Source organism: Epibacterium sp. ABV4_022, assembly GCF_056159345.1.
On record NZ_JBSWVA010000001.1, the window covers coordinates 3147309 to 3204797 of the forward strand.

Below are 57489 nucleotides of genomic sequence, written 5' to 3' on the forward strand. Positions count from 1 at the left end.
TGGCTCTGGCGCGCTGCCTGGCCAATGACCCGGATGTAATCCTGATGGACGAACCGCTGGGGGCACTCGATGCGCTCACCCGGGAGAAGATGCAGGCGCTGGTGCTGAAGCTCTGGAAGGAAAGCGGCAAGACCGTGATCCTGATCACCCACTCGGTCGAGGAGGCGCTGCTGCTGGGCGAACGCCTGCTGGTGATGGCCCCGCGTCCGGGCCGCATTCACAAGGAATACCGCCTGCCCTTTGCCGATCAGGGGGTGAATATGGACCTGCGCGAGGTGAAGAAACAGCCGGGCTTTGCCGAAACCCGGGACGAGATCCTGTCGATGATCTGGGAGATGGAAGAGGAAATCATGGGCCGGACGGAGAGCGCGGCATGACCGGCCTTTTGATCCTGCTGGCCTATGTGGCCCTGTTCACCGTCACCTATTTCATCGTCAACGCAATTCAGGAGCGCCGCCGCAATGGGGTCAATTTCACCAGCCTGAAGACGGTGACCTTCGGCGATGAGAGCGCGATCACCCCCAACCGGGCGGCCTCGGTGATCTCGATCCTGGTGATCTTCCTGATCTGGGGGGCGTTTACCGGCTCCAGGCTGGTGCCGGTGCATGTGCCGGGGCCATTCCGGGGCGAGACCAGTTTCACCTACACGGCAACCGCCCCGGATGGCGAAACCGCCGAGGCCACCGTGCATGTGCGTGTGCATGACTTCGGCGCGGATGCCGAGCTGCCGGAGGTCACGCCGCGCAGCGGATTTGCCCAGGACGACGCCGACAAGGTCGCCGCCTGGCGCTCGGTGCTGATCAAGGCCGCCAACAACGATGGCGATGATGTCACCGTCACCGCGGTCGAGGGCCAGCCCCTGCAACCGGGGGACACGGTCTCGGTGCCCAACGGCACGGTCACCATGTCCCGCCGCGGTGCGCTGAACTTCGCCCCCGACAAGGGGTTTCAGATGGAGCCGATCTGGATGCCGAGCCCCGAAGCGGTGGTGGCGCGTTTCATCGAGATCGCCTCCGAGGGCTATCAGAACTTTACCCTCTGGGAGCACCTCGGCTGGTCGCTGCTGCGGGTTCTGGCTGGGTTTGCCCTCGGCGCGCTGGTGGGCATTCCGCTCGGCTACGCCATGGGGCTCAGCTCCTGGGTGCGCGGCTGGTTCGATCCGATCGTCGAGTTCATGCGCCCGGTGCCCCCCCTGGCGCTGATCCCGCTGGTCATCATCTGGTTCGGCATCTGGGAGTCGGGCAAGATCGTGCTGCTGTTCCTGGCCGCGCTCTGGATCATGACCATCGCCGCCCGGGCCGGCGTGTCCGGGGTCAACATCACCAAGGTGCACGCGGCCTATTCCCTCGGCGCGTCCAAGGCGCAGATCCTGCGGCATGTGATCGTGCCCAACTCGCTGCCGGAGATCTTCACCGGCGCGCGGGTGGCGATGGGGGTTTGCTGGGGCACCGTGGTGGCGGCAGAGCTTGTGGCCGCGCAAAAAGGCGCCGGCATGATGATTATCGCCGCCTCCAAGTTCCAGCTGACCGATATCGTCATCATGGGGATCATCCTGATCGGCGTCATCGGCTACGGCATCGACATCCTGATGCGCAAGGCCGAGGACATCCTGGTGCCGTGGAAGGGGCGCAGCTGAGGCCGGACACCAGACAGCTACAGCATCAAAAAAGGGCGGTCCCGATGCGGGCCGCCCTTTGCAGTGATCCGGTCAGTGTCGCGACCAGGGATCTCTCCCCCTGCGCCGGGGCATATACTAGACCATATGGCGCGCCCGCGAGCCGCGTTCGATGGCCGCCGCATGCAGGCGCTCCACGTTCAGCTCATAGCGGATCTCTTCCAGGAGGCGCAGTTCATTGTCGTTGAGCGTCCCATCCGCCGCCGCCACGTCGCAGGCCAGCGCATAGCAGGTCTCGAACAGGCGTTCGGGCAGAATATCGCGAACCAGGCCGAACAACGCATCCAGCCCGTCCTCCTGTTCAAAAAGGTCAAAGACGGTCCGCGACACCGCCGGAATGCGGTCGGCGTCATACTCGGCAAAGATCGGCAACATGTTGACCGCATTCTGGATCTTGACCAGCTCGGCGGTTCGGATGTCCTCGTCCGACGCCGACACCGCCACCATCACCGCCACGAGGCAGTCCTGCGGGGTCAGCAACTGGATGGTCTCTTCTGTCATCTGGAGCGTCCTTTGTCTGTCGTCCGTGCGGGAACCATATGGACCCGCCGCGCCGCGTTCAACGACGAAACCCGCCGCCGGAGGATTTCCGCGTGCCAAAGGCAGCGACGCCCCAACTGCAGCCATGAGAATTGCTTATAGCAGCCCCAAGCGTTTCGTCACAGTTCTGGGCCGGAAGGCGTAGCCGCCCGGCCCGCGCCTGACCTTCCCCCATGCCAGAGGCATGCTTCCAGCATGACAAAGGCGCATTCGCACCTTCCCAAGGTCAGGCACGGGCCTTGTATTTGTGGGACACGCAGCAGGAATCTGCACATTTCGTCCAGCAGCAATGGTTGGAAGGAAGCGGTTGATCACTCCCTTCCAAATTACATCACCGCACGAACTTCTTGTGCTTCAGGCGCTTGGGCTCCAGTGCGTCCGGACCCAGACGGCGTTTCTTGTCTTCCTCATAGTCCTCGAAGTTGCCCTCGAACCACTCCACATGCGCGTCGCCTTCAAAGGCGAGGATGTGGGTACAGATCCGGTCGAGGAAGAAACGATCGTGCGAGATCACCACCGCGCAGCCGGCAAAATCGACCAGCGCATCCTCAAGCGCGCGCAGGGTTTCCACGTCGAGGTCGTTGGTCGGCTCGTCAAGCAGCAGCACGTTGCCGCCTTCCTTGAGGAGGCGCGCCATGTGGACACGGTTGCGCTCCCCACCGGACAGGAGGTTCAGCTTCTTCTGCTGATCGCCGCCCTTGAAGTTGAACGAGGAACAATAGGCGCGCGAATTGACCTGCGCATCGCCCAGCTCAATGATCTCGGCGCCACCGGAAATCGCTTCCCAGACCGTGTCATTGTCGTTGAGGTCATCGCGGGACTGGTCAACATAAGAGAGCTTCACCGTGTCGCCATAGGTGACGGAGCCCTCGTCCGGCTGTTCCTGACCGGTCAGCATCCGGAACAGCGTCGATTTACCGGCGCCGTTGGGGCCGATCACGCCGACAATGCCACCGGGCGGCAGCGAGAAGGACAGCCCTTCGACCAGCTGCTTGTCGCCGTAGTGTTTGGCGAGGTTTTCCACCTCGATCACCTTGCCGCCAAGGCGCGGGCCATTGGGGATGACGATCTGGGCGCGACCGACCTTTTCCCGCTCGGAGGTGCTGGCCATCTCGTTGTAGGCGGCGATACGGGCCTTGGATTTGGCCTGACGGGCTTTTTGACCCTGACGCATCCACTCGAGTTCGCGTTCCAGCGTTTTCTGCTTGGCCTTGTCCTCGCGGGCTTCCTGCTCCAGACGTTTGGCCTTTTGCTCCAGCCAGCTCGAGTAGTTGCCCTCGTAAGGAATGCCGCGACCCCGGTCGAGTTCCAGAATCCAGCCGGTGATGTCATCGAGGAAGTAACGGTCGTGGGTGACGCAGAGGATGGTGCCCTTGTAGTCGATGAGGTGCTGTTGCAGCCAGGCGATGGTTTCTGCGTCCAGGTGGTTGGTCGGTTCGTCGAGCAGCAGCATGTCGGGCGCTTCCAAGAGCAGTTTGCACAGAGCCACACGGCGTTTTTCACCGCCCGAGAGATCCTTGATCGCCGCATCATCCGGCGGGCAGCGCAGCGCCTCCATGGAGACGTCGACCTGGCTGTCGAGATCCCAGAGGTTCTCTGAATCGATGGCGTCCTGCAGCGCGGTCATCTCTTCCATCAGCTCGTCGGAGTAATTCTCCGCCATTTCCACCGCGATCTGGTTGAAGCGGTCGACCTTGGCCTTTTTCTCGGCCACGCCCAGCATCACGTTTTCACGCACACTGAGGCTCTCGTCGAGCTGCGGCTCCTGCGGCAGGTAGCCAACCTTGGCGCCCTCGGCCGCCCAGGCCTCGCCGGTGAAGTCCTTGTCGAGACCGGCCATGATCTTCATCAGGGTCGATTTACCGGCGCCGTTGACGCCGACGACACCGATTTTCACGCCGGGCAGGAAGGACAGGTGGATGTTTTCAAAGCATTTCTTGCCACCCGGGTAGGTCTTGGAGACGCCCTGCATGTGGTAAACGTACTGGTAGGAGGCCATGGGATTGCTCCGTCATTAGGGGAATGAGGTTGGCAGAGGTGATAACCTGTGCGCCGGTCAGGAGCAATCGCTGCCATTCGATCACCACCGGTCATTCTCCGCCGGTTTTATCACCATCCACAACCTAAGGTTTACCTGCCGCAAGAACTTCCATATTCTGACCATAATCCTCTGCCAATAATTCCCTGGGGAGAGACTCGGATCATCCCCGAGGGGATGACACCAGGAGGTGAACCATGATTGTGGCAGCAGTCTTGATTGCGATCATCACAAGTGGCGTACTGGCCGTGACAGCCGGGCTGGCCTTTGGCGCACCGGTCTGGCTCTGCGTGTTGATCTACATGCTGAGCGGCTGCGTCACCACCCTGCTGGTGACCGGGATCTTTGGTCTGTGCCAGTGGGTGCGCGGCACATCCGCTGCCCCCGAGCCCGATCCGGACGAGGCCGAAGCGGCGCTGGTTCACGCCTAGGCCGGGATATCCGGGGCAAACCGCGCTCCAATCTGCAAAATATTTGCGCTTTGGCGCCGGCGGTAGATATGTTAAAAATTTATTAAGCCGAAATTGGTAAGGCTTCTGTGCAGCCAAGGAGAAACACTGCAAGACCTTAACCGGATTGCGGTTTTCTCTGTTTCTGGACGCCAGATAGGGAGGACTTCGGTCAGATGGCCTTTTCGGGTTTCTTATTCGGGATGATTGCCGGGCTGGTCACCGCCGGCATTTCCTATTTTGCGCTCTCCCTTCCGCTTTGGACTTGCCTCCTGATCTATTCCGGGGCGGGGGCCTTCGGGACCCTCAGCGTGATCTGCATTGGCTATGTGCTGCAGGATCACCGATCAGACTGCCCTCCCGCGGAAGACCAGAGAACCGTCGTCGGCTAAGCCGCACCACACCCGCCCCGGGCAGCGCAAAACGCTGCGATCTGGGCGCGGCGCGCATGCGGTCGCGCGCCAGAGTTGCACGCCCAACAGGCGCCGCAACATCAGCCGTCTACGCCGGTGTCGGACGCGTTGATCCGTCCGATCAGGTCCAGCACCTTGGGCCCGAGTGCCGCAACGTTGAGCGCCACCCCGCGCGCGTTTGGATGAATACCGTCAGCTTGCAGGAACTCAGCGATGCGGGAGGGATCCCCGTCCGTTTCTGACATGATACCGGCAAAAGCCGACGGATGCAGCACAACGTCATGCGCGGCGGCCAGCTGCGGATAGATGCGATCGAAGTCCGCTTTGTAGTCTGCGCCATAATTCCCCGGGGCCTGCATCCCGATCAGCAGAACCTCGGCTCCGGCAGACCGTGACGCCGTGATGATCTGCGCCAGGTTGGCGCGGGTCTCCTGCGGTGGCAGCCCCCGCAACAGGTCATTGCCCCCCAACAGCACGATCACCCCATCCGGGTCATCCGCCAGCGACCAGTCGATGCGCGCGGCCCCGCCGGTTGTGGTCTCTCCGGACACGCCGGCATTGCTCACGCTCACCGCATGCCCCTGATCGCGCAGCCAGGCTTCGAGCTGCGGCACAAAACCCTCCTCCTGCGCCAGCCCGTATCCCTGCACAAGACTGTCGCCAAAGGCAGTCAGCCGGATCGGCTCCGCCCAGGCGATTTGCGTCAAAGCCAGGATCGTGGCGAAACTCGCTGCAATTTGCCTGAGAAACTTGCGCATGGCCTCGGACACTCCATATCCATTTGAGATCAAAAAGACAGGTAGCCCCGAATGAGCAACGACGCCCGCCCCGTTCTTACGCTTCAAGATGTGCATTTGTCGCTCAATGGCAATACCGGCCCGGTGCGTATCCTCGAAGAGATCACCCTGGATGTCGCGGCGGGCGAGACGCTGGCGCTGGTAGGGCCATCGGGGTCCGGGAAGTCCTCGCTCCTGATGGTGATGGGCGGGCTGGAGCAGGCCACAGGCGGCAGCGTGCGCGCCATGGGCGAGGATCTGACCCGGCTGAGTGAGGACGCCCTGGCCCGGTTCCGCCGCGCTCATATGGGGGTGGTGTTTCAGAGCTTTCACCTGATCCCGACGATGACGGCGCTGGAAAATGTCGCCACACCGTTGGAACTGGCTGGCGCGCGTGATGCATTTGACCGCGCCCGCGAGGAACTGAAGGCCGTGGGGCTGGGCCATCGCTGCGATCATATGCCCGCGCAGATGTCTGGTGGCGAACAGCAGCGGGTGGCGCTGGCCCGTGCGGTGGTGACGCGGCCCGAGATCCTCTTGGCAGACGAACCCACAGGCAATCTCGATCAGGCCAATGGTGCACAGGTGATGGATCTGCTGTTTGATCTGCGCGACCGGCATGGCTCCACGCTGGTGATGGTGACACACGCGCCTGAGTTGGCAGAGCGCTGCGACCGCACGGTGCATTTGCGCGATGGTCGCATCCTGACAAGCGCCCAGCGTGAGGCGGCGGAATGAGCGCTGAGGTAGCGGCTCCGAGCCAGCTTCGCCTTGCGTGGCGCTTTGCCCTGCGCGAATTGCGCGGCGGCCTGCAAGGCTTTCGTTTGTTTCTTGCGTGCCTTGCGCTGGGGGTCGGTGTCATCGCCGCTATCGGCTCCATCCGGGCGTCGATCGAGGCGGGGCTTGCGCGCGAAGGCGCGAGTCTTTTGGGGGGCGATGCGGAGCTGACATTCACCTATCGCTTTGCGTCCGAGGATGAATCCGCCTGGATGGAGGAGATCGCCCGTGATCGCTCCGAGGTGGTGGAGTTTCGCTCCATGGCCGTGGTGGGGGAAGAACGCGCGTTGACCCAGGTAAAATCGGTAGACGCCGCCTACCCTCTGCGCGGCGAGGTCCGCCTGACCTCGGGCCAGCCCCTGCACGCGGCATTGGCTGAGGTCGATGGCCGCCCCGGCGCGGTGATGGAAAAGGTGCTGGCTGACCGGCTGGGCCTGAGCGAGGGCGACGGGTTTCGCCTTGGCACGCAGGAGTTCCGCCTGAGCGGCCTCCTCGCGTGGGAGCCGGATGCCGCCGGATCCGGGTTTTCCATCGGGCCGCGCACCTTGGTACACACCGACGCCTTGGCGCAATCGGGCCTTTTGGCGCCGGGCACGCTCTATTCCACCAAATACCGCCTGACCCTCCCCCCCGAGGCCGATCTGCAGGCGCTGGAACAGGACGCCCGCGCACGGTTTGAGGACAGCGGCATGCGCTGGCGCGATGCCCGCAACGGCGCGCCGGGAATTGCGCGTTTTGTCGAACGTCTGGGCGCGTTTCTGGTGCTGGTCGGTCTCTCTGGTCTGGCGGTCGGGGGCGTCGGGGTTTCAACGGCGGTACGCGCGTACCTCGCCACCAAAACAGAGACCATCGCCACCCTGCGCACCCTCGGGGCCGAACGGCGGGTGATCTTTCTGACCTATTTTCTGCAAATCGGTGTGCTGTCGCTCTGCGGGATTGCCCTCGGGTTACTGCTCGGCGGGCTTGGCCCGCTGGTGCTGGGGCCATTGATCGCGGCACAACTGCCCTTTCCGGCGGTATTCTCGGTCTATCCCGGCGCGCTGGCGGAATCGGCACTTTACGGTGTTTTGACCGCATTGCTGTTCACCCTCTGGCCCCTGGCACGGGCGGAACGCATCCGGGCGGCGGCGCTCTACCGGGATGCGGTGGGCGGGACAATCCATTGGCCCGCGCCACGGTACATCGTCGCAACGCTTGCGACGCTGGGCCTGCTGATCGCGGCTGCGGCGTTCTTTAGTGGCTCGCCCCGGCTGGCGCTCTGGACCGCGGGCGGGTTGATCGGCGCGCTCATCGTGCTGCTGATTGCCGGGGCCGCCATCGGCGCGCTGGCGCGGGTGGGCAACCGGGTGGCACGGGGGCGACCGGCCCTGCGCTGGGCGCTGGCCTCCATCTCTTCGACCCGCGAAGGCGCAATGCCGGCGGTGCTGGCGCTGGGGCTTGGCCTCACGGTGCTGGCTGCGATCGGCCAGATCGACGGCAACATGCGCCGCGCCATTGCGGGCAACCTGCCGGACGTGGCGCCCTCCTATTTCTTTGTCGATATTCAGCGCGACCAGATGCCCGCCTTTCTGGAACGCGTCGAGGGGGACCCACAGGTCAGCAAGGTCGACAATGCGCCGATGCTGCGTGGCATCATCACCCGCATCAATGACCGCCCGGCCAAGGAGGTTGCGGGCGATCATTGGGTGATCCGGGGCGATCGCGGCGTGACCTATGCGGCCGCCAAACCCGCAAGCACCAAGGTGACCGCAGGCGCATGGTGGCCCGAGGATTACAATGGGGAGCCACAGATCTCCTTTGCCGCCGAGGAGGCCGAGGAAATGGGCCTCAAGCTCGGCGACACCATGACCATCAATGTGTTGGGCCGCGACATCACCGGCACCATCACCAGCTTTCGCGAGGTGGATTTTTCCAACGCGGGCATGGGGTTCATCCTGACCATGAACGAAGCCGCCCTGCGCGGCGCGCCCCATAGCTATATCGCCAGCGTCTATGCCGAAGAGGAGGCCGAGGCGGCAATCCTGCGCGACGTGGCCCGCGCCATGCCCAATATCACCGCAATCCGGGTGCGGGACGCGATCAACCGCGTGTCCGAAATCCTCGGCCAACTGGCCACCGCCACCGCCTATGGCGCGGCGGCGACCTTGTTCACCGGGTTTCTGGTTTTGTTGGGCACGGCGGCCGCGGCGGAACCTGCGCGGCGCTACGAGGCGGCACTCTTGAAAACGCTTGGCGCGCCGCGCGGTCAGATCCTGCGCAGCTTTGCGCTGCGCTCGGCCCTGCTGGGCGCGGCGGCGGGAGGCGTGGCGCTATTGGCGGGCATCCTTGGCGCATGGTCGGTGAGCCATTTTGTACTGGAGACCGACTATGTGGTGATCTGGCCCAATGCGCTTGGGGTGATCGGCGGCGGCATCTTGGTAACGCTCTTTGCCGGGCTGGCCTATGCGCTGCGCCCGCTGGCCGCCCGGCCCGCCCGGGTGCTGCGCGCGCGCGACTAGGGGCGCAGCCCTCTAGGCGTGCGCGGCCACCGCTGGCCCCGGACAGGACACAGGTGCCAAAATGCGTTGCAGATCAAAGTTATCGCAGGTCAGGCTTTCCAATGTGACCCCGTCGAGTGCGCCGTAAAAGGCCTCCCCCGCGCGGCTGAGCGCATCGCGCAGGCGGCAGGCATCCACCAAGGGACAGGTATTGTCGACATCGGCAAAGCACTCCACCATCGGCAGGCCGCCCTCGACCTGCCGGAATACGTCGCCAATGCAGATCTCATCGGCAGAGCGGCTCAGGTTCAGCCCGCCATTGCGCCCGCGTTGTGTTTTCAAAAACCCAAGCTGGCTCAGCTGGTTGACCACCTGTGCCAGATGATTCTCCGAGATGTTGCAGCGCTGCGCGATTTCGGATTTTGTAACGAGGCGACCCTCATTGAGGGCGCAATACATCAGCAGACGGACCGCGATATTGGTTCTTTTTGTGATACGCATGTCTGGGGCCCTCTCCCATTGGCGGCGATGACCTACTGTTGCAAATTAGGACAAAAAGCGGTTTGACATACATCAAAGCTCGCTCAGAAAACGACAAGGCCCCATGACACCGCATTTCTTCGGCTTCGGCAGCCTCGTGAACACCGCCACCCATGTTTATGGCAACACCCGCCCCGCGCGCCTGCAAGGCTGGCGGCGTGCATGGGTCCATACGCCTGAACGTGATCTGGCATTCTTAAGCGTCACCGCCGCGCCCGGCAACGTGATCGAAGGGCTGCTGGCCGCCGTGCCGAATGGCGACTGGGCTGCTTTGGATGAACGGGAAACCGGCTATGTGCGGGTGGATGTAACCGCGCAGGTCGGACATGACATGGCCCCTGCCCCGCAAATCTCGCTCTATCAGGTGCCCGAAGAGACGCAGGACCGGGACGCCAATGGCCACAAGATCCTGATGAGCTATCTCGACGTGGTGCTACGCGGCTATACAGAGGTCTTTGGCGAAGGCGGCGCGCGGGCTTTTATGGCGACGACCGATGGCTGGGACACGCCGATCCTCGATGATCGCGCCACCCCGCGCTATCCGCGCCATCAAGAGATGACCACAGCCGAGCGCGCGTTCCACGATACGCTGATCGCGGAGGCTGGCGCACGGGTTCTAGCGGACAGCCTATGATCTCGCGCGGCCTCCTGCTGCTGCGACGCATTGTGCGCCAACTGTGGTTTCGGGTGGTTGCGATTTCGCTGTTCTCCTTGCTTGCGCTCGCGGTGGCCCCCTTGCTGGCCCCTGTGCTGCCGCAAGAATGGGAAGACCGCTTTGGCCGCGATGCGGTGCTGCCGGTGCTGACGATCCTGGCCTCCGGCATGCTGGCGGTGACGACGTTTTCGCTGAACGTCATGGTCAGCGCCTATCGCACGGCTTCCTCAATGGCGACGCCGCGGGTTTACCGGCTGCTGCTGGAAGACACAGTCACCCAGAGCGTGCTGGCGACCTTTACCGGCGGTTTTGTCTATTCCTTAAGCGCGATCATCCTGTTTCGGGCGAAGATCTATCCGCCGGGCGCTGCCTTTGTGGTGTTTGTGATGACGGTGCTGGTGGTGGTGCTGATCGTGATCGCCATTCTGCGCTGGATCGATCACCTGTCGGATCTGGGCAGCATGGATCACACGCTGCGCCTGATCGAGACCCGCACCCGCACCAGCCTTCGGGCCCGCAAGGACACGCCCTGTCTTGGCGGCTGTTGTGGCAAGACCGAACCTCCGTCAGATGCACGTCCCATTGCCGCCGCCCGAAGCGGCTTTGTGCGCTTTGTCGACATGGCCGCGCTAAACACACGGGCCGAGGAGGCGGGCGTCACGCTCTACCTGACCCGCCTGCCCGGCGAATTTGTCTTGCGCGGTCGCCCCGTCGCGGTCGCCGAGGGGGCGGATGACGCCTTTTGTGAAGCCGCAAGCGGTCTCATAGACATCGGCGATGTCCGCAGCTTCGAGCAGGACCCGACCTTTGGCCTGACGCTGCTGGCGGAAACCGCACAGCGCGCCCTGTCGCCGGGGATCAACGACCCCGGCACCGCGATCGAAGTCATGGGCCGCATCGAACGCCTGTTGTGGGAAACCCTGCCCGAAGACACCGAAACCGCCAAATCGGACGCAAGGTTTCCGCAGATCCACCTGCCGCCGGTCACCGCCGCATCCCTGCTGAAGGCAAGCTTTCCGCCCATCGCCCGCTGTGCCGAGGATGCTGCACCAGAGGTCATGGACTGGATGGAATCCGCCCTCAAGACGCTGGAGCACCACCCCAATGACGCGATGACCCGGGCTGCCGGTGAGATGCGCCGCGGCTATTTCGGCGCGGCGTAGCCCATAAAAAAACGGGCAGAGCCTGTGCCCTGCCCGGTCTTATACGTCGGTGTTTCCCGTCTCAGTCGCGCGCGCGCACGGTCTGCATCAAGGCCAGCAGCGCCGACATGTCGGGACCGCGCTCCATGCCGGTCACTGCCTTGCGCAGCGGCATGAACAGACTTTTGCCCTTGCGGCCGGTCTTTTCCTTCACGGCGGCGGTCCATTTGCCCCAGCTTTCGGAGTCGTAAGGGCCTTCGGGCAGCAGGGTCATCGCTTCGGCGATAAAGTCCTTGTCCTCGTCGGCGATCAGAGGCTCCGCCCCGTCGCGGCACAGACTCCACCAGCCCTCAAGATCCTTGAGCGTGGTGATGTTTTCCTTTGCCACCGCCCAGAAGGCCTCCTGCTTGTCCGCTGGCACCCCGATGGCATCAAGCTCTGCGTTGACGGTCTCCACCGGCAGGGTTTGCAGGTAGCGCGCGGTCAGCGGGTAGAGGTCTTCGGCGTCGAACTTGGTCGGAGCAGAGCCGAACCGGTTGATGTCAAACCCCTCGATCAGCTCTGCCATATCGGTGCGCAATTCCACCGGATCAGAAGACCCCAGACGGGCCATCAGCGACAAAAGTGCCAAAGGCTTCACACCCGCCTCACGCAGATCGCGCAGCGCCAGCGTGCCGAGACGTTTCGAGAGCGCCTCCCCTTGCGGTCCAGTCAGGAGCGAGTGGTGCGCAAATTCCGGGTGGCCATGGCCCAGCGCCGACATGATCTGGATCTGTGTCGCGGTGTTGGTCACATGGTCAGAGCCGCGCACCACATGGGTGACGCCCATGTCGGTGTCATCCACCACCGAAGCGATGGTATAAAGCACCTGCCCGTCGCCGCGGATCAGCACCGGGTCCGACACGGAGGCCGCATCAATGGAGATGTCGCCAAGAATGCCGTCGGTCCATTCAATGCGCTCGTGGTCGAGCTTGAACCGCCACACACCATTGCCACGCTCGGCGCGCAGGGCATCTTTTTCCGCATCAGACAGCGCCAGTGCGGCGCGGTCATAGACCGGTGGCTTGCCCATGTTGAGCTGCTTCTTGCGCTTGAGGTCGAGTTCGGTCGGGGTCTCGAAGGCCTCGTAGAACCGGTTGATCTCGCGCAGCTTGTCGGCGGCCTCGGCATAACGATCGAGCCGCTCGGACTGGCGTTCCACCTTGTCCCAGGTGAGGCCGAGCCATTCGAGATCCTGCTTGATCGCGTCGACGTATACCTCTTTCGAGCGTTCGGGATCGGTGTCATCGATGCGCAGGATGAAGGTGCCGCCAGCCTTGCGGGCGATCAGATAGTTCATCAAGGCGGTGCGCAGGTTGCCCACGTGGATATAGCCGGTGGGCGACGGCGCAAAACGGGTGGTGGTCATCGCATATCTCCTGTTGGGGTTGCTCTGTCACAGGCGCGCGGAATTGTCCAGTTTTCGCATCTCTCTCGCCGCCAAGAGCGCCCCTGCCGGGGCGCGGCCTCCGGCGGGGATATTTGGGAGAAGTTGAAGGCGATGTGGCGCTCCCACGCATTCGTGATCGGGCTTCAGGGGACTTTGCGGGCTGGCGCGCTAGGCTTGGATCATATCAATCAACAGGGAGACCAAGAGGATGACAGTAAAGCTATCCCGCCGTGCCGCGCTGGCCGGTGCCGCCGCCGCCCCGATTGCCGCCAGTGTTGCTGCGCCCGTGAAGGCCACTGGTGAAGGGGGCGCCATGAAACCCTTGCATGCCCGCGCCTTCAAGGTTGGCGATTATACCGTGCACAGCCTGCTTGCGGGCAGCACCGGGCGCGATGGGGTGAAAGATATCTTTGGCGGCGGGGCTTCGGATGAGGCGTTTGCAGAGGTCGCTCAGGAGAATTTCATCTCCGACACCAGCGCGCAGTTCTATTTTACTCCGACGCTGGTCGATACGGGGTCAGAGAAAATCCTGTTTGATACTGGCCTCAACGCGGGCGGCATCACCTCGGCGCTGGCGGATGCGGGTGTGACCCCCGACGAGATCGATGTGGTGGTGCTGACTCATATGCATGGCGACCACATCGGCGGCATGACCGACGACAGCGGCGCGGCCACTTTTGCCAATGTGCGCTATGTGACAGCGGCGGCGGAATACGACCACTGGACCGGGTTGCCCGAGGGCAATGGCGGCGCGGATCGGGTGCGGGCCAAGGTAACTCCGCAGGCCGAGAAGATGAGTTTTATCGAAGATGGCGGCACCGTGGCCTCGGGCGTGACCGGCATGGCGGCCTTTGGGCATACGCCGGGGCATATGGTCTACATGATCGAAAGCGGCGGGCAGCAACTGCTGCTGACGGCGGATCTGGCCAATCACTATGTGTTCCCCTTTGCCCATCCCGAATGGCAGACCAGCTTTGACACCGACAAGGATGCGGCCTCGGCAACGCGGCGGCGGGTGCTTTCGATGCTGGCGGACAGCCGCACGCCGATGATCGGCTATCATATGCCGTTCCCGGCTGCGGGCTATGTGGAGACGCGGGGCGACGGGTTCAGGTTTGTGCCGGTCAGCTATCAGATGATGGGGTAAGACCCAAAGCGGCTCAGGCGGAAGGGGCGCGGGTCCACAATGGGCGCGTCCCCCGTCACCAGATCCGCGGTGAGCCGCCCGGCACCGGGACCAAGGCCGAAGCCGTGCCCGCTGTAGCCCGTCGAGACAAACAGGCCGGGTCGGGCCTGCACTTCGGAGATCACCGGAATTTCATCCGGGGTCACATCAATCAGGCCGCCCCAGCTTTGGGTGACATCGGCCTTTTCCAGCGCCGGGAAGGCATCGCGTACCGCCGCAAGCCCACGGCGCAGGGCCTTTTGCGAGGGCTGCGGATCAAGCACGCGGGTTTCCTCAAACGGGGTGCGATCCTGCCCGGTCCAGGGGCGGGCCTCGCGGGTCTCGATGCCCCAGCGGTTGGACAGGCGGAACCGCAGGGCGGTGACATCCTGCAGAAAGGCCGGAATGAAGCGGTGACCGATGCGGAAGGTGTCGGGCACGATGTCAAAGGTGTTTTCGCCGCCCGAGGCAACGGTGTAGCCGCCATCTGCACGTTTGCGCAGACCAAAGCCCGCCGCCCAAAGTGCGGTTTCCGGCACGCCCTCGACCGGCGACAGCCGCATCACGGAATTGAGCACCTTGAGTTGTGGCAGAAAGATGCCCTCATTGCGCAGGAACAGGCGCGACCAGGCCCCGCCCGCAACCACCACGGCCGTTGCGGTGACGCGGCCCTTCTCGGTCAGCACGCCACGGATGCGCCCGGCTTCCACGTCCAGCCGGCGCACGGCACAGCCGGTGACCACCACGGCGCCCTTGTCGCGCGCAGCAGAGGCAATTGCATGCGTGGCCATCTGCGGTTCGGCGCAGCCGTCCTGCGGCGTGTGAAAGCCCGCGCGCAACCGATGGCCATAGCCCGGTGTCAGCGCCTCCAGCGCCGCGCCGCGCAGCATGTGGCCTTCGCCGCCGATCGCCTTCAGATGCTCCGCCCAGGCCAACAACTCCGCCTCGCGCTTGCGGCTGCCTGCGGTGAACATGATGCCGCATTTGGTATAGCCCGTCGCGTAGCCGGTGCGTGCGTCCAGCCCTTCCCAGATGCGCTGGGAATGGGTCATCAGCGCCATTTCGCGGGGGTCACGCTGCGACATGCGCACCCAGCCCCAGTTGCGCGAGCTTTGTTCGCCCGCGATCTGGCCCTTTTCGCACAACAGCACGGAATGGCCTCGTTCGGCCAGTTCCAGCGCCGTGGAGGCACCCACGATGCCACCGCCGATCACGACAACATCAACCGCGTTTGGCAGCGCGCGGTCCGAATTGAAATGAGGCAGCTGAGGTCCGGGCATGGGGCAGTTCTAGTCCGTGGGCAAAGAGCGGGTCCAGCCGCGCATGAGGCACGTGGGACCAGTTCCTGCGGCCTGTGTTCTTCCGGCCTCAATCAGGGCCGGAACCCTCCTGTTTCAGAACGATGCCGCCGCGTTTTTCAGCTGGGGTCACGCCAGCGATTGACAATCGGGTAGCGCCGATCAAGCCAGAAGGCGCGCTTGGTCAGGCGGGCACCCGGTGCGGACTGAAAGCGCTTGTATTCGCTGATATAAAGCAGGTGCTCGACCCGTTTTGCCACATCGCGATCAAAGCCCGCGGCGACGCAATCCGCAATCGATCCGTCCTGATCCACAAGAATATCGAGAATCGCATCCAGCTCGGGATAGTCCGGCAGGGAATCGCTGTCCTTCTGGTCTTCGCGCAGCTCGGCCGAGGGGGGCTTGTCGATAACATTGGGGTGGATCACCTCGCCCTCCGGCCCCATCATCCAGTCCCGGTGATTGGCGTTGCGCCAGCGGCAGGTTTCAAAGACCCGTGTCTTGTAGAGATCCTTGATCGGGTTATAGCCACCGTTCATATCGCCGTAGATGGTGGCATAGCCCACCGCAACCTCGGATTTATTGCCGGTGGTCAGCAGCATCTCGCCAAATTTGTTCGACATCGCCATCAACAACAGACCGCGCAGGCGGGACTGGATGTTTTCTTCGGTGAGATCCGCGTCACGCCCCGCAAAGAGCGGTGCCAGCGTGTTGGTGATCGCTTCGCGCCCCTCGGAAATTGGCACATAGTCGTAGTGCACGCCCAGCGCCTTGGCGACCGCCTCGGCATCCTCCAGCGAGTCCTTGGAGGTATATTCCGAGGGCAGCATGACACAGCGCACGTTCTCCGCGCCCAGCGCATCGACCGCGATGGCGGCCACGATGGCAGAGTCCACACCGCCCGAGAGGCCCAGCAGCGCTTTCTTGAAGCCGGTCTTGCCCATGTAGTCGCGCAAGGACAGCACCATGGTGCGATAGTCCTGCTCCCACGCATCGGGCAGATACGCCTTCTCGCCCTCCTTGATGCGCCAGCCATCGGCGGTGCGCTCCAGATCGAGCTGCGCGATGCATTCGTCAAAGACCGGCATCTGAACCGCCAATGCGCCATGCGGGTTGAGTGCAAATGTCCCACCGTCAAAGACCTGATCGTCCTGACCGCCCACCATGTTGAGGTAGATCACAGGCAGGCCGGTCTCGACCGCGCGGGCCACCATGTGGTTGTAGCGGGTTTCCATCTTGCCGCGATAATAGGGCGAACCATTGGGGATCAGCAGGAACTCGGCGCCGGTTTCTTCCAGCGTCTCGGCGACATCCTCATGCCAGCCGTCCTCGCAGATCGGGCTGCCGATACGGGTATTGCCAACGGAATATGGCCCGCCCAACGGCCCGGCATCAAAAATCCGCACCTCGTCAAACACGGTTTCATTCGGCAGATGGTGTTTCAGGCATTTGGACGCGATCTTGCCGCCCTTCAGGATCAGATAAGCGTTATATAGCTTGCCCCCTTCGACCCAGGGGCTGCCGATCGCCAGCGCCGGACCCTCTGCCGTGGCAGCGGCCAGTGTCTCGACCTCGGCAATCGCGGCCTGATGAAAGGCCGGTTTCATCACCAGATCCTGCGTATTGTAGCCGGTGATGAACATCTCCGGCAGCGCCACCAGGTCAGCCCCGGCGTCGCGTCCCGTCTGCCAGGCGTCCAGCGCCTTGGCGGCATTGCCACCCAGATCCCCCACCGTCGGGTTCAATTGCGCAAGCGTGATGCGAAACCTGTCAGCCATCGTCCGGGTCCTTGAATGCATATCCTCCCCCGCCATGTATCAGATCCCCGCCGAAGGAAAAGACCAATGGGGCAAAACCGTTGCGACATCATCCCCGCTGGCATAAGTTCCGGGCAAGCACCCCATGACAGGCAGCTCTCGCAATTCACTGAGGCAACTGAGGTTTCCATGACCCGCATCGGCTCCACTATCGTATTGACCTCCCTGCTTGCGCTGGCGACGGCGGGCGCGCCCCTCCCCGGCTTCGCGCAGGAGGATCAGGTTCTGACCACCCAGGACGAGATCGGCGGCGTCTATGAAGGCGAGTTCAAGGGCGGGCTGCAACATGGTCAGGGCACCTACACGCTGCCGAACGGGTACGAATACAGCGGCGAGTGGGTCGAAGGCGAGATCCGCGGCCAGGGGGTTGCGCGCTTTCCCAACGGGTCCGTCTACGAGGGCGAATTCGCCAAGGGCAAACCCGAAGGCATCGGCAAGATCACCTTTGCCGACGGCGGCACCTACGAGGGTGAATGGCAAGATGGGGTCATCAATGGCCATGGCGTTGCCGTCTATGCCAATGGCGTGCGCTACGAGGGCGATTTCGTCAATGCGCAGCACCATGGCCGCGGCACCATGCAGAACCCCGGTGGCTATACCTACGAGGGCGATTGGGTCGAGGGCCGCAAGGAAGGTCTGGGCAAGATCACCTACCCCAACGGCGCCACCTACCAGGGCGGTGTCAAGGACGGCAAACTCGACGGTCTCGGCACGCTGGTGATGCCCGACGGTCTCAAATACGACGGTGAATGGGCCGACGACCAGATGAACGGCAACGGCACGCTGACGCAGCCCAACGGCGACGTCTACGAAGGTCCGCTGGTGAACGGGCGCCGGGTGGGCAAGGGCAAGCTGACCTATGCCAACGGCGATGTCTACGAGGGCATGTTCGAAGACGACCTGCGCCAGGGCGAAGGCACCTTCACCGGCACCGATGGCTATGTCTACACCGGCCTGTGGCAGGCAGGCCAGATCGAGGGCACCGGCAAGGTCACCTACCCGGATGGATCGGTCTACGAAGGCGAATTCCGCGATGACCTGGCCCATGGCACCGGCAAAATCACCTATCCCGACGGCTCCACCTACGAGGGCGAATGGGTGGCCGGCGTGATCGAGGGCGACGGGCTGGCGACCTACCCCAATGGCGTCACCTACGAGGGCAGCTTCAAGAACGCCAAGAACGATGGCCAGGGCACCATGACCTACCCCGACGGCTACCGCTATGAGGGCGGTTGGAAGGACGGTCTGCGCCATGGGGAGGCCACGGTCACCTATGCGGATGGGTCGATCTACGAAGGGCAATTCGAAAACGGTCAGCGCCATGGCACCGGCAAGATCACCATGGTCGATGGCTTCAGTTATGAAGGCGACTGGGTCGAAGGCAAGATCAGCGGTGAGGGCACGGCCACCTATGCCAATGGCGATGTCTACGAAGGCAGCTTCGTGAACTCCAAACGGCAGGGACCGGGCACCATGCGCTACGCCTCCGGGCAGGAGGCTTCGGGCACATGGGACAATGGCGCGTTGACCACCCCGGCTGAGGACGCGGCCGAGGGTGACGGTAACTAACCCGCCAGATGGCCACGCTCCTTTATCTTGTCCACGGGCGCGCGCCGCGCCAGCAACAGCAGCTCTCCTACAGCATCCTTTCCGCCCTGAAACAGGGGCTGGAGGGGGTGGAGATCCTGCTGATGTGCGATGAGGGCAATCGCCGCCCGGATTTGCCCGTGCGCCACCAGATCCTGTCAGCCGATCAAATTGCACAGTGGACCGACGCCGGGCGCGCACCTGCCCGCGCGCAGCTTCACGCACTCCAACTGGCCCTTTCAGAACGCAACACCCCGGTCTGCTGGGTGGCGACCGACACTGCCTTTACGGCACCGCCCCGGCAGATGACCGAGCGCATCGCAGCCCAGGTGCCGCTGTTCTATGATCGCGACGGTTGGCTGGCGGGACGCCCCGAGTGGGCGCCCATCATTGACGCCTGCAAAGGCACCGCGCTCGAAGACCAGATCCAGACCGGTACAGAGGTGCTCGACACAGGCATTCTGGGCCTGACAGAGGCCGAAAGCGATATCATAGATCAGTCATTGAAGCCGCATGAAGTGCTGGATACCGCCCCCAAAGTATCAAATATGGAACAAATCCGCCTTGGCGCACTCCTTACGCAAACTGCGCGTGAATTGCGCTTTGGCAACGATACGGTCAGCCGGTATTCGACCTATATGCGCCATGTGTATCACGGGCGTTTTGACGCGATGTTCCCGCCCGGCGCGCCTGTGAACACCGCGCTGGCAGAACGCCTGCCTGTGATAACAGAGCCGCCCAAGCCGTTGCATTTGCGCCTGAAAGCCAAGGCCTACGCGCTGCGCCACGGGTTCGGGCGCGGCACCGAGTTCGGCTATCTCGCCTATCTCTGCGCCTTTGCCGCCCCAACGCCCGAGGGACGCAACGTCTGGGCCAATATCGCGCTTGATATGATCGAACGCTCGGCACGCGCGCCCGACAAGCTCGCCAAGGATCTGCCCAGACTGGCACCGGATGCCCTGGCGCTGGCCGAGCTGTCGCCCGAGACCGAAGACAGATGGCGCAAGTTCTGGATGAACAGAACCCGCTAAACCTTTTCGCCCGCCTCCAGTTTGGCAAGGAAGGCGTCGGCCTCCTGCAAGATCACATCCCGCTTGTCAGCGTCCATCCGATCCCATGTGCGGTACATATTGCCCATACGCGGATTGCCCTCGAACCGGTCTCGGTGACGGTTCAGGAAATGCCAGTAGAGCAGGTTGAACGGACAGGCCCCCTCGCCCGTTTTCTGCTTCACCTTATAGGCGCAACTGGCGCAATAATTGGACATTCTATCGATATAGGCGCCGCTGGACACATAGGGTTTGGAGGCAATGATGCCGCCATCGGCAAACTGGCTCATGCCGACCGTATTGGGGGCCTCCACCCATTCAAACGCATCCGCATAGACCGCCAGATACCAGTCGTGCACTTCGGCTGGATCAACCCCGGCCAGCAATGCAAAATTGCCGGTCACCATGAGCCGCTGGATATGGTGGGCATAGGCCTCTTCCTGGGTTTGCCGCACCACTTGCGACAGGCACTGCATCTCGGTTTCCGCCCCCCAATAGAGCGGCGGCAAGGCGCGCGTCTGCCCCAGCGCATTGTGGCTGGGGTAATCCTCGCCCTCGATGAAATAGATGCCGCGCACAAATTCGCGCCAGCCCAGGATCTGGCGAATGAACCCCTCCACCGCGTTGAGCGGCGCGCGCCCCGCCTGCCATTCTGCCTCTGCGGCCTCGCAGACCTCCCGCGGTGACAGCAGGCCGATGTTCAGATAGGGCGAGAGGATCGAATGATAGAGCCAGCGCTCATCCGTCATCATCGCATCCTGAAAATCACCAAACTGCGGCAGGGCATGGGTGATGAAATGCGCCAGCGCCTCCAGCGCCTGATCGCGGGTGGTGGCAAACCAGAACGGGCGCAAATCACCAAAATGCGTGTCAAACCGTGCCTCGACCAGTTCCAGCACCTCATTGACGTCATCATCTGGCTCAAACCGGGGCGGGCCAGAATGGTCGATCTCCTTTGGTGGCGCTTTGCGGTTCTCGGCGTCATAGTTCCACTTGCCGCCCGCCGGGGCGTCCCCCTCCATCAACAGGCCGGTTTTCTTGCGCATCAGCCGATAGAAATACTCCATCCGGAGCTGCTTTTTCCCCGCTGCCCAGTCGGCAAAATCCGCGCGTGTCGCCAGAAAACGGTCATCCGCGTGGAAATGAACTTTGAGCGGTGCGTATTTCAGCGCGCGGATCAGCCGCCATTCGCCGGGCGTGGTGGCCAGCACCTCGGAGGCCTCAAATTCCTCGGCCCGTCGCAACAGCTCCCCCACGATGCTGTCAGCGCCCTCCTCCTCCAGACGGCGATAGGCCACCTGCCAACCCTGCGCACGCAAACGGGCCGCAAACTTGCGCATCGCAGCCAGAACCAGAGCGATCTTCTTGGGATGATGCGGCACATAGGTGCCCTCATCCATCACTTCGGCCATGACCACCACATCGCGTGCGGGATCAGCCGCCTTCAGCGCTGATAATCCTTCGGACAGCTGGTCGCCCAATACTAAAACAAGCCGTGTCATGTTCGGGCTAACTGGCGCGCTGCGTGGATAATTCCACCCTTTGCTTTCAACTTCTTACAAATATCCACCTCCCACGGTGGCGCCGAAATCTCCACCGTGCTGCGGCGCAGAGACATTTGCCCCTTTCCATTCGCCGCATGGCCTGTATAACTCGGCGCATGACCACGTGTGCCGATATCCAGATTGCCGACGCTGCGACCCGCGGCGCGCTTTCGCGTGGCCTACTGCTCCTAATCCGCCTCTGAGCGTGCCATCCGGCGCGCCCGCTCAGAGGATGTGCATGCGCGCCATGGATTGGACCCTTCCCCCCGAACAGGACGCCACAGCGCCGCGGGGACCCGAGCAAGAAAGACATCTGACATGACCAGCATTACCGACACCGTGAACCCGCAGGATCGCGTTCTGATTTTCGACACCACTCTGCGTGATGGCGAGCAGAGCCCCGGCGCCACCATGACCCATGATGAAAAGCTCGAAATTGCCGAGCTTCTGGACGACATGGGCGTCGACATTATCGAAGCCGGCTTTCCGATCGCCTCCGAGGGCGATTTCAAAGCCGTGAGCGAGATTGCAGAACGCTCCAAGAACTCCATGATCTGTGGTCTGGCCCGTGCCAACCTCAAGGATATCGACCGCTGCGCCGAGGCCGTGCGCAAGGCCGCCAAGCCGCGCATCCATACGTTTATTGGCACCTCGCCACTGCACCGCGCGATTCCGAACCTCACCATGGATGAGATGGCCGAGCGCATCCACGACACCGTGACCCATGCGCGCAATCTGGTGGACAATGTGCAATGGTCGCCGATGGACGCGACCCGTACTGAGTGGGATTATCTCTGCCGGGTGATCGAGATCGCCATCAAGGCGGGTGCGACCACCATCAACATCCCCGACACGGTAGGCTACACCGCCCCGCGCGAGAGCGCCGACCTGATCCGCCGCCTGATTGAAACCGTGCCCGGCGCGGATGAGATCGTCTTTGCCACCCACTGCCACAACGACCTTGGCATGGCGACCGCGAACTCGCTGGCGGCCGTCGAGGCGGGCGCGCGCCAGATCGAGTGCACCATCAACGGTCTTGGCGAACGCGCGGGCAATACCGCCCTCGAAGAGGTGGTGATGGCGATGAAGGTGCGCAATGACATCATGCCCTTTGCCACCGGCATCGACACCCGCAAGATCATGCATATCTCGCGCCGCGTCGCCACGGTTTCGGGCTTCAACGTGCAGTTCAACAAGGCCATTGTCGGCAAGAATGCCTTTGCCCATGAGAGCGGCATCCACCAGGATGGCATGCTCAAGAACAAGGAAACCTTCGAGATCATGCGCCCCGAGGACGTGGGCCTTGCCGGGACCTCGCTTCCGCTTGGCAAACATTCGGGCCGCGCGGCGCTGCGCGACAAGCTCACCAACCTCGGCTACGAGGTCGGCGACAACCAGCTCAAGGACTTGTTTGTCCGCTTCAAGGAGCTGGCCGACCGCAAGAAAGAAGTCTTTGACGACGACATCATCGCGCTCATGCGCACCAGCGGCGATGAGGACGATCACCTGAAGCTGGTCTCGATGAAGGTGGTTTGCGGCACCGGTGGTCCGGCGGAATCCACCGTCGAGATGGAAGTCGACGGCACCGATGTCACCGAAACCGCTGAGGGCGACGGTCCGGTGGATGCGACCTTCAAGGCGATCCGCAAGATCCATCCGAATTCCGCGCATCTGCAACTCTATCAGGTGCATGCGGTGACCGAGGGGACCGATGCGCAGGCGACGGTGTCCGTGCGCCTCGAAGAGGACGGCGTCATCGCCACCGGTGACAGCGCCAATACCGATACGGTGGTGGCCTCCGCCATGGCCTATATCGATGCGCTCAACCGTCTGATCGTGCGCCGCGACAAGATGGGCGAAGGCGCTGACGCGCGCGAGATTTCCTACAAGGACATCGGCTGAAGCTCGTCACACCCTGGATTACGATGAAGGGGCACCAAAGGGTGCCCCTTTTTCTGTGGGAGACGCGGAGGCTATGGGAGACGCGGGGCGGGACAGAGCTTGGTTTTCCGGTGGTTTCGCGGTGGTGGAACCTGGCATTCATGGTTTCTCAAGCTCGAGCGGCCAGTCTTGGTGGCAACACCAAACGAGAGGCTCGCCCATGTCCGCGCTTCAGCCCTGCCATGCCCCCGCAGCGGGCCGGTTCGACATCGCCCGACACCACGCGCTGATCGATGCCGGCCGCTATGTGACGGCCCTGCGCGCGATCCAGCCGCTGCTGGCCGCCGATCCGGCGAACCCTGCGCTGCTGGAGGCGGCGTCGGATTGTTACTGGCATCTGGAACGCAGGGACCGCTCGGTGCATATCCTGCGCACCCTGCACGAGCACTGGCCGGACCGGCAGTCCGCCGCGCTGCGCCTTGCCGCCCGCCTCGCCACGTTGGGCGCCCAAGACGAGGCCCGCGCCGTGTTTGAGGACATCCTGGCCCGTGACCCTGCGTGCAGCGCCGCCGTTCTGGGGCTCTGCGGGCTCAGCCGTCCGGCGCCGGACAGCCCCGAGGCGCAGCTGTTGCGCGAGATGAGCAGCGATGACAGCCGCCCTGCCGCCGAGCGGGCCGCCCTGCACACCGCCCTCGCCAAAGTGTTGCGCCCCCACGACGCGGAGGCCGCCTTCGTGCATTTCACCACCAGCAACAGCCTGCTGGAAGGCGGCCATGACCCGGACAAGATCGACCGCCGGGTGGCCTCGCAGCGCCGCTGCTATACGGCCCCCGCACCGAAGCCGCCCCATGCTGCGCCAAAGCTGGCGTTTGTGGTTGGCCCGGCGCGATCCGGCACCACATTGCTGGAAACCATGCTGTTGCAACACCCGGAGATTGCGAGCATCGGCGAAAGCCCCGCCTTGCAGACCGCCTTTTATGCCTGCCGCGCGGCCTCGAATGATCCGGCGGCCATCCCGCATGTGCACGACTGGACCGCTGGCGCGTCGCAAGCCTTGATTGACCAGGGGCGCGCGACCTTTCTGGCCCAGGCGCGCTTGCAGACGCCCCCGCCAGAGCCGGTTGTGCTCGACAAGATGCCGACCGATAGCTTCTATCTCGGATTTGCGCGGATGATCCTGCCCGGGAGCCGCGCGATCTTCATGCTGCGCCACCCGCTGGATGTCGGGCTTTCGATGTTCACCACCCATTTCGCCGAACGCCACCCCTACACAAGGCGGCTGGCATGGATCGGCCACATGCTGCGCCGCACTTACGACAGCCTGGATGACTACGTCCCGAAACTGGGGCCGGATCTGCGACTGCAATCCTATCGGGCGCTGGTAACGCAGCCGGAGGCGCAATTGCGCGACATTCTCGACTTTCTGGGCCTGCCCTGGGATCCGCGTTGCCTGATGCCCGAGGCGAGCGACACGGCGATCCTGACCGCCTCCAGCCTTCAGGTGCGACAGGGCCTCAATACCGACGGACTTGGCAAATGGCGGCAATACGAGGCGGAGCTTGCGCCGCTGATTGCTGCCCTTGGCGGCTGGGACTGGATCGCGCAGTGGCAGGACCGCGACGACGCCCTCCAATCGGCCTGACGCCCGCCGCGGTGGGTCAGAGCGTCGCGAACAGCGGGTCGAGCCGCGCGGCCTCTGCCGCAAGCCCGAAGGGCGCGTTGACCACGAACAGCCCCGACCCGATCATGCGATGACCCTCGCGCGCAGGTGGGAAACGCACCTCATGCGTCAGGGTGCCGGACAGGCCCTGCCCCTCCAGTGCCCGCAGCATTGCACCATGAGATCCGTCTGTCAGGATCGGATACCACAGCGCAATGACTCCGACGTTCCATTTGCGGTGCAGCTTGCCGATGATGCCGGGAAGGCGTGTGTAGTCCGATTTGATTTCGTAGCTGGGGTCGATCAGCAGCAGCCCGCGACGCGGGTCCGGTGGCGCCAGCGACTGCGCCATCTCGAACCCGTCCTGCGCATGAACCCGGGCGCCGGTGCTGCGCATCGCCGCGCGCAGCGCCTCGGCCTCCTGCGGGTGCAGCTCTGCCAGATGCAGGCGGTCCTGCACGCGCAACAGTTCCGCCGCGATCCTGGGCGAGCCCGGATAGGCCTGCGGCCCATGCGCGGCGTCAACCCGGTCCAGGACCCGTGCGTAGGGGTGATCCGCGTCAAACCAGTCCCGCACCGCCGCGATCCCCTTGGCGGCCTCGCCCGTTTTCACCGCTTCGGCAGAGCCGAGATCATAAAGCGCCCGCCCCGCGTGGGTCTCAAGATAGCTGAGCGGTTTGTCCTTGCGGGTCATATAGTCCAGCATCCACGCCAGCAGGGCATGTTTGTGAACGTCCGCCAGGTTCCCGGCGTGATAGATATGTTGATACGACAGCATGCAGATCCCATAGCCGCAAACCCGCCGCTGCGAAAGGGCGCAGCCTAAACGAAATCTCAACCTAGATGGCGCAATCTGATCCCTGAAATCGCCCGCAGAAGCAGGTCCAGATGCCCCTCAGAACGAGTTCCCTTGTCAGTGCGCTCACTGCACTGATGCTGATTTTGCCGCTCTGGAGCGGTCCGGCCCCTGCAAACTCCGCCGGTTTCTCGCTGGTGGGGGATGGCGGTTTCTTCATGCGGACATCCGCACCAGCCTCTGGCGCGGTCCTCCTCAACGATGATGAAACCGGCCGCGGCGCGGTCTCGATGAACCCCGGCGCGGCGAGCCTGTTTCGCGGTCGCATGAGCGGCAGCCTGTTTGCCAGCCCGCCACCAAAGGCGGGTGTGGACGTCGCCGAAATCATGAATGTGATCGCCAGCGCCGAAGCGGGCCAGGCCGACTATGATGCCGTGCAGCACGGCGCCCGGGTCAAACCCCCGGCTGCGCCCACCGACATGACCCTGCTGGAGATCTACGCCTGGATCGATGCCACCCCGGGCCAGCCGCATGCGATCGGGCGCTATCAGTTCATTCCGGCGACCCTGCGCCGTCTCGCCAAACACCAGGGCGTGCCGCTGGGACGCCACTTCAGCCCCGAGTTGCAGGACCAGCTTGCCCATCAGCTGATCGAAGAGGCGGGCCTGTCGGATTTCAAGGCTGGCGAGATCACTCAGACCGCCTTCATGAACAACCTGGCCAAGATCTGGGCCGGGCTGCCGACCTCCAGCGGGAAATCCTATTATCACGGCTACGCCGGCAACCGCGCCACCAAGACCTGGGCGACCTACAAGGCGCAGATGGATGCGATCTTTGCCGGTTGAGGGCACCACTCGGGCGCCGGCGCGGTGCGCAGGCGCACCGAAATCACGAATCCCGGCCGCACAGATCGAAATCCACCCGTTTCACAAGCGAAAAGACGCTAGGTGATCGGATTCCTCCCTTTTACGGCAGGCCCGCCCTGCTTATAAGATCAAGGTCTGCGGCCCGACGAGAGAGTCGCGGTCAGATAAATGCAGTACTCACAGGATCCCTCTTACATGGCGCTCTTCGGAAATCTCGGCGGTCTGTTCACCTCGGACATGGCCATTGACCTCGGCACCGCGAACACGCTGGTTTACGTCAAGGGTCGAGGCGTCATCCTGTCGGAGCCCTCGGTGGTCGCCTATCACGTCAAGGATGGCGTCAAGAAGGTTCTCGCCGTTGGCGAGGACGCAAAACTGATGCTGGGCCGGACGCCCGGATCGATCGAGGCGATCCGCCCGATGCGCGAAGGCGTGATCGCGGATTTCGACACCGCCGAAGAAATGATCAAGCATTTCATCCGCAAGGTGCACAAGCGCTCCACCTTCTCCAAGCCGAAGGTCATCGTCTGCGTCCCGCATGGCGCGACCCCGGTGGAAAAACGGGCGATCCGTTCGTCAGTGCTGGCTGCCGGTGCACGCCGTGCTGGCCTGATTGCGGAGCCGATCGCCGCCGCCATCGGCGCGGGCATGCCGATCACCGACCCGACCGGCAACATGGTCGTCGACATCGGCGGCGGCACCACCGAGGTGGCGGTTCTGTCGCTGGGCGACATCGTCTATGCGCGCTCCGTGCGTGTCGGTGGCGACCGGATGGACGAGGCGATCATCTCCTACCTGCGCCGCCAGCAGAACCTGTTGATCGGTGAGGCCACGGCCGAGCGCATCAAGACCTCCATCGGCACCGCCCGCATGCCCGACGATGGCCGCGGCCAGTCGATGCAGATCCGTGGCCGGGACCTGCTGAACGGGGTGCCGAAGGAAATCGAGATTTCGCAGGCCCAGGTCGCCGAAGCGCTGGCCGAACCGGTGCAGCAGATCTGCGAGGCGGTGATGACCGCACTGGAAACCACGCCGCCGGATCTGGCCGCCGACATCGTTGATCGCGGCGTCATGCTGACCGGCGGCGGTGCGCTGCTGGGTGATCTCGATCTGGCGCTGCGCGAACAGACCGGCCTTGCGGTGTCGATCGCCGACGAAAGCCTGAACTGCGTGGCCCTGGGCACCGGCAAGGCGCTGGAATACGAAAAGCAGCTGCGCCACGCCATCGACTACGAAAGCTGACGCCTGCGCCCTGATCGGGCATGTCTCTGGTATTGAACCATGTCTGGAAGGAGAGCCTTGGCCAAAGATCGGTCACAGCGCGATGATTATGCTGGCCCGCTCAAGCGTCTGCTTGTCGGGCTTCTGGTGTTGGTACTGGCGGTCATCTTTCTGGTCTGGCGCATCGACAGCCCGCGCGTGGAGCGGTTCCGGGCCCAGGTGGTCGATGCGGTGGTGCCCAATATGCAATGGGCCATGGTGCCGGTCACCAGCGTGGTGAACCTGCTGCGTGATTTTCAGAGCTACCAGCGCCTGTCGGAGCAGAACCAGGAATTGCGCTCCGAGTTGCGGCAGATGCGCGCCTGGAAAGAGGCGGCCCTGCAACTGGAACAGGAGAACGCGCGGCTTCTGGACCTCAACAATGTGCGCCTCGATCCGCAGCTGACCTATGTCACCGGGGTGGTGCTGGCGGATTCGGGGTCACCGTTCCGCCAGTCGGTGCTGCTGAACGTGGGCGCCCGGGACGGCATCCAGGATGGCTGGGCCGCGATGGACGGGATCGGCCTGGTGGGGCGTATCTCCGGCACCGGGCTTGATACCGCCCGCGTGATCCTGCTGACCGATGCCGCCAGCGCCGTGCCCGCCACCTTGCAGCCCTCCGGCCAGACCGCGCTGGTCAGCGGCGACAACACCGCCGCGCCGCTGCTGAACTTTGTCGAGAACCCGGAACTGATCCGCCCCGGCGACCGTGTGGTGACCTCGGGGGACGGCCATGTCTTCCCGCCCGGTCTGCTGATCGGACAGGTTGCGCAGGACCGGGCCGGCCGCCTGCGGGTGCGCCTGTCGGCCGATTACGAACGGCTGGAGTTCCTGCGGGTCTTGCGCCATCAGGGCAGCACCCTGATTTCCGACCCGGGTGCGCTGATCGCGCCCGTGCCGGAAGACATGATCCCCCTGCCCCGCCCGGACACGCTGCTGGAGGGCAACGACGCCGAAACCGCCCCCGCCCGTGAGGCCGACAATGGCTAGGACGACGCCAACGGCGATCTGGCTCATGCGCGCGGCCTACGCGGGTCTTGCGCTCCTGATCATGTTCTTTCACCTGCTGCCGCTGGACACGCTGCCGCGGCGCTGGAGCCCGCCGGATCTGCTGCTGGCGATGTCGCTGGCCTGGTCGGTGCGTCGCCCGGATTTCGTGCCGCCGCTGCTGATCGCGGCGGTGATGTTCCTCGCCGACCTGCTGTTTCAACGCCCGCCCGGCCTCTGGGCGCTGCTGGTGCTGCTGGCCTGCGAGTTTGCACGCTCGCGTCTGTCCCCGCATCGGGAGACCCCGTTTCTGGCCGAGTGGTTTGCGATCTCCGTCATTGTGATCGGCATAGCGTTGCTCAATCGGGTGATCCTTGGCATTCTTGCCGTGGAACAAGCCCATATTGCCCTGATACTGGTGCAAGTCATCATGACCATCGCCGCCTATCCTCTTGTCGTGCTTCTCAGCCAGAGCGTGATCGGGGTCCGGCGCCTTTCGGCGGCAGATGCCGAAACCCTGGGAGCCCGCCCGTGAAACGCAACCCGAAAGAGCTCGACAACAGCCATCGCACCGTGACCCGCCGCACGCTGGTGCTGGGCGGGCTCCAGCTTGGCTTTGCCGGTGCGCTGGCGATGCGGATGCGGTTCCTGCAGGTGGATCAGGCGGATCAGTTCCGCCTGCTGGCGGAAGAGAACCGGATCAACATTCGCCTGCTCGCGCCCAGCCGTGGCGAGATCTATGACCGCAACGGGATGATCATCGCCCAGAATTCCCCCTCCTATCGGATCGTCATGGTGCCCGAAGACGCAGGCGATGTTGAGGCGGTGATTGCCAATCTCAGCCGCTTGTTGCCGCTGGACGAAGAGGACCTGGAGCGCGCCCGCACGGAAATGCGCCGCTCGCGCCCGTTTCTGCCGATCACGCTGGCCGATCAGCTGTCCTGGGATGATATTTCCAAGGTCGCGGTGAATGCGCCGGCCCTGCCCGGGATCACCCCCGAGGTCGGCCTGTCGCGGGTCTATCCGCAGGGCGAGGACTTTGCCCATGTCGTCGGCTATGTCGGCCCGGTGTCGGACTATGACCTCTCCAAGATGGAAGATCCCGACCCGGTGCTGCTGACCCCGCGCTTCCAGTTCGGCAAGGTCGGGTTTGAGTCCAAGCTGGAGGAAACCCTGCGCGGCAAGGCCGGCACCAAACGGGTGGAGGTCAACGCCGCTGGCCGCGTCATGCGAGAGCTGGACCGCCGCGAGGGGGTTGCGGGCGCCGACATGCAGCTGACCATGGATGCGGAACTGCAGAGCTATGTGCAGGCCCGCCTTGGACGCGAAAGCGCTGCCGCCGTGGTGGTTGACATCGAAAACGGGGACATCCGCGCGATCTGCTCCAGCCCGAGTTTCGACCCGAACCTGTTCGTGCGCGGCATTTCCGTTGCCGATTATCGCGCGCTGACCGAAGATCCCTATCGGCCGCTCGCCAACAAGACCGTGCAGGGCACCTATCCGCCCGGCTCCACCTTCAAGATGGTGACGGCGCTTGCGGGACTGGAAAACGGTGTCATCACGCCTGAGGAAACCACCTGGTGCCCGGGCCATCTCGAAGTGTCCGGGCGGCGGTTCCACTGCTGGAAACGTGCCGGGCACGGCCATGTCAACCTGCTGGATTCGCTCAAGAGTTCCTGCGACGTCTACTATTATGACCTGGCCATCAAGGTCGGCATCGACCGCATTTCGGAAATGGCCAACAAACTGGGGCTCGGCATCCGTCACGACCTGCCGATGTCCGCCGTCGCCGCAGGGCTGGCGCCGGACCGGGCGTGGAAATCCCGCACCTATGGTCAGGACTGGCTCGTTGGCGATACGGTGAACGCCTCGATCGGACAGGGCTACATGCTGGCCTCGCCGATGCAGCTGGCGGTGATGAGCGCGCGGATCGCCTCTGGCCGCAGCGTCACCCCCCGGCTGGTGAAATCCGTCAATGGCGTCGAGGAGCCTTCGGGCGCCGGCACGCCCCTGGACATCAGCGAAACCCATCTGAGACAGGTGCGCAAGGCCATGTATGCGGTCAGCAATGACCGGCGCGGCACCGGCTACCGATCACGCATCATCGCCGATGGCATGCGGATGGCGGGCAAGACCGGCACCAGCCAGGTGCGCAACATCACCGCCGCCGAACGCGCTGCGGGGGTGATCCGCAACGAGGACCTGCCTTGGGAGCGCCGCGACCACGCGCTGTTTGTCTGCTTTGCCCCCTTCGACAATCCCAAATACGCGGTTTCGGTTGTCGTCGAACATGGCGGCGGCGGATCGACCGCGGCCGCACCGATTGCGCGGGACGTGATGTTGCAGGCGCTCTATGGGGGCACACCGCCGCTGGACGCCTACCCGGCCGGAGATCGCCGCAAGATCGAAGCGCAGCAGGAACGCCTGGAACGCGAACGGCTGAAACGCGCTGAGAGCGGCGGGAACGATCAGGCATGAGCTATCTTGAATATCATGCCAAATCGACCCCGACCGGGCTGCGCAAGATCTTCTACCTGAACTGGCCGCTGGTGCTGCTGTTGTCAGCGGCGGCGGGGATCGGGTTCCTGATGCTGTATTCGGTGGCGGGCGGGTCGTTCACGCCCTGGGTCGAACCACAGGCCAAACGTTTCATGGTCGGCCTGGGCGCCATGCTGGTGGTGGCGATGGTTCCGATCTGGTTCTGGCGCAATATCTCCGTGCTCGCCTATCTGATCGCGCTCCTCTTGCTGGTCGCGGTTGAGCTGTTCGGCTCTGTCGGCATGGGCGCGCAGCGCTGGGTCGACATCGGACCGATCCGGCTGCAACCCTCGGAACTGATGAAGATCACGCTGGTGATGGTGCTGGCGGCCTATTACGACTGGTTGCCCGCCAACCGCACCTCGCGCCCGCTGTTTGTGATCCTGCCGGTGCTCCTGATTATCCTGCCGACCTTTCTGGTGCTGAAGCAGCCGGACCTTGGCACCTCGATCCTGCTGCTGGCGGCAGGCGGCGGCGTGATGTTTCTCGCCGGTGTGCACTGGGCCTATTTCGCGGCGGTGATCGCCGCGGCGATCGGGCTGGTCACCGCCGTGTTCCAGAGCCGGGGCAGCGACTGGCAACTGCTCAAGGACTATCAGTACCGGCGGATTGATACCTTCCTCGACCCCTCTCAGGATCCCTTGGGGGCGGGCTATCACATCACCCAATCCAAGATCGCGCTGGGATCGGGTGGCTGGTCCGGTCGCGGCTTCATGCAGGGCACCCAATCGCGGCTGAACTTCCTGCCGGAGAAACAGACCGATTTCATCTTTACCACGCTGGCCGAGGAATTCGGCTTTGTGGGTGGTGTGACCCTGTTGGTGATCTACATGCTGATCATCCTGTTCTGCATCGTCACCGCGATCTCGACCAAGGACCGGTTTTCGTCGCTGGTGACCCTGGGCATTGCGCTGAACTTCTTTTTGTTCTTTGCGGTCAATATGTCGATGGTCATGGGGCTGGCGCCGGTTGTCGGTGTCCCCCTGCCGCTGGTGTCCTATGGCGGGTCGGCCATGATGGTCTTGCTGGCTGCCTTTGGCATTGTTCAGAGCGCCAACGTCCACCGCCCGCGCTGACACCGCTCAGATGGCGCCGCTGCGCAGGGCCCGATCAAAAACCGGCTGGCCCCGCCCCCGGCCCGGGGGCTATGGATGGCACACCCGATTTCCCGATGCAGGAGACACCGCATGAGCATCTTTCACCTCGCCTACCATGTCGATGACCTTGATGCCGCCCGTCATTTCTACGCCGAAACGCTCGGCTGCCGCGCCGGGCGCAGCACCGACAGCTGGATCGACTTCGACTTTTTCGGCCACCAGATCTCGCTGCACAAGGGCACCCCGTTTGCAACAGCAAAGACCGGGCGCGTCGGCGAACATCTGGTGCCGATGCCGCATCTCGGGGTGATCCTGCCGCAGGATCAATGGGAACGCCTCGCCGAACGGCTGCACGAGGCGGGCGTGGAGTTTGAGATCCCCCCGACCACCCGCTTCAAGGGCGAACCGGGCGAACAGAGCACCATGTTCTTTTACGACCCGGCCGGCAATCCGATCGAGGTCAAGGGCTTTGCCGATATGGACGGGGTCTTTGCCACATGATCAACGCCCTGTTTGCCGCCCGTCCCGAACGCTGGGAGACCTATGAGGCCCCGCTCAAAGCCGCCTTTGCGGACGCAGGGCTGAAGGTCGATCTGCGTCAGGATTTTGCGCCGGAGGAGGTGGACTACATCATCTACGCGCCCAATTCCGACGTGCAGGACTTTCGCCCCTATACCCGCTGCATGGCGGTGTTGAACCTATGGGCCGGGGTTGAAAACATCACCGGCAATGAAACTCTGACCCAGCCCCTGTGTCGGATGGTTGATCCGGGCCTGACCCAATCCATGGTCGAATGGGTCACCGGCCACCTGCTGCGCTACCATCTGGAAATCGACCGGTCCGTCGCGTTGCAAGACCGCTGGCTGCCCTATGTGCCCCCATTGGCAGAGGAACGCCCGGTGACCATCCTCGGCCTCGGCGCGTTGGGTCAAGCCTGCGCCAAGGCGCTGACACAGCTGGGCTTTCCGGTGTCGGGGTGGTCGCGCACCGCCAAGGACCTGCCGGAGGTGACCTGTCACCACGGCTCCGGTGGTCTCAAGCCCGCGCTCGCAGACGCGCAGATCGTGGTGCTGCTGTTGCCAGACACCCCGCAGACAGAAAACATCCTGAACGCACAAAGCCTCGGGTTTCTCCCCAAAGGCGCGCGGCTCATCAATCCGGGGCGTGGGCCGCTGATCGATGACACGGCTCTGCTGGCTGCGCTGGACAGCGGTCAGATCGACCACGCAACGCTGGATGTCTTCCGGGTAGAGCCCCTGCCCCACGATCATCCCTACTGGGCGCATCCGCGCGTCACGGTCACACCGCATATTGCCGCCGAAACCCGGCCCCTCACCGCATCGCGCGTGATTGCAGACAACATCCGCCGCGGCGAGGCAGGCGAGGATTTCGTGCATGTGGTAGACCGCGAGCGCGGCTACTAACAAAGAAGGGCGCCGCATCGCGCCCCTCTTCATCTTTTTCAAAATACCTCCGCCGGAGGCCGCGCCCCCGCAGGGGGCGCTTACTTTGCTGCCAGCCCGCGCCCTTTCAAAAGCGCCTCAACACCGGGCAACCGTCCCCGGAACGCCGTATAAAGATCCGCCGCATCCTCAGACCCGCCCCTGGAGAGGATATGCGCCTCCAGCGCCTTGGCACGTTCGGGGTCAAACGCGCCACCGGCCTCCTCAAAGGAGGCAAAGGCGTCCGCATCCATCACCTCTGACCACATGTAGCTGTAATAGCCCGAGGAATAGCCATCGCCCGAAAACACATGCGCAAACTGCGGCGTTGCATGGCGCATGACAATGGCTGAGGGCATGCCGATCTCGGCCAGAACTTCGGCCTGTTTTGCCATCGGGTCAGCGGGGGCGGCACCATCGTGGAACTCCAGATCCACCAGTGCCGAAGCGACATATTCCACGGTCTGAAAGCCCATGTTGAACGTCGCCGCTCCCAACACCTTGTCGAGCATTGCCTTTGGCATCGGCTCACCAGTTTCCGCGTGGGTGGCAAACTCTTGCAGCACCTCGGGCACTTCGAGCCAATGCTCATAAAGCTGGCTCGGCAGTTCCACAAAATCACGCGCCACGGAGGTGCCCGAGACACTCTCATAGGTCACATCCGACAGCATCTGGTGCAGAGCGTGCCCGAACTCGTGAAACAACGTGCGCGCATCGTCATAGGACAACAGCGCCGGGTCCCCTTTGGCGAAATTGCAGACATTGACCACGATGGGCGTCTGCGCCTCGGGGAACCTCGCCTGCGCCCGCATCGCCGAACACCACGCGCCGGAGCGTTTGGAGCCACGGGCAAAATAATCGCCGATGAACACGGCCAGATGCTTGCCGTTCCGGGTCACCTCCCACGCGCGGCAATCCTTGTGATAAAGCGGCACATCAAGCGGTGCGAACTCCAGCCCGAACAGGCGATTGGCACAGGCAAAGGCCGCCTCGATCATCCGGTCAAGCTGCAGGTAGGGTTTCAGCTCTGCCTCATCGAGGTCATGTTCGATCTTGCGGCGTTTCTCTGCGTAATAGTGCCAGTCCCACGGCTCCAGATCGCCGTTGATGCCATCCTCATGCATCATCCGCGTCAGCACCTCGGCGTCCTTGTCGGCCTGCGCCTGGGCCGGCCCCCAGACATCCATCAAGAGGCCGCGCACGGCCTCTGGCGTTTTGGCCATTTCGGTTTCCAGCTTGTAGGCGGCGAAATTCTCATAGCCCAGCAGCTTGGCGCGCTCTTCCCGCAGGGTCAGGATTTCAGCGGCAATTGCGCGGTTGTCGTGGTCACCGCCATTGGCGCCACGCGCCGCCCAGGCGCGGAATGCTTTTTCGCGCAGATCCCGCCGGGGCGAAAATTGCAGGAAGGGCGTCACGATCGAACGCGCAAGCGTTATCACCGGACCGGACGCGCCCTTTTCCTCGCCCGCCGTGCGCGCCGCTTTGACCACAAACTCGGGCAGGCCTTCGAGGTCACCCTCCGTCAGCTCCATGAACCACGCCCGCTCATCCGCAAGAAGGTTCTGAGTGAAATTGGTCCCAAGCGTTGCCAGGCGCGATTTGATCTCCTGCATGCGCGTATCGTCCGCACCCTGAAGCGCCGCGCCACCACGCACAAACCCACGGTGGGTGAGCATCAGAACACGGGCCTGCTCATCCGTCAGGTCAAGGTCATCGCGCTGCTCCCAGACCGCCTGCACCCGGGCATAGAGCGCCTTGTTGGCGGTGATTGCTGAAAAATGCGCGGCCAGCTTAGGCGAAAACTCCCGCTGCAGTGCCTCACGCGCTGGGTTGCTGTCCGCACCGGCGACCGAGAAGAATACCGACAGCACCTGCTCGAGCGGCTGACAGGGGGTCTCCAGTGCCTCCACCACATTGGCAAATGTGGGCGGCTCGGGATTGGTGGCGATGGCCTCGATCTGCGCCTGATGCGCGGCAAGGGCCTGGTCGAGCGCGGGGGCAAAATCATCGTCGGAAATCTGATCGAAGGGCGCAATCCCAAAGGGTGTTTGCCAGTCGCGCAGCAGCGGATTTGTCATGTGAGGTCTCCTTTGGGTCGACGCTAGCGCCTTCCCTTCCGACCTGCAATCTGTCCGCGGCCCTTCGGTTTTCTACGCCCGCAAAACGATCTGACGCGCTATTGCTGATCCTGCTTGTTGCGCAGGTGGCGTTCCAGGGCGCGCAGGCCCAGCGACAGGGAAATGGTCATCGCCAAATAGATCAGCGCCACCATGTTGTAGGTCTCGAAATAGCGGAAATTGCTGGCCGCCGTGACCTTTCCAAGCTGGGTGATGTCGAGAACACCAAGCACGGACACCAGCGAGGAATCCTTGACCAGCGCCACAAAATCATTGCCAAGCGGCGGCAGGATCGTGCGGATCGCCTGCGGAAATACAATGAACCGGAACCGCTGCCAGCCAGAGAGACCCAGCGCCTTTGCTGCCTCGACCTGACCTTCGGGCACCGATTGCAGGCCTGCGCGAAACACCTCGGCGATAAAGGCGGAATAGGCGATCATCAGCGCCACAATGGCGCGCCACAACAGCGGGAAGTTTCGCGTGCGGATGTCCTCCAGCCCGATGAAACTGCCCAGCCAGTTGCGCAGATCCACCAGGGCCGGTGCCAGCACAAAGGCCACATAAAGCAACAGCACGATGATCGGCACGCCGCGCACCACCTCGACGTAGAACCGGCAGGTCTGACGCAGCACAAGCCAGCGTGAATCCGCGCCCAGCGCCAGCGCCATGCCCAGAACTGAGGCCGAAAAGAAGCTCACGACCGTCACAAAGACGGTGATCCCCACCCCACGCCAGAGCGTGTTCATGATCTGGGCGTAGACGTCGCTGCGCGCAACCTCGATGCCCAGATAGAGCGCCGTCAGCCCGACGGCCACCAGCCACCACGGGAAATCTTCTTTGTCTTCGCGCTTGTGGCGATTGGTCATGTGCTTGCCCTGTCACGACAAACCCCGGCCTGAGGACTGGCCGGGGCGGTATTGAGGTTCAAAGTATGGGGCGTTTATTGGCCCATCTTGTAGTCGAGGAACCATTTCTTGTTGAGCGCATCAAGCGTGCCATCGGCCTTCATTTCCGCCAGCGCCGCATTCACGGGCTCCACCAGATCGCTGCCCTTGGGGAAGATGAAGCCAAAATCCTCGGTGCCGAGCGGTTCGCCAATGATCTTCAGCGCGCCGTCCGACGCCGCAACCACACCTGCGGCCGCGGTGCTGTCGGACAAAGCCAGATCAACATCGCCCGTGCGCAGCGCCTGCAACGAAGCGCCGAAGGTCTCAAACAACTTGATGCGCGGGTTGGCCTCATCGCCATCCAGCACGTCATAGACGGTCACGTAAAAGGGCGTGGTGCCGGGCTGGGCCGCGGCCAGCAGATCCTGATCGGCGGCAAAGCCTGCCGCATCGGCAAACCGGTCCTCATCCCCCGCCACGATCATGCGCATCTGCGAGGTCAGGTAACTTTCGGAAAAATCGACCTTTTCCTTGCGGTCGTCGCGAATGGTAATGCCATTCATCGCCATATCGTACTGGCTGGCGGTGATCGCGGGGATCATCGCGTCCCAGCTGGTGTTTTCATACACCACCGTCATGTTCAGCCGGTCTGCGATCTCGGCCACCGCGTCATATTCCCAGCCGATCGCCTCAGCGCTGTTGGGGTCGATGAACTGCAACGGCGGATAGGTGTTCTCGCTTGCGACCACGACCTCGCGCCCGTCAAGATCCGGCAGATCGGCGGCAAATGCGCCAGTGGCAAAGACGGCCATCGCAAGGGCGGCCAAAGCAAAGGGGCGGGTCATGGTCAGTTTTCTCCTGTCGGGGCCGGGGTGCCGTTATTGGGTCCACAAATCGGACACTCGGCACGCGCCTTGAGCGCGATCCGGCGGGTTTCACCATAGAGACCATCGTAGATCAACATCTGCGAACGCAAGACCTCTCCGGCGCCGGTGATCTGTTTCACGGCCTCCACAGCCATCATTGTGCCCAAAACACCGGGCAACGGGCCGATCACGCCCGCTTCGGCGCAGCTTGGTGCAAGCCCTTCGGCGGGGGCTTCGGGGAAGATGCACTGATAGCACGGACCGCCCCGTGTCGGGTCGAAGACGGAAATCTGCCCTTCCCATTGCGACAGCGCACCGGAGATCAGCGGTTTCTGCTGCTCGACCGCGGTGCGGTTGGCGAGGTACCGGGTGGCGAAATTGTCGGTGCCGTCCAGGATCAGATCATAATCGGCAAACAGCTCTGCGGCGACGTCCTCGGTCAGGCGGCGCTGGTAGGGGCGCACGGTGACAAAGGGGTTCTGCGCTTCCATCGCGGCCTGGGCCGAAAACACCTTGGGCAGGCCGATGTCGCGATCCCGGTGGATCACCTGTCGTTGCAGGTTGGCGTTTTCAACCGTGTCATCATCCACCACACCAATGGTGCCGACGCCGGCGGCGGCCAGATATTGCAACACCGGCGCACCAAGCCCGCCGGCCCCGATCACCAGCACCCGGGCGTCCTTCAGCCGTTTCTGGCCCAGGCCGCCGACCTCACGCAGGACGATATGGCGGGCATAGCGATTGAGTTCGGCATCGGAGAAGGCAGGCGCATCGGGCCCGGCCTCGTCCGAATCCGACTGCGTCGGCGCAGCCCGCGAGCGCAACCGCCGCAACACCGCGGAATAGAGCGCAACCAGAACGCCCCCACCTGCCAGAAGCAGCCACAGGCTGGCAGAGCCTCCCGTCGCCTCTCTCAGCGGCGCGCCGTCAGGCAAGGTCAGCTGGATCGCCAGCACCGCACAGAACAGCACCCCCAGCAACGCCGCCCGCAGGCTGCGCTCCAGTCCGAACAAGCGCCCGCCCCACCAGATCAGCCCGGCCAGTCCAAAGACCAGGATCATGCGCCGCCCCCTGTGCCGGTGGAGCCAAAACCCCCCGCCCCGCGCTCGGTCGCATCAGAGAACGTGTCGACCACATCGAGGGCGGCATGCAGAACCGGCACAAACATCAGCTGGGCAATACGCTCTCCAGGCTCGATACGGATGGGATCGGCCCCGGACGGGTTTCGGTTCCAGGTGCTGATAAAGACCTGACCGGTATAATCCGCATCGATCAGCCCGACGCTGTTGCCCATCACCAGGCCTTTCTTGTGTCCCAGACCGGAGCGCGGCAGCACCAGGGCGGCACAGCTGGTGTCGCCCATGTAGAACGCCAACCCCGAGGGGACGAGCACCGCCGGCGCCTGCGGTTCAATCTCCATCGGGGCATCGATACAGGCAAACAGGTCGATCGCCGCCGCCCCTGAGGTCTGATACGCGGGCATGCCCCACTCGCGAATGCGCGGGTCAAGAATCTTCACTTCCACAGCAAAGGGCGCTGATGTCATGGGACTTTCCTCTTCGTCATCCGTCGCACCCGACGTGCAGCACGGGCGGGCGCGCTCCGGTTATGCCCCGGTTCGGGCCCGAATTGCCACATGACATATGCAATTGACACAGACCCGGGCGAGCCTGTTCACACGATGGTGACCGCAACGCCGATCAGACCCCGGCCATCTTTCTGATGAAACGGGGTAAAGGTCAGTTCATGACGCGCCCCCTGGAATTCCGCAGTCTCGACCAGCGCTGAGCGGGAGCGGAACACCCGGTTGATCCGGCTGGTGAGATCCGGCATCCCGGCGACGGCGGCGCATTGATTGATGTGAACCCCCGATTTTGGCAGGCTGTCCAGTTCGAACAAGCGCATCGCCTGGCGCGAGGCGTGGCGGACCTGCAAGGCCTGGTCCACCACGATCATCACAAAGGGGTTGGCACGCAGCACTGCCGCCAGTTCCGCGCTGAGGTGCTGGATCTCGGCAGAATTGACCTGGATTTCCTCGTTGACGGTGATCAGCTCCTCATTGGTGGACTGCAATTCCTCGTTCGAGCTCTCCAGTTCCTTGTTGGTGGATTGCAGTTCCTCGTTGGCGGCCTGCATTTCCTCGTTCACCGATTGCAATTCCTCGTTGGCGGTCTGCAACTCCTCGATGGTCTGTTGCAGCGCCTCGCGGGTGGAAACCACTTCGTCCTCGATCTGGCGGATGTATTGCTCTTGCTCGCCCGGCTCCAGGTTCTCCGGGGTGCTGGAGGGCGCCTGCCGAGGGCGCGTCTCCACCGCGATCAGGACGACGCCGCCGCCATCGCTTTCGCCGCCGGTCGTGATCGGGTAGCAGGTCAGTCGCACCTCTTCGTGCGCGCTGTCGGCCAGGCGGTGCCATTGGCCACGGCGCATCGCATTGCCGCGCAGGGACACATTGAGCAGGCTTGCGGCCTCACCGCGCAGCTGCGGCAGCAGGATTTTCAGGTCCACCTGCAACCCCGTGCTTTCGGTCAGGGCGGTCACAAAGGAAATATCGCCGATGACGCGCAGGATCGCACCCGTGCTGCTGGCCAGGAACCCGTTGGGAGCCAGGACCCGGATCAGGCTATCGAACTGTTGCGACGCAGCGTGATTGCGCGCCGTATCGGCAACACGCCGGGTCGGGTCCGGGGTGTGAAGGTCCTCGCCAACTGGCGGCGGCAGAAACGACTCAACCACGGGTTTGCGTGTCATCACCCGTTTGCGAAAGATCCGGTCTGAGGTCTGAGTGGCCTCGAACACATTGTCCATCGACCCGATGGTTTCTGCCGCGCCAAGAAACAGCAGCCCCTGGGGCGCGAGCGCATATCCCATCCGGGCCAGCACCTTGTCCTGCAACGCGCTGCTGAAATAAATCAGCAGGTTGCGCAAGCTGATGCAGTCGAGATTGGTGAACGGCGGATCCTGGATCACGTTGTGGCGCGAGAACAGCACAAAGGCGCGCAGGGATTTGCGGACCTCGACCGTCTCCGAGCGCACCAGGAAATACCGATCCACCAGGTCGTCCGGAATATCGCTGACGGCGGAAATCGGATAAGCGCCACGCCGCGCCACATCCAGCGCCTGTTGGTCGATATCGGTGGCAAAGACCTGCAACCGGCGCTGCGCAACCTTCTCGATGCCGCCCATCGCTTCGAGGATCAGAATCGCAACCGAATAGGCCTCTTCGCCGGTGGCGCATCCTGCGACCCAGACCCGAATGGTGCGCTGATCGCTGCGGTCCATCTTCTCCAGCATGTCGCGAAGACTTGCCTTCAGCGCGTCGAACTGCTGCGGGTCGCGAAAAAACCGCGTCACCGAGATCATCAGATCCTTGTAGAGCGCCTCAACCTCGGCCGGATCACCGCGGCAAAAATCGACATAGGCACCGTAGTCCGCAAACCCCAAGGCCAACATGCGCCGGGTGATACGCCGACTGATCGTGGAGGCCTTGTATTCGCGGAAATCCACCCCGGTGCGGGCCGACAGCACCTGGAGCAGGTCTGACAGCTTGTTCGGCTTTCCGTGCAGGTCGTGCAAGGCGCCCAGATCGCGTGGCCGGGACAGGATCTTGCCAAGGTGGGTTCCGATCTCGTCCGGGGACAGGGTCAGGTCAACGCAGCCGGTATGCAGGGCCGAGGATGGCATGCCGGCGTATTTCGAGCGCTCCGGGTCCTGCGCGATGGTGATCCCGCCTGCTTCACGGATGGCGCGCACCCCATAGCTGCCGTCGCTGCCGGTTCCCGACAGGATGATGGCGGCGCAGGCGTCGCCACACTGCTCTGCCATGGATTTGAACAACCGGTCCGCCAGCGGTTTCGGGCGGCCGGGCGGTCCCTCCGGCGCGCGCAGCCCGAGCAACCCCTGCTCGGTCACCACCACGTCATAGCCGGGCATGGCCACATAGATCGTGTCGGGCGCCGGGCGCAGGTCCAGATCGTCGGTCAGCTCCGCCACCGGCAGCTGCGTTTCGCGCGAGATCAGCGCGCTCAGCATGCTTGTATGTGTGGGCGACATGTGCTGCGCGATCACGAAGGTGGCGCCATGTCGATCCCCCAGCGCCTGAACAAGGTCCGACACAGCCTCCAGGCCACCGGCGGATGCTGCGATCCCCACGATAAATGGAATGCTGTGATCGCTCATACGGCCCGTTCCCATGGATGCGACTTGGACGGGCCCCCGCCCCGGTGCAAGCTTCGGTTGGCGTCAGGATAGCGGGCGGCGCACGGGTGGAACACCCATGACTGCCAGCGCATCCGGCCGCCGCCCTTTACCACGGCGGGGGGCAGGTGCAAATCACCGCCGGTCGATCCTGCGAAACGGGACAGGCCCGCGCGGACCGCTAGGCGTCTTGCATCAACTCGGCCAAGGCCCGGCGGATGTCCTCCTCATGCGCCGGTTTCTGCACCGCGATGCCGTGATCCGGCTGCACCGCGCCGCTTGCATCCTCGATCCCGTTGGTGAGCAACAGAACCGGCAGGCGCTGCGCATTTGCCAGGGCGACCGCCTCGGCACTGGGCAGACCGCGCAGATGCGCCGCAAGGATGCAGATGTCAAAGCTCTGCGCCTGCATCATCTGGCATGCATCGACTTCGCTTGTCGCCAGCTGCAGGGTTCCGACCCGGTGCAGCCGAAGCATGTCGCACAGGACCTGCCCGAGCATGACATCCTCCTCCAGCACCAGAACATTCATGTCCCGCCGCATCACGGCACCGCCGCGCGCTGAGACCCGAGACCGGGCCATTGAGGACAGCCCCCCGTTTGCGGGCAGACTGGCAGGGGCACACCTGCAACACCATGAGACATATTCACACCTGTTAACACAGCGCGTCGGGACACACGACGCGGACACACCTGGAACGACACAACAGCGCGCAACACGGCACCATTGCGCTCAATCTGTTCTGTTCTACTCACAAATTGGTAAACGCTGCCGATGACTTTCCGTAAAAAATTCCGTTTTCCGGATGTACAACGTGACCGGGGGCGTCCGGTTCAGTCCGCCCTACCCTGAAATCAAAGGCAATTTCACCGGGTCAAGTCACCGGCTTTGGCGCGGCCAGCGCGTCGGCGATTTCACGGGCGAGTTTTTCGGCCACCGCCTCCTTGGCCATGCGCGGCCAGGCCTCTGCCCCGGAATCGGAAATGACGGTCACGGAATTCTCCTGACCGCCCATGATTCCCGTGGCGGGTGAGACATCATTGGCCACAATCCAGTCGCACCCCTTGCGCAGTCGCTTGGCGGTGGCGTGTTCGATCACATCGTTGGTTTCCGCGGCAAATCCCACAACCAGCGCCGGGCGGCCTGTTTGCCGCTGGGCCACCCCTTTCAGGATGTCAGGGTTCTCGGCAAAGTCGAGCGTGGGCAGCCCGTCCTTGGATTTCTTCAGCTTGCGGTCCCCGGCAGAGGTGACGCGCCAATCGGCCACGGCCGCCGCAAACACGGCAGCATCCGCCGGCAACGCCGCATCCACGGCCGCAGCCATCTCACGTGCGGTTTCCACCGGCACCACCTCCACCCCTTCCGGCGGGGGCACCGTTGCAGGGCCGGTGACAAACACGACCTCCGCCCCCAACGCCCGCAGAGCACGGGCCACCGCCGTGCCCTGCGCGCCAGAAGAACGGTTGGCAATGTAGCGCACCGGATCGATCGGTTCATGGGTCGGGCCGGAGGTGACGACGATCCGCTTGCCCGCGAGCGGCCCCGTATCGAAATGCGCGGCAATCGCGCGCAAGATCTCATCGGGTTCTGCCAGCCGCCCCGGGCCGAATTCGCCACAGGCCATGCCGCCTTCATCCGGCCCGACGACCTGCACGCCGTCCTCCATCAGTTGCGCCAGATTGCGCCGGGTGGCCGGGTGCTGCCACATCCGCACATTCATCGCGGGCGCCAGCAGGATCGGCGTATCGGTCGCCAGAAGCAACGTCGAAGCCAGATCATTGGCGTGGCCCTGTGCCATTTTCGCCATCAGATCCGCGGTTGCCGGCGCCACCACCAGAAGATCGGCGCTGCGCGACAGCTGGATATGCCCCATCTCGGCCTCTGCGGTCAGGTCGAACAGATCCCTGTGCACCGCGGTACCGGCCAGAGCGGAGACCGACAGTGGTGTCACGAACTCCTCTCCCGCACGGGTCAACACCGGGGTCACCCGCGCGCCTTTGTCCTGCAGCCGACGGATCAGCTCCAGCGTTTTATAGGCCGCAATGCCGCCGCCGATAATCAACAGAATATGTTTACCTGACAACATGATGTGCCCTCGCGCAGCCCGATGCCCTTCACCCTACTGTGCCCGTGGAGGAGAGGAAACCGGTTTCCTGTCTCCGGGACAGGCCCGCGCCGCCGGTCCTGGAACAGAGGGTCGGCCCCGGTCCGTCACATGGGTCAGTCGAAGGCCGCGCAGGGGTCCGGGCGTTCGACCGGCGGGGCGGAGACAACCGCATCGAAGTCCCCTTGGACCCGACCGGCCTCGGCCTGACCCAGGGTAAACACCGCCACCGCGTCAGACGCCCTGTGCAGATAGACCGGTACCCCGCGATCGCGACGCGCATGGCCATTGCCTGTGATCACCACCACCGGTCCCCCGGTCTCAGTCAGTGCCGCCAGCGCGGCCCGGGCAAGGGTGGCATCCCGCAAACATTGAATATCAACCATTGCGGGCAGCAGATGTTCTGGCAGCGCATTGCAATGGGCCGCCTGCTGGTCGGCCTCGCGTTCGGCCTGTTCTGGCGCGGCAAGGGGCATATCCAGACCAAAGCGACCGGCATCGGCCCCAAAGAAGCTGGCCACGCCTTCGCGCATCGCCGTCCGCGCGTCGGCACGCGGCACCGCCGCGCCCCAGTGACGCGCCGCGCGGGCAGCTTCAAAAACCGGTCTGTACAGGGAAAACTCGGGCCACCCGGACTGTTGCCAGGCCAGCACCTGCGGCAGGTCATCCGCCGCTTGCAGCACCTCTGGCGTCAAACGCGCCGCCTGCTGCTGCGTCAGCATTTCCCATACCACCGCCGCAGGGGCGATCCCGGAAATCAGGGCAGCCTGCGCCCTGTGGTGGTCCGGGTTGTCATGCACCTCGCCCAGAATGACGATGTCGGCCTGCATTGCGCGCCGCAATAGATCCGGGGAAACCTCCGATTGCGCCATCGCAGGGCCGAAAAAAAACAGAACCCAAAACCCGATCCAGCCTGCCAGTGTCAGCTGTGTCAGGGCTTTCAGGTGCCCGGCCATTGCGAGCGCCGGGCCCGACAGGCCAGCTCTGCGTGTTCCAGTCGTCTTCCTCATAAGAGGAAGTTCTGCACCTCGCGGGACTGACCTTCAAGCGTCTTGCGCATTTTCACAAAGGCTGCCGCCTCCAGCTGCCGCACCCGTTCCTTGGACAGGCCCAGTTCGGTGCCGAGGCTTTCCAGCGTGCGGGGATCTTCGCGCAGCTTGCGTTCGCGCACGATAAAGCGCTCCCGCTCGTTGAGCCCATTGAGCGCCGTCACCAGCCAGTTGCGCAGCTTGCGCGTGTCATGATCGGCCTCGACCAGCTCTGCCGCTTGCTCGCGGTCGTCCTCCAGCGCGTCGATCCACTCCCGCCCGTCCTCATCGGCGGACTGCACGGCATTGAGCGAGAAATCCGCCCCGGCCAGGCGGCCATCCATCATTTCAACATCGCGCAGCGGCACGCCGATTTCCTCGGCGATCATCTGGTGCAGCTTGTGCCGGTCCAGCTCGACCCCTTCGCTCTCTGCGGCGCGTTCCAGCTGCGCCTGAACCCGGCGCATGTTGAAGAACAGGGATTTCTGCGCCGAGGTGGAGCCGGTGCGCACCATCGACCAGTTGCGCATCACGTAATCCTGGATCGACGCCTTGATCCACCACACCGCGTAGGTCGAAAATCGCACGCCGCGGTCCGGATCGAATTTCTCCGCTGCCTTCATCAGCCCCAGGCCCGCTTCCTGGATCAGGTCGTTCATGGGCGCACCGTAGCGACGGAACTTCGAGGCCATCGACACCGCGAGCCGCATATACGCCGTGATCAGGCGATGCAGCGCCTGCACATCCTGCTGGTCCCGCCACGCATAGGCGAGCGCCAACTCGGTTTCAGCATCCAGAAGCTCGGCTTTCATCGCCCGCTTCGGGAGGGGGTTTTCGGTGGTCTCGTCCAGTGCCATTTTAAACTCCCTGTTCTAAGAACTACGTTGACAACGCGTGAGGGCCGGCTTTGGTTCAAAAATAGTCTAGCTGACTGTCGAAAGTGATTGGGGCATTGAAGGGTTCGGCAGCAGCGCCGTATTGTCTTGCCGGTTGCGAGACCTGTCGCAACGCGAAGCACACTTACAACTTTGAGGGTACCCATCTTGTCGGGCAGAGTCACAGTTATTCTCGGCGGCGCCGCATCCGGAAAATCCGCGTTCGCCGAGCAAGCCTGTGTGAACACAGGAAAAAACCGGATCTACTGGGCAACATCACAAATACTTGACCCCGAGATGCAACAGAAGGTCGCCCGCCATCTGACCCAGAGAGGCGGGGGCTGGACCACGATCGAAGAACCTTTTGATGCCAGCCGGGTGATGCCGCGTGTGCAGGCAGAGGATGTCCTGCTGATGGATTGCGCAACAATGTGGCTGACCAATCACCTGCTGGCCGAGCATGATCTGGAGCAGGAAACCGAGGCGCTGCTGGCGGCCATCGCCGACTGCCCTGCCGAGGTCGTGATGGTCAGCAATGAAACCGGGCTAGGCATCGTACCGGAGAACGCCCTCGCCCGCCGCTTCCGCGAGGCCCAGGGGCGATTGAACATCGCCCTGGCCGAACAGGCGGAGCGCGTCGTCCTGGTTGCGGCAGGGTTGCCTCTGGTGCTGAAGGGGGCGCTGTGATCACACGATTTCACATGGTCCGCCACGGGCCGACCCACGCAAAATGCATGGTGGGCTGGTCCGACCTGCCTGCCGACCTGTCGGATACCGCAGCGCTTGCACGTTTGTCGGAGAGCCTGCCCGCGGATGCGGTTGTGGTCTCCTCCGACCTGCGCCGCGCAGTCACCACGGCGGATGCCATTCAGGGCCCCCGCCGCCGGTTGCCACATGCCCGAGACCTGCGCGAGATGCACTTCGGTGACTGGGAGCAGCAACGCTGGTCAGAGGTTGATGCGCACTCCCCGGACCACATCCGCGCCTTCTGGGAACAGCCCGGTGACATTGCGCCGCCCAATGGTGAAAGCTGGAACACCCTGTTGCAGCGCGTGTCTGACCGGATCGATGTGCTGTGTCGGACCCATCGCGGCCAGGACATCATCGTCGTGGGTCACTTTGGCCAGATCCTGTGTCAGGTGCAACGCGCCGCCGGCCTGACAGCCTCCGAAGCCTTTGCGCATAAGATCGACAATCTCTCCGTCACCCGGATCGACCACACTCCGGCGGGGTGGCAACTGAGGGCGATAAATCAAATTTTGTGATACGTTGTCGCGCAAATATTCGTTTTACTGATGCGCCGTGTGCCCCGTAGGATCACGCCATGACATACACACTCTACATCGGTGATCGCATGTATTCCAGTTGGTCTTTGCGCGGCTGGCTCATGCTCGAAAAGTTCTCTCTGCCGCACGCGGTGCGCATGGTGGGACTGTATTCCGGAACCATGGCACAGGACATGGCCGCGCTTGCGCCCGCGCGGCTGGTGCCGACCCTGACCCTGCCCGACGGCACCGTGGTCGGCGAAACCCTGGCGATGGCCGAAACCCTGGCCGAGCGGCACCCGGACGCGGGCCTGTGGCCCCGGGAGGCCGCACATCGGGCCACCGCGCGCTGGCTCTGTGCCGAGATGGTCGCGGGGTTCACCGCCCTGCGCAGCGATTGCTCGATGCAGCTCAGCCATATCTGGCAGGGGTTTCAGCCCTCGGACGCGGTGCTGGCGGATTTGCGGCGGATCGAGACGCTATTTGCCCACGCGCGTGAGATCTCCGGTCACGCCAGCGGCCCGCTGTTTGGCACCTACAGCCTGGCGGATGTGTTCTATACTCCCGTGGCGGCGCGGATCATCGGCTATGATCTGCCAGTCTCGGCCGAAACCCGCGCCTATTGTGTCGAACTGCTGCGCGATCCGGCTGTGCTGTCCTGGCAAGAGGCCGCACGCGAGGTGACCTATGATCCGGAGCCCTACCAGCTGGACCTGGACCGCAGGCCGTGGGTGCTCTGAACCGGGCCGCGCACGATTTCGCGGTGGCTTCACGGCCCCTTTAACCAATCAGTAACCACGATTTCCAATGCTGCTCCCTGAGCACCTCATTCGGGGTGTCTCTGGGGGCAGCTATGATTTCACGCGCTCAAACTGTTGCATTTCAGGGGGTTGAGGCCTGCCCGGTCGAGGTCCAATGCGCTGTCGCACCGGGACTTCCGGCCTTTTCCATCGTCGGCCTGCCGGACAAGGCGGTGAGCGAGGCGCGCGACCGGGTGCGCTCGGCGCTGGCGGTGATGTCCATCGCCCTGCCCTCCAAACGGATCACCATCAACCTGTCACCTGCGGACCTGCCCAAGGAGGGCAGCCATTTTGACCTGCCGATCGCCGTGGCCCTGCTGGCGGCGCTGGAAATCCTGCCTCCCGAAGCGGCCAATGAAACCCTGTCTTTGGGCGAGTTGTCGCTGGACGGCACCCTGGTCGCAATCACCGGCGCCCTGCCCGCCGCGCTGGCGGCTGCGGAACAGGATCGGCTCCTGCTCTGCCCCAGGGGCTCCAGCGCCGAAGCCGCCTGGGTGGAGGCCACAACCGTGATCGGGGCCGCGTCCCTGTCGGATGTGATCCGCCATTTCACCGGCCAGAGCGTCATCACACCCGCACAGCCCGGCGAGGTGATCGACGGTCCTCCGGACAAGGATCTCTCGGATGTCAAAGGCCAGCAGGTCGCGCGCCGGGCGCTGGAGATCGCCGCCGCCGGACGGCACCACCTGTTGATGAGCGGCCCGCCGGGGGCCGGGAAATCCATGCTGGCCGCCCGCCTGCCGTCGATCCTGCCGCCGCTCACCCCGCAGGAGGCGCTGGAGACGTCGATGATCCACTCCATCTGTGGCCTGATCGAGGCCGGAGGCGTCAGCCGTGCCCGCCCCTATCGCGCGCCGCATCACACTGCCTCGATGGCGGCCATCGTCGGCGGCGGGCGGCGGGCCCAACCGGGCGAAATCAGCCTTGCGCACAATGGCGTCTTGTTTCTGGACGAGCTGCCCGAATTTGCCCGCGCGGTTCTGGAAACCCTGCGCCAACCGCTGGAAACCGGCGATGTGATGGTAGCCCGCGCCAATGCGCATGTGCGCTATCCGAGCCGTTTCATGCTGGTGGCGGCCGCCAATCCCTGCCGCTGCGGCTACATGACCGATCCCGCCCGCGCCTGCCCGCGCGCCCCGGCCTGCGGCGCTGATTACATGGGGCGCATCTCCGGCCCGCTGATGGACAGGTTCGATCTGCGGATCGAGGTGGAGCCCGTGGCCTTTGCCGATCTGGAGCGCAGCCGCCCCGGAGAAAGCTCTGCCACCGTCGCAGATCGCGTCGCGCAGGCCCGTGCCATTCAGGCCGACCGCTACGCGGGATGCGACGGGGCCACGGTGAATGCCGATGCAGAAGGGCGAATACTGGAAGAGATCGCCCGTCTGGACGCTGACAGCCGCGCCCTGATGATGCAGGCCTCCGAGCGCTTTGGCCTCAGCGCACGCGGCTATCACCGGGTGTTGCGGGTGGCGCGCACCATTGCCGATCTCGATGCCACGCCCGACATCGCGCGCGATCACGTCGCCGAGGCGCTGTCCTACCGGTTGCCGCACTAACCCCGTGGATTACAGCGACATGCGTGCAAAATAGGCGATATCGCACAGCGATCTGCGGGCTTCCGGTATCCAGCCATCAAACAGGTGCCAGACATGGGGCGCTGTGGAATGCACGTCCTCCGAAACCGCCGCACCAGATGCGCGCAGCCGCGCGGCCATGCGGCGGCAATCGTCAAACAGGATCTCGGTCTCGCCATAGTGCAGCAACACTGGTGGACAGTCCGGAAAGTCCGCAAACAGCGGCGAGATACGCGGATCGGCGGCCTCCATACCCGGGGGCAGGACATAGTCCACCAGTTCCCGGATGCGCGCGGCGGGCAGGAAGGGATCGCGATCCGCATTGCGGGTCAGGCTATCGCCACTCAGGGTCAGATCACACCAGGGCGACATGGCAAACAGGGCCGCTGGCGGGGTGCCCTTGCGGCACAGATGCGACAGCAGTGCCAGCGCCGCGCCGCCCCCGGCGGAATCCCCGCCCAGCACCACATCAGCGGGCGCATAGCCCGACGCGATCAGATGCTCCCAGGCGGCAACGGCGGCGTCAAAAGCCGCCGGAGCCGGGTGCTCTGGTGCCAGCGGATAATCCGGGGCACAGATCTCGAGCCCGGAGAGCAGCGACAACCGCCCCAGCATCGCGGCGTAGCTTTTGGGGCTGCCGGCGATGTAGCCGCCACCGTGGATGAAAAGCACGATCTTGCCGGGCGCACAGCGGCCACACTGGATGCGGTCCAGCCCGGCGCGATCCCGGATATGGCACAGATGGGGCGGCGACCGGAACGCCAGCCGCGACATGCGCTCGAACTCGGCGCGCGCCACCTGTGGCTCTTTTACGGACAGCAGACGGGGCCGCGCCACATGGCGCAACCCGGTCACCAGCAGATCAAGTGCGCGGCTCACGCGAGGCGCGCCTCGATCGCCTCCCAGACCTTTTCGGCGATATTGACGCCGTTGAACCGCTCCAGTTCCTGAATGCCGGTGGGCGAGGTCACGTTGATCTCGGTCAGGTAGTCGCCGATGACGTCGATGCCGACAAACACCTGGCCGCGCTCTTTCAACAGCGGGCCGATCGCGGCGCAGATTTCAAGGTCCCGGTCGGTCAGGCCGATCTTTTCGGGCCGCCCGCCCACATGCATGTTGGAGCGTGTTTCCCCCGCCGCAGGCACGCGGTTGATCGCGCCGACCGGTTCGCCATCCACAAGGATCACCCGCTTGTCGCCATTGGACACATCCGGCAGGAATTTCTGCACAATCAGCGGCTCGCGGCTGAAACCAGTGAACAGTTCATGCAGCGACGACAGGTTGCGATCATTGGCATCCAGCCGGAACACGCCGGCCCCGCCATTGCCATAGAGCGGCTTCAGGATCACATCGCCATGTTTGGCCTTGAACGCCTTGATGGTGTCCAGATCACGGGCGATGGTGGTCGGCGGCGTCAGCTCCGGGAAGTCCAGAACCAGCAGTTTTTCCGGGTAGTTGCGCACCCAGAAGGGATCGTTCACCACCAGCGTCACGTCCTTCAGCCGGTCAAGCAGATGGGTCGCGGTGATGTAGTGCATGTCGAACGGCGGATCCTGGCGCAGCCAGACCACGTCGAAATCCGCCAGATCGACCTCGCGCATCTCTCCCAGCGTGGCCGGGGTGCCGGCGACGCGCTGCACCACCATGTCCTGACCGCGCGCGGTAATGCGCCCTTCCTGATAGGCCAGTTGATCGGGATCGTAATAAAACAGGTCGTGCCCGCGCTTCTGGGCTTCTTCGGCGAGGCGAAAGCTGCTGTCGGCGTTAATGTCGACGCCCATGATCGGGTCCATCTGAAATGCGATTTTCATACTATGTGTCCCTTGTTTCACCATCGATACATGGCGCAGGCGCGGGCCATGTTCAATGGCTCAGCCGTGGCCATAGGCATTTTCGATAATCTCCACCTCGCCCGCGCCCCAGACCAGCACCACATCAAGTCGCGCCTCGGTGAGTTGGCCCTTGGGTTCGCCATCGAGGAAGGCCGCCGCACTGGCCATCACCCGCTGCATTTGCGCAGGGCTAATACGGGCGGCGGCTGCGTCGCGGGTGGTACTCGACTTGACCTCGGCAAAGATCACGCCGTCGCCGTCCCGCAGGATCAGATCAATCTCGCCGTGCGGGCCGCGCCAGCGGGTTTCGGCCACCGCATACCCACGGGCGAGATACGCGCGAATGGCGATCTCCTCGGCGGCAGCGCCTGCGATATGAGACCGTTGTCCCGTCGTCCGTTTGCCCTGCCCCATGCTGTCCGCCCTCAGTCCTCGCGCGCGATCTGCAGCGCTTGTTGATAGATCTTGCGACGTGGCTCGCCATGCGCCTCGGCGACAATGGCAGCCGCATCCTTGACCGAGTTGTCCCGCAACGCCGCGCGCAGGTCGGCCTCCAGATCCGCGGCGCTGGCCGCGGCCGCCCGCTGACGGTCCACGAGGATCACGATTTCACCCTTTACCGGCGCGTCGGCAAGTCCCGCGGCAAGATCGGCGAGCGATCCGCGGCGGACCTCTTCAAATTTTTTGGTGAGCTCACGGCACAGGGCCGCCTCGCGCCCGCCAAGGACTGCCGCCATATCCGCAAGCGAGGCCGCGACGCGTTTGGGTGATTCGTAAAACACCAGGGTGCCGGGGATATTTGCCACCTCTTCCAGGCGCTTGCGCCGCGCGCCGCTGGCATTAGGCAGGAACCCGGCAAAGAAAAACGCATCCGTCGGCAGGCCTGCAAGCGTGAGCGCACAAAGCGCGGCAGAGGCCCCCGGTGCCGCGGTCACCAGATGGCCCGCCTGCGCCGCCTCCCGGCTCAGGTCATAGCCCGGGTCGGCAATCATCGGCATGCCCGCCTCGGACGCATAGGCCACCGATTTTCCTGCCGCAAGATCCGCCATCAGGCGCGCACGTGCCCCGGCCCCGGAGTGGTCATGATAGGCCACGACGGGGCGGTCCCCCAGTGGCACCCCGTGGATGTCGAGGAGCTTGCGCATGGAGCGCGTATCCTCGGCCGCGATCACGTCGGCCGAGGCCAGGACGTCGAGCGCGCGCAGGGTGATGTCCCGTGCGGTGCCGATGGGCGTTGCGACGAAGTACAACCCCGGCGGTAAACTGACGATTTTATGATTCACGCTGGACCCGCTTTTCTGGTCGTCTATGATCGCCCCGAACCAAAACGGGTGCGCGATGCATAACGCCGCAGCCCGGAACAGGGAGTTTATGCGCTTTATGTTTGCTGTTTTCAATCGGGCCCGCAAGATTGTCCTGACCGCCACCGCCGTAGCGGCCTCCGCCCTTGTGGCGGCCTGTGACCCCGGCGCGATTTCCGGCGGGGGACCGACCATCAACACCTCGAAACCTGTCCCTGTTGCTTTGCTGGTGCCACGCGGGTCGGCGCAGCGCGGCGATGATGTGCTGGCGAAAAGCCTGGAAAATGCGGCGCGTCTGGCAATCGCCGACCTCAACGGTGTGCAGGTCGACCTGCGCGTCTACGACACCGCCGGCAACCCGCAGACCGCCGCCAATGTGGCGACACAGGCGGTGCAGGACGGGGCGCGCATCATCCTCGGCCCGGTCTACGCCGAAGCCGCCAATGCCGCGGGCATCGCGGCGGCCAAGCGCGGCGTCAACGTGCTGGCCTTTTCCAACAACACCTCGATCGCCGGCGGCAATGTCTTTGTCATGGGCGCCACCTTCGACAACTCCGCCAACCGGCTGACGCAATATGCAGCCCGTCAGGGCAAACGCACCATGGTCGTGGTCTCCGGCAACAATGCCGCCGGCCAGGCGGGCCGCTCGGCCATCCAGCAGGCCGCCGTTCAAAGCGGCATGACGCTGGCCGGCAATGTGAGCTACGACCTGTCGCAGCAAGGCGTCATCAACGCGGTTCCGACCATTACCAACAGCGTGCGCCAGTCCAACGCGGATGTCATGTTCATGACCGCCACCACCGCAGGTGCGCTGCCGCTGCTGACGCAGCTGCTGCCCGAGGCCGGCGTGAAGACCACCGACGTGCAGTACATGGGCCTCACCCGTTGGGACATTCCCGCCCAGACGCTGGAGCTGCCCGGCGTGCAGAACGGCTGGTTCGCCCTGCCCGACCCGCAGAAGACCGAAGCCTTCCGGGCGCGCTACCAGTCCACCTATGGTGCAGCCCCGCACCCCATCGGCGGCCTCGCCTATGACGGGATCGCCGCGATCGGCGCGCTTGTCAGCGCCGGCAATTCCGGTGCCCTCACCGGCGCTGCCCTGACCCAGCCCGCGGGCTTCCAGGGCACCGGTGGTATTTTCCGCCTGCGCCCGGATGGCACCAATGAACGCGGCCTTGCCGTTGCCACGATCCAGGATCAGAAAGTCGTCATCATTGACCCAGCGCCCAGAAGTTTCCCCGGAGCCGGTTCCTGAACCGGCGGACGCCAACACCAAAATCCTTCCTGAACCTCTGGGGTCGCTGATCTGCGACCCCAGTGCGATTTTTGACACCGACGCGATCCGCGCCCGGGTGCATGAACTGTCTCAGGAGGTGCAGGGGGCCGAGTTTCGCGCCGCCGTGGTGGCGCTGTTGCGCGAGGCCAACCAGGCCGGGCGCAGCGCCATTGCCGAGGCCTTTGAACTCCAGCCCTTTGCCGCCCGGGAGCTCGCGCGGTCCTATACCTATCTGACCGATGGGCTGGTGACGACGGCACTGACTGCGGCGGTGGACGTGCTGCACCCGATCGCCACCCCCACGACAGGTGAACGGATTTCTGTCTTTGCGGTCGGGGGCTATGGCCGGGGTGAGATGGCGCCGTTTTCCGACGTCGACCTGCTGTTCCTGACCCCCTACAAAATCACCGCCTGGGCGGAGAGCGTGATTGAATCCATGCTCTACATCCTGTGGGATCTGCGGCTGAAGGTCGGCCATTCCAGCCGCACCATCAAGGACTGCATCCGCCTCGGCTCCGAGGATTTCACCATCCGGACCGCCATGCTGGAGCACCGGTTTCTGGCCGGTCACGGCCCCCTCGCGGCAGAGTTGGAAGAACGTTTGGCAAAGGATCTCTTTGCCAAGGACGCCGCCGAGTTCATCGACGCCAAGCTGGCCGAACGCGATGCGCGCCACCTGAAGCAGGGCGAGCGCTACATGGTGGAGCCCAACGTCAAGGAGGGCAAAGGCGGCTTGCGCGATCTGCAATCGCTGTTCTGGATCGCCAAATATCTCTACAAGGTGCAGGACGTGGCCGAACTGGTGCCCCTTGGCCTGTTTCGCCCCGAAGAATTTGATTTCTTTGCAAAGGCTGAAAACTTCCTCTGGGCCGTGCGGGCACATCTGCATTTGAGTGCCGGGCGCGCCACCGAGCAACTGACCTTTGACATGCAGGTGCAAGTCGCCGAGCGCATGGGCTATCAGGACACCTCCGGCCGGCGCGCGGTCGAGGTCTTCATGCAGGATTATTTCCGCCACGCCACGCAAGTGGGCGATGTGACCCGCATCCTGCTCTCCAAACTCGAAGACAGCCAGCTCAAGAGCGAACCGCTGCTGGAACGCATCTTCCGGCGCAAACCGCGCGTCAAGCCCGGCTACAAGATCAATCACAACCGTCTGGAAATTGCCGACCCCGAGAGTTTCCTGCAGGACAAGCTGAACCTGTTGCGCATGTTCGAAGAGGCCCTGCGCACCGGCCTGCTCCTGCATCCCGACAGCATGCGGCTGGTGCGCGGCAACCTGGATCTGATTGATGACGAGATGCGCAACAACCCGGATGCGCGACGGATCTTCATCGACCTTTTGCTGAAACACGGCAACCCGGAACGCGTGCTGCGGCGCATGAATGAACTTGGCGTTCTGTCGACCTTCATCCCGGAGTTCGAGCCGATCGTGGCGATGATGCAATTCAACATGTATCACTCCTACACGGTGGATGAGCACACGATCCAGGTGATCTCCAACTTCTCTGCCATTGAGCGGGGCGAGTTGGAGGACGAACTGCCGCTGTCGTCCTCGCTGATCAAACAGGGCGTCAATCGCAAGGTGCTGATCATCGCCATGCTGCTGCATGACATCGGCAAGGGACGTCCGCAGGACCACTCCATTCTTGGCGCGCAGATCGCCCGCAAGGTCGCGCCTCGGCTGGGGCTCAACAAATCCGAATCCGAGACGGTGGAATGGCTGGTGCGCTACCATCTGCTGATGTCGGATACCGCACAGAAACGCGACATTGCCGACCCACGCACGGTGCGCGATTTTGCCAAGGCGGTGCAGACGGTCAAACGGCTGGATCTCTTGCTGCTGCTGACGGTCTGCGACATTCGTGGCGTTGGCCCCGATACGTGGAACAACTGGAAAGCGGTGCTGTTGCGCGCGCTTTACAATCAGACGCGCGATGCGATGGAAAACGGGCTCGAGGCCTTTAACCGCGAGCATCGCGGCACCGAGGCCAAGAAACGCCTGCGCAAGGCCCTGCCCGACTGGGAAAAATCCGCCGTCAAACGCGAAACCGCCCGCCATTATCCGCCCTATTGGCAGGGGTTGCATGTCACCGCGCATGTGGATTTTGCCGAGATGCTGCGCGAGATCGACAGGCTGGATGACCCTTCGGCCATGCTGGTGCGCCTGCACCCGGACGAGGACCGCGACGCCACCCGTGCCTGTTTCGTGATGCCGGACCATCCGGGCATATTTGCCCGTATCGCGGGCGCGCTGGCGCTGGTGGGGGCCAATGTGGTCGATGCCCGCAGCTACACCACCAAGGACGGGTTTGTGACCGATGCCTTCTGGATTCAGGATGCCGATGGCCACCCGTTCGAAGCCTCCCGCCTGCCCCGCCTGCGCAACATGATCGAGAAAACCCTACATGGTGAGGTCATCGCCCGCGACGCGCTGAAATCGCGCGACAAGATCAAGAAGCGCGAGCGTGCCTTCCGAGTGCCGACCCATATCACCTTTGATAACGACGGTTCCGACATCTACACCATCATCGAGGTCGACACCCGCGACCGCCCCGGCCTGCTCTATGATCTGGCGCGCACTTTGGCGGCGGCGAATGTCTATATCGCCAATGCGGTCATTGCGACCTATGGCGAACAGGTGGTGGATAGTTTCTACGTCAAGGACATGTTCGGTTTGAAATACCACTCCGCAGCCAAGCAGCAGTCGCTTGAGAAAAAACTGCGCGAAGCCATCATCGACGGTGCAAAGCGGGCCGATACATGAAGCCGATCAAATTGATGTCCGGCTTTATGACAGTCGGATTCTGGACGCTGGCGAGCCGGGTTCTGGGCTTCATGCGTGAAATCCTGATCGCCGCCTATATCGGTCCCGGTGTTCTGGGGGATGCGTTTTACGCCGCCTTCCGCCTGCCCAACATGTTCCGCCGGTTCTTTGCCGAGGGCGCGTTCAACGCGGCCTTCGTGCCGATGTTTGCCAAACGCTGGGAGGCGGATGAGAACCCGCAGGGCTTTGCTCAGGATGCGTTCAACCTCCTTGCCGCCTCGGTTCTGTTGCTGACGGCATTGGGCATGGTGTTCATGCCGGCGCTGGTGCTGCTGACCGCCGGTGGTTTTGACGGAGATGCGCGGTTCGATCTGACCGTGGGCTATGGCCGCATCGTCTTTCCCTACATCCTTTGCATGTCGCTGGCCGCATTGTTTTCCGGCGTTCTGAATGCCACCGGGCGCTTTGCGGCAGCGGCGGCGGCGCCGGTGCTGTTGAACATCCTCGCCTGCGCCGCAATGATCGCGGGCGCCTTGCTGGGACAAGCGGTGATCGACTGGCTGGTCTGGGTGATCCCCTTTGCAGGCATTGCGCAACTGGCGCTGGTCTGGAGCGCCGCCGCACGTGCGGGTATCTCCCTGCGCCCCGGATTGCCCCGCCTCACCCCCGAGATGAAGCAACTGGTGCGCGTCGCCCTGCCC

Annotated in this window: 50 protein-coding genes (2 of these 50 running past the window's edge); 27 read left to right on the plus strand and 23 right to left on the minus strand. The window is 63.7% G+C overall.

Features of this window, described 5'->3' with window-relative positions; all coding sequences use genetic code 11:
• Both ACXAF5_RS14950 and ACXAF5_RS14955 read left to right on the plus strand, forming a co-directional pair.
• Positions 1-377: the end of an ATP-binding cassette domain-containing protein gene (locus ACXAF5_RS14950; protein WP_239322827.1), read on the plus strand. It extends 430 nt beyond the left edge of the window; the window shows 377 of its 807 coding nt (coding positions 431-807); its start codon lies off the left edge, out of view; the stop codon is at positions 375-377.
• A complete protein-coding gene (locus tag ACXAF5_RS14955) occupies positions 374-1636 on the plus strand; it encodes an ABC transporter permease subunit (protein WP_239322826.1) in 1263 nt (420 codons plus the stop codon). The genes ACXAF5_RS14950 and ACXAF5_RS14955 overlap by 4 nt, the downstream gene beginning before the upstream one ends.
• A 117-nt stretch (positions 1637-1753) precedes the next feature.
• Here the strand turns inward: ACXAF5_RS14955 and ACXAF5_RS14960 are convergent, their stop codons facing one another.
• Together ACXAF5_RS14960 and ettA are read right to left on the minus strand one after the other, a co-directional pair.
• Positions 1754-2176 (minus strand): tellurite resistance TerB family protein, encoded by a 423-nt coding sequence (locus ACXAF5_RS14960; protein ID WP_239367274.1) that lies wholly within the window; start codon positions 2174-2176, stop codon positions 1754-1756.
• Between the two features lie 370 nt (positions 2177-2546).
• Positions 2547-4214, minus strand: coding sequence for an energy-dependent translational throttle protein EttA (ettA, locus tag ACXAF5_RS14965; protein WP_239322823.1), 1668 nt, complete (start codon positions 4212-4214; stop codon positions 2547-2549).
• A gap of 236 nt (positions 4215-4450) precedes the next feature.
• Here ettA and ACXAF5_RS14970 point away from each other — a divergent pair, with 236 nt between their 5' ends.
• Positions 4451-4684: a hypothetical protein gene (locus tag ACXAF5_RS14970; protein WP_474947199.1), complete on the plus strand. Its 234-nt coding sequence runs from the start codon at positions 4451-4453 to the stop codon at positions 4682-4684.
• A gap of 511 nt (positions 4685-5195) precedes the next feature.
• On the opposite strand, the gene ACXAF5_RS14975 is transcribed toward ACXAF5_RS14970, so the two are convergent.
• A complete protein-coding gene (locus ACXAF5_RS14975) occupies positions 5196-5873 on the minus strand; it encodes an arylesterase (RefSeq protein ID WP_474947200.1) in 678 nt (225 codons plus the stop codon).
• Between the two features lie 51 nt (positions 5874-5924).
• Between ACXAF5_RS14975 and ACXAF5_RS14980 the strand changes: the two genes are divergently transcribed.
• On the plus strand, positions 5925-6629 hold the full coding sequence (locus ACXAF5_RS14980; protein WP_474947201.1) for an ABC transporter ATP-binding protein: 705 nt from the start codon (positions 5925-5927) through the stop codon (positions 6627-6629).
• A complete protein-coding gene (locus ACXAF5_RS14985) occupies positions 6626-9166 on the plus strand; it encodes an ABC transporter permease (protein WP_474947202.1) in 2541 nt (846 codons plus the stop codon). Before ACXAF5_RS14980 ends, ACXAF5_RS14985 begins: the two co-directional genes overlap by 4 nt.
• Before the next feature lie 12 nt (positions 9167-9178).
• Here ACXAF5_RS14985 and ACXAF5_RS14990 read toward each other — a convergent pair whose 3' ends face one another.
• The gene (locus ACXAF5_RS14990; RefSeq protein WP_474947203.1) at positions 9179-9646 is read right to left on the minus strand and encodes an RrF2 family transcriptional regulator; all 468 of its coding nucleotides are present in this window, start codon (positions 9644-9646) and stop codon (positions 9179-9181) included.
• 103 nt (positions 9647-9749) lie between these two features.
• Between ACXAF5_RS14990 and ACXAF5_RS14995 the strand changes: the two genes are divergently transcribed.
• Entirely contained in the window at positions 9750-10319 is a 570-nt protein-coding gene (locus tag ACXAF5_RS14995) for a gamma-glutamylcyclotransferase family protein (RefSeq protein ID WP_474947204.1), read from the plus strand.
• Complete coding sequence (locus ACXAF5_RS15000) at positions 10316-11503, plus strand: DUF2254 domain-containing protein (RefSeq protein ID WP_474947205.1); 1188 nt, start codon at positions 10316-10318, stop codon at positions 11501-11503. Before ACXAF5_RS14995 ends, ACXAF5_RS15000 begins: the two co-directional genes overlap by 4 nt.
• 61 nt (positions 11504-11564) lie before the next feature.
• On the opposite strand, the gene gltX is transcribed toward ACXAF5_RS15000, so the two are convergent.
• Positions 11565-12890: a glutamate--tRNA ligase gene (gene gltX, locus ACXAF5_RS15005; protein ID WP_474947206.1), complete on the minus strand. Its 1326-nt coding sequence runs from the start codon at positions 12888-12890 to the stop codon at positions 11565-11567.
• A gap of 229 nt (positions 12891-13119) precedes the next feature.
• On the opposite strand from gltX, the gene ACXAF5_RS15010 reads away from it, so the two are divergent.
• On the plus strand, positions 13120-14058 hold the full coding sequence (locus ACXAF5_RS15010) for an MBL fold metallo-hydrolase (RefSeq protein ID WP_474947207.1): 939 nt from the start codon (positions 13120-13122) through the stop codon (positions 14056-14058).
• Here the strand turns inward: ACXAF5_RS15010 and ACXAF5_RS15015 are convergent.
• Positions 14043-15356 (minus strand): NAD(P)/FAD-dependent oxidoreductase, encoded by a 1314-nt coding sequence (locus ACXAF5_RS15015; RefSeq protein WP_239322812.1) that lies wholly within the window; start codon positions 15354-15356, stop codon positions 14043-14045. The two genes, ACXAF5_RS15010 and ACXAF5_RS15015, sit on opposite strands and share 16 nt — an antisense overlap.
• Before the next feature lie 137 nt (positions 15357-15493).
• Positions 15494-17152 carry an NAD+ synthase gene (locus ACXAF5_RS15020; protein WP_474947208.1) on the minus strand — a complete coding sequence of 553 codons (1659 nt, stop codon included), beginning with the start codon at positions 17150-17152 and terminating at the stop codon, positions 15494-15496.
• Between the two features lie 168 nt (positions 17153-17320).
• Here ACXAF5_RS15020 and ACXAF5_RS15025 point away from each other — a divergent pair, with 168 nt between their 5' ends.
• Positions 17321-18760, plus strand: coding sequence for an MORN repeat-containing protein (locus ACXAF5_RS15025; RefSeq protein WP_474947209.1), 1440 nt, complete (start codon positions 17321-17323; stop codon positions 18758-18760).
• A gap of 8 nt (positions 18761-18768) precedes the next feature.
• Positions 18769-19809, plus strand: a complete 1041-nt coding sequence (locus ACXAF5_RS15030) for a hypothetical protein (protein ID WP_474947210.1) — start codon at positions 18769-18771, stop codon at positions 19807-19809.
• On the opposite strand, the gene ACXAF5_RS15035 is transcribed toward ACXAF5_RS15030, so the two are convergent.
• A complete protein-coding gene (locus tag ACXAF5_RS15035) occupies positions 19806-21329 on the minus strand; it encodes a cryptochrome/photolyase family protein (RefSeq protein ID WP_474947211.1) in 1524 nt (507 codons plus the stop codon). The genes ACXAF5_RS15030 and ACXAF5_RS15035 overlap by 4 nt on opposite strands.
• A 360-nt stretch (positions 21330-21689) precedes the next feature.
• Here ACXAF5_RS15035 and ACXAF5_RS15040 point away from each other — a divergent pair, with 360 nt between their 5' ends.
• Positions 21690-23273, plus strand: a complete 1584-nt coding sequence (locus ACXAF5_RS15040) for a 2-isopropylmalate synthase (protein WP_474947212.1) — start codon at positions 21690-21692, stop codon at positions 23271-23273.
• A 199-nt stretch (positions 23274-23472) separates the two neighbouring features.
• The gene (locus ACXAF5_RS15045) at positions 23473-24894 is read left to right on the plus strand and encodes a tetratricopeptide repeat-containing sulfotransferase family protein (protein WP_474947213.1); all 1422 of its coding nucleotides are present in this window, start codon (positions 23473-23475) and stop codon (positions 24892-24894) included.
• A 16-nt stretch (positions 24895-24910) separates the two neighbouring features.
• Here the strand turns inward: ACXAF5_RS15045 and ACXAF5_RS15050 are convergent, their stop codons facing one another.
• Entirely contained in the window at positions 24911-25690 is a 780-nt protein-coding gene (locus ACXAF5_RS15050) for a 23S rRNA (adenine(2030)-N(6))-methyltransferase RlmJ (protein WP_474947214.1), read from the minus strand.
• Positions 25691-25800: 110 nt separating this feature from the next.
• Here ACXAF5_RS15050 and ACXAF5_RS15055 point away from each other — a divergent pair, with 110 nt between their 5' ends.
• From ACXAF5_RS15055 to ACXAF5_RS15090, 8 genes are all read left to right on the plus strand, one after another.
• Positions 25801-26553: a lysozyme family protein gene (locus tag ACXAF5_RS15055; protein ID WP_474947215.1), complete on the plus strand. Its 753-nt coding sequence runs from the start codon at positions 25801-25803 to the stop codon at positions 26551-26553.
• Positions 26554-26769: 216 nt separating this feature from the next.
• On the plus strand, positions 26770-27816 hold the full coding sequence (locus ACXAF5_RS15060; RefSeq protein ID WP_239322803.1) for a rod shape-determining protein: 1047 nt from the start codon (positions 26770-26772) through the stop codon (positions 27814-27816).
• 57 nt (positions 27817-27873) lie between these two features.
• Positions 27874-28824, plus strand: coding sequence for a rod shape-determining protein MreC (mreC, locus tag ACXAF5_RS15065; RefSeq protein ID WP_474947216.1), 951 nt, complete (start codon positions 27874-27876; stop codon positions 28822-28824).
• Positions 28817-29356, plus strand: a complete 540-nt coding sequence (locus ACXAF5_RS15070; protein ID WP_239367313.1) for a rod shape-determining protein MreD — start codon at positions 28817-28819, stop codon at positions 29354-29356. The genes mreC and ACXAF5_RS15070 overlap by 8 nt, the downstream gene beginning before the upstream one ends.
• Positions 29353-31299, plus strand: a complete 1947-nt coding sequence (mrdA, locus tag ACXAF5_RS15075) for a penicillin-binding protein 2 (RefSeq protein WP_474947217.1) — start codon at positions 29353-29355, stop codon at positions 31297-31299. Before ACXAF5_RS15070 ends, mrdA begins: the two co-directional genes overlap by 4 nt.
• Complete coding sequence (gene rodA / locus ACXAF5_RS15080) at positions 31296-32435, plus strand: rod shape-determining protein RodA (RefSeq protein WP_239367317.1); 1140 nt, start codon at positions 31296-31298, stop codon at positions 32433-32435. Before mrdA ends, rodA begins: the two co-directional genes overlap by 4 nt.
• 111 nt (positions 32436-32546) lie before the next feature.
• A complete protein-coding gene (locus ACXAF5_RS15085) occupies positions 32547-32957 on the plus strand; it encodes a VOC family protein (protein WP_239322798.1) in 411 nt (136 codons plus the stop codon).
• Positions 32954-33880 (plus strand): 2-hydroxyacid dehydrogenase, encoded by a 927-nt coding sequence (locus ACXAF5_RS15090; RefSeq protein ID WP_474947218.1) that lies wholly within the window; start codon positions 32954-32956, stop codon positions 33878-33880. Before ACXAF5_RS15085 ends, ACXAF5_RS15090 begins: the two co-directional genes overlap by 4 nt.
• An 80-nt stretch (positions 33881-33960) precedes the next feature.
• On the opposite strand, the gene ACXAF5_RS15095 is transcribed toward ACXAF5_RS15090, so the two are convergent.
• The 10 genes from ACXAF5_RS15095 to ACXAF5_RS15140 all read right to left on the minus strand — a co-directional run bounded on the left by ACXAF5_RS15095 (position 33961) and on the right by ACXAF5_RS15140 (position 45955).
• A complete protein-coding gene (locus ACXAF5_RS15095) occupies positions 33961-35976 on the minus strand; it encodes a M3 family metallopeptidase (RefSeq protein ID WP_474947219.1) in 2016 nt (671 codons plus the stop codon).
• 98 nt (positions 35977-36074) lie between these two features.
• Positions 36075-36881, minus strand: coding sequence for an amino acid ABC transporter permease (locus ACXAF5_RS15100; protein ID WP_474947220.1), 807 nt, complete (start codon positions 36879-36881; stop codon positions 36075-36077).
• Between the two features lie 74 nt (positions 36882-36955).
• Entirely contained in the window at positions 36956-37747 is a 792-nt protein-coding gene (locus ACXAF5_RS15105) for a transporter substrate-binding domain-containing protein (RefSeq protein WP_474947221.1), read from the minus strand.
• A gap of 2 nt (positions 37748-37749) precedes the next feature.
• On the minus strand, positions 37750-38829 hold the full coding sequence (locus ACXAF5_RS15110) for a HesA/MoeB/ThiF family protein (protein WP_474947222.1): 1080 nt from the start codon (positions 38827-38829) through the stop codon (positions 37750-37752).
• Positions 38826-39314, minus strand: coding sequence for a dUTP diphosphatase (gene dut, locus ACXAF5_RS15115; RefSeq protein ID WP_474947223.1), 489 nt, complete (start codon positions 39312-39314; stop codon positions 38826-38828). The genes ACXAF5_RS15110 and dut overlap by 4 nt, the downstream gene beginning before the upstream one ends.
• 128 nt (positions 39315-39442) lie before the next feature.
• A complete protein-coding gene (locus ACXAF5_RS15120; protein WP_474947224.1) occupies positions 39443-41947 on the minus strand; it encodes a CheR family methyltransferase in 2505 nt (834 codons plus the stop codon).
• 199 nt (positions 41948-42146) lie between these two features.
• On the minus strand, positions 42147-42548 hold the full coding sequence (locus ACXAF5_RS15125) for a hypothetical protein (protein ID WP_474947225.1): 402 nt from the start codon (positions 42546-42548) through the stop codon (positions 42147-42149).
• Positions 42549-42840: 292 nt separating this feature from the next.
• Positions 42841-44052 (minus strand): bifunctional phosphopantothenoylcysteine decarboxylase/phosphopantothenate--cysteine ligase CoaBC, encoded by a 1212-nt coding sequence (gene coaBC, locus ACXAF5_RS15130; RefSeq protein WP_474947226.1) that lies wholly within the window; start codon positions 44050-44052, stop codon positions 42841-42843.
• Positions 44053-44186: 134 nt separating this feature from the next.
• Entirely contained in the window at positions 44187-45026 is an 840-nt protein-coding gene (locus ACXAF5_RS15135; protein WP_474947227.1) for a ChaN family lipoprotein, read from the minus strand.
• Between the two features lie 50 nt (positions 45027-45076).
• Entirely contained in the window at positions 45077-45955 is an 879-nt protein-coding gene (locus tag ACXAF5_RS15140) for an RNA polymerase factor sigma-32 (protein WP_474947228.1), read from the minus strand.
• 186 nt (positions 45956-46141) lie between these two features.
• Between ACXAF5_RS15140 and cobU the strand changes: the two genes are divergently transcribed.
• The 4 genes from cobU (at position 46142) to ACXAF5_RS15160 (ending at position 49594) form a co-directional block, all read left to right on the plus strand.
• Positions 46142-46660 carry a bifunctional adenosylcobinamide kinase/adenosylcobinamide-phosphate guanylyltransferase gene (gene cobU / locus ACXAF5_RS15145; protein WP_474947229.1) on the plus strand — a complete coding sequence of 173 codons (519 nt, stop codon included), beginning with the start codon at positions 46142-46144 and terminating at the stop codon, positions 46658-46660.
• On the plus strand, positions 46657-47238 hold the full coding sequence (locus ACXAF5_RS15150; RefSeq protein WP_474947230.1) for a histidine phosphatase family protein: 582 nt from the start codon (positions 46657-46659) through the stop codon (positions 47236-47238). The genes cobU and ACXAF5_RS15150 overlap by 4 nt, the downstream gene beginning before the upstream one ends.
• 59 nt (positions 47239-47297) lie before the next feature.
• On the plus strand, positions 47298-47978 hold the full coding sequence (locus ACXAF5_RS15155; protein WP_474947231.1) for a glutathione S-transferase: 681 nt from the start codon (positions 47298-47300) through the stop codon (positions 47976-47978).
• Between the two features lie 113 nt (positions 47979-48091).
• Entirely contained in the window at positions 48092-49594 is a 1503-nt protein-coding gene (locus ACXAF5_RS15160) for a YifB family Mg chelatase-like AAA ATPase (protein WP_474947232.1), read from the plus strand.
• A 9-nt stretch (positions 49595-49603) separates the two neighbouring features.
• On the opposite strand, the gene ACXAF5_RS15165 is transcribed toward ACXAF5_RS15160, so the two are convergent.
• The 4 genes from ACXAF5_RS15165 to rsmI are packed head-to-tail and all read right to left on the minus strand — an operon-like array spanning position 49604 to position 52727.
• Positions 49604-50491, minus strand: a complete 888-nt coding sequence (locus tag ACXAF5_RS15165; RefSeq protein WP_474947233.1) for an alpha/beta hydrolase fold domain-containing protein — start codon at positions 50489-50491, stop codon at positions 49604-49606.
• The gene (gene gshB / locus ACXAF5_RS15170) at positions 50488-51423 is read right to left on the minus strand and encodes a glutathione synthase (RefSeq protein WP_239322781.1); all 936 of its coding nucleotides are present in this window, start codon (positions 51421-51423) and stop codon (positions 50488-50490) included. The genes ACXAF5_RS15165 and gshB overlap by 4 nt, the downstream gene beginning before the upstream one ends.
• 60 nt (positions 51424-51483) lie before the next feature.
• A complete protein-coding gene (locus ACXAF5_RS15175) occupies positions 51484-51858 on the minus strand; it encodes a YraN family protein (protein WP_474947234.1) in 375 nt (124 codons plus the stop codon).
• Between the two features lie 11 nt (positions 51859-51869).
• A complete protein-coding gene (rsmI, locus tag ACXAF5_RS15180; protein ID WP_239322779.1) occupies positions 51870-52727 on the minus strand; it encodes a 16S rRNA (cytidine(1402)-2'-O)-methyltransferase in 858 nt (285 codons plus the stop codon).
• 97 nt (positions 52728-52824) lie between these two features.
• Between rsmI and ACXAF5_RS15185 the strand changes: the two genes are divergently transcribed.
• The 3 genes in view from ACXAF5_RS15185 to murJ are tightly spaced (each overlapping or abutting the next) and all read left to right on the plus strand, a layout consistent with a single transcriptional unit that may run on beyond the window.
• Positions 52825-54000, plus strand: coding sequence for a penicillin-binding protein activator (locus tag ACXAF5_RS15185; RefSeq protein ID WP_370645730.1), 1176 nt, complete (start codon positions 52825-52827; stop codon positions 53998-54000).
• Positions 53960-56788: a [protein-PII] uridylyltransferase gene (locus ACXAF5_RS15190; protein ID WP_474947235.1), complete on the plus strand. Its 2829-nt coding sequence runs from the start codon at positions 53960-53962 to the stop codon at positions 56786-56788. The genes ACXAF5_RS15185 and ACXAF5_RS15190 overlap by 41 nt, the downstream gene beginning before the upstream one ends.
• A protein-coding gene (murJ, locus tag ACXAF5_RS15195; protein WP_474947236.1) for a murein biosynthesis integral membrane protein MurJ crosses the window boundary here: on the plus strand, positions 56785-57489 show its 5' portion. The gene runs 843 nt beyond the window's last position; the window shows 705 of its 1548 coding nt (coding positions 1-705); it begins with the start codon at positions 56785-56787; the stop codon falls past the right edge of the window. Before ACXAF5_RS15190 ends, murJ begins: the two co-directional genes overlap by 4 nt.

Coding starts and splice junctions, on each gene's coding strand:
- ACXAF5_RS14955 (WP_239322826.1), top strand. CDS start 374: ATGACCGGCCTTTTGATCCTGCTGGCCTATGTGGCCCTGTTCACCGTC.
- ACXAF5_RS14960 (WP_239367274.1), bottom strand. CDS start 2,176: ATGACAGAAGAGACCATCCAGTTGCTGACCCCGCAGGACTGCCTCGTG.
- ettA (WP_239322823.1), bottom strand. CDS start 4,214: ATGGCCTCCTACCAGTACGTTTACCACATGCAGGGCGTCTCCAAGACC.
- ACXAF5_RS14970 (WP_474947199.1), top strand. CDS start 4,451: ATGATTGTGGCAGCAGTCTTGATTGCGATCATCACAAGTGGCGTACTG.
- ACXAF5_RS14975 (WP_474947200.1), bottom strand. CDS start 5,873: ATGCGCAAGTTTCTCAGGCAAATTGCAGCGAGTTTCGCCACGATCCTG.
- ACXAF5_RS14980 (WP_474947201.1), top strand. CDS start 5,925: ATGAGCAACGACGCCCGCCCCGTTCTTACGCTTCAAGATGTGCATTTG.
- ACXAF5_RS14985 (WP_474947202.1), top strand. CDS start 6,626: ATGAGCGCTGAGGTAGCGGCTCCGAGCCAGCTTCGCCTTGCGTGGCGC.
- ACXAF5_RS14990 (WP_474947203.1), bottom strand. CDS start 9,646: ATGCGTATCACAAAAAGAACCAATATCGCGGTCCGTCTGCTGATGTAT.
- ACXAF5_RS14995 (WP_474947204.1), top strand. CDS start 9,750: ATGACACCGCATTTCTTCGGCTTCGGCAGCCTCGTGAACACCGCCACC.
- ACXAF5_RS15000 (WP_474947205.1), top strand. CDS start 10,316: ATGATCTCGCGCGGCCTCCTGCTGCTGCGACGCATTGTGCGCCAACTG.
- gltX (WP_474947206.1), bottom strand. CDS start 12,890: ATGACCACCACCCGTTTTGCGCCGTCGCCCACCGGCTATATCCACGTG.
- ACXAF5_RS15010 (WP_474947207.1), top strand. CDS start 13,120: ATGACAGTAAAGCTATCCCGCCGTGCCGCGCTGGCCGGTGCCGCCGCC.
- ACXAF5_RS15015 (WP_239322812.1), bottom strand. CDS start 15,356: ATGCCCGGACCTCAGCTGCCTCATTTCAATTCGGACCGCGCGCTGCCA.
- ACXAF5_RS15020 (WP_474947208.1), bottom strand. CDS start 17,152: ATGGCTGACAGGTTTCGCATCACGCTTGCGCAATTGAACCCGACGGTG.
- ACXAF5_RS15025 (WP_474947209.1), top strand. CDS start 17,321: ATGACCCGCATCGGCTCCACTATCGTATTGACCTCCCTGCTTGCGCTG.
- ACXAF5_RS15030 (WP_474947210.1), top strand. CDS start 18,769: ATGGCCACGCTCCTTTATCTTGTCCACGGGCGCGCGCCGCGCCAGCAA.
- ACXAF5_RS15035 (WP_474947211.1), bottom strand. CDS start 21,329: ATGACACGGCTTGTTTTAGTATTGGGCGACCAGCTGTCCGAAGGATTA.
- ACXAF5_RS15040 (WP_474947212.1), top strand. CDS start 21,690: ATGACCAGCATTACCGACACCGTGAACCCGCAGGATCGCGTTCTGATT.
- ACXAF5_RS15045 (WP_474947213.1), top strand. CDS start 23,473: ATGTCCGCGCTTCAGCCCTGCCATGCCCCCGCAGCGGGCCGGTTCGAC.
- ACXAF5_RS15050 (WP_474947214.1), bottom strand. CDS start 25,690: ATGCTGTCGTATCAACATATCTATCACGCCGGGAACCTGGCGGACGTT.
- ACXAF5_RS15055 (WP_474947215.1), top strand. CDS start 25,801: ATGCCCCTCAGAACGAGTTCCCTTGTCAGTGCGCTCACTGCACTGATG.
- ACXAF5_RS15060 (WP_239322803.1), top strand. CDS start 26,770: ATGGCGCTCTTCGGAAATCTCGGCGGTCTGTTCACCTCGGACATGGCC.
- ACXAF5_RS15070 (WP_239367313.1), top strand. CDS start 28,817: ATGGCTAGGACGACGCCAACGGCGATCTGGCTCATGCGCGCGGCCTAC.
- rodA (WP_239367317.1), top strand. CDS start 31,296: ATGAGCTATCTTGAATATCATGCCAAATCGACCCCGACCGGGCTGCGC.
- ACXAF5_RS15085 (WP_239322798.1), top strand. CDS start 32,547: ATGAGCATCTTTCACCTCGCCTACCATGTCGATGACCTTGATGCCGCC.
- ACXAF5_RS15090 (WP_474947218.1), top strand. CDS start 32,954: ATGATCAACGCCCTGTTTGCCGCCCGTCCCGAACGCTGGGAGACCTAT.
- ACXAF5_RS15095 (WP_474947219.1), bottom strand. CDS start 35,976: ATGACAAATCCGCTGCTGCGCGACTGGCAAACACCCTTTGGGATTGCG.
- ACXAF5_RS15100 (WP_474947220.1), bottom strand. CDS start 36,881: ATGACCAATCGCCACAAGCGCGAAGACAAAGAAGATTTCCCGTGGTGG.
- ACXAF5_RS15105 (WP_474947221.1), bottom strand. CDS start 37,747: ATGACCCGCCCCTTTGCTTTGGCCGCCCTTGCGATGGCCGTCTTTGCC.
- ACXAF5_RS15110 (WP_474947222.1), bottom strand. CDS start 38,829: ATGATCCTGGTCTTTGGACTGGCCGGGCTGATCTGGTGGGGCGGGCGC.
- dut (WP_474947223.1), bottom strand. CDS start 39,314: ATGACATCAGCGCCCTTTGCTGTGGAAGTGAAGATTCTTGACCCGCGC.
- ACXAF5_RS15120 (WP_474947224.1), bottom strand. CDS start 41,947: ATGAGCGATCACAGCATTCCATTTATCGTGGGGATCGCAGCATCCGCC.
- ACXAF5_RS15125 (WP_474947225.1), bottom strand. CDS start 42,548: ATGGCCCGGTCTCGGGTCTCAGCGCGCGGCGGTGCCGTGATGCGGCGG.
- coaBC (WP_474947226.1), bottom strand. CDS start 44,052: ATGTTGTCAGGTAAACATATTCTGTTGATTATCGGCGGCGGCATTGCG.
- ACXAF5_RS15135 (WP_474947227.1), bottom strand. CDS start 45,026: ATGGCCGGGCACCTGAAAGCCCTGACACAGCTGACACTGGCAGGCTGG.
- ACXAF5_RS15140 (WP_474947228.1), bottom strand. CDS start 45,955: ATGGCACTGGACGAGACCACCGAAAACCCCCTCCCGAAGCGGGCGATG.
- ACXAF5_RS15155 (WP_474947231.1), top strand. CDS start 47,298: ATGACATACACACTCTACATCGGTGATCGCATGTATTCCAGTTGGTCT.
- ACXAF5_RS15160 (WP_474947232.1), top strand. CDS start 48,092: ATGATTTCACGCGCTCAAACTGTTGCATTTCAGGGGGTTGAGGCCTGC.
- gshB (WP_239322781.1), bottom strand. CDS start 51,423: ATGAAAATCGCATTTCAGATGGACCCGATCATGGGCGTCGACATTAAC.
- ACXAF5_RS15175 (WP_474947234.1), bottom strand. CDS start 51,858: ATGGGGCAGGGCAAACGGACGACGGGACAACGGTCTCATATCGCAGGC.
- ACXAF5_RS15185 (WP_370645730.1), top strand. CDS start 52,825: ATGTTTGCTGTTTTCAATCGGGCCCGCAAGATTGTCCTGACCGCCACC.